Source organism: Dactylosporangium darangshiense, assembly GCF_039537565.1.
Classification (GTDB): domain Bacteria; phylum Actinomycetota; class Actinomycetes; order Mycobacteriales; family Micromonosporaceae; genus Dactylosporangium; species Dactylosporangium darangshiense.
Genome location: NZ_BAABAT010000013.1, coordinates 1 through 56689 on the forward strand (window position 1 = coordinate 1; position 56689 = coordinate 56689).

The following is a 56689-nucleotide window of genomic DNA, read 5'->3' on the forward strand; positions in this document are numbered from 1 at the left end:
ACGTCGCCGCACGTGCTGGGCCTGCCGGCCGCGGTCGCGCGCATCGCCGACCTCGTCGGCGAGGCCCGGGCCGCGGCCGCCCTGCCCTCCTCGATCGGCCTCGACCAGCTGTCCGTCTACGTCGCCGGCGCCGACCTGCCCGTCGAGGTCGAGGCCCTCAGCAACGCCGTCGCCGCCCTCGGCCTCGCCGTCGAGTCGACCGTCGACAACGACCTCTTCGCCCTGCTGCGCGCCGGCACCCCGGACCCGGACGCCGTCGGCGTGGTCTGCGGCGCCGGCATCAACGCGGTCGGCCGCCGCGCCGACGGGGCGACGTCGCGCTTCCCCGCCCTGGGCCAGCTGTCCGGCGACTGGGGCGGCGGCCACCACCTCGCGGCGCTGGCCCTCTACCACGCCTGCCGGGCGGAGGACGGCCGCGGCCCGTCCACCGCCCTGACCGACGCGGTGCGCCGCCACTTCGACCGGCCGACGGTCGAGGCGGTGAGCATCGCCTTTCACCTCGGCGAGCTGCCGGCCGCTCGCCTCGACGAGCTGTGCGAGGTGCTGTTCGTGGTCGCCGCCGCCGGCGACGAGGTCGCGAGCCGCGTCGTGCGCCGCATGGCCGACGAGATCGAGGCGCTCGTCCGGGTCGCCGCGACCCGCCTCGGCCTGCTGGACCGCCCCTACACCGTGGTCCTCGGCGGCGGCGTGCTCACGGCCCGCCACCCTCAGCTGCACGATGACGTGGTCGCGCGCCTGGCCCGGATGTCCCCCGCCGCATCGCTCACCGTCCTGTCGACCCCGCCGGTCGCGGGCGCCGCCCTCCTGGCGCTGGACGCCCTCCACGACGGCGCCTGCCCTCCAGCGGTCGAAACCGCGGTCCGGAGCGCCCTTCCACTACCGTGATCGAATGACCGCGTCGTTTGAGTGGGGCGCCGACGAGTTCCGTGCCGTCGGCCATCAGGTCGTCGAGATGGCCGCGCGGCACCTCGCGTCGCTGCCCGACCGGCCCGCGTTCTCGCCGATGCCGGACGACGTCGTCCGGCTGTTCGAGAGCGAGGGGCTGCCCATGTCCGGCGCCGGCGTCGACGCCGTGCTGGACGACTTCGCCGCCCTGGTCGAGCCGTGGCCGTTCGGCAACGGGCATCCGCGGTTCTACGCGTGGGTCAACCCGCCGCCGCACCCGCTCGGAGTGCTCGCCGAGCTGCTCGCGGCGACGATGAACCCCAGCGTGGCCGGGGGCAACCACGCCGCGGTCCACGTCGAACGGCAGGTGGTGCGGTGGTTCACCGCGCTGGCGGGCCTGCCCTCGGACGCCGGCGGCCTGCTCGTCTCCGGCGGGTCGACGGCCACCCTCACCGGCTTCGCCGCGGCGCGGCATCGGGCGGCGGCGCGGGCCGGCATCGACGTGCGGCGCGACGGGGTGCAGGGCCGGCGGTTCGTGCTCTATCAGGGAGCGGAGGGGCACGGGTCCGCCCGCAAGGCGGCGGAGCTGCTCGGGATCGGATCCGCAAACATCCGGATCGTCGAGTCCGATCCGCAGGGCCGGCTGCGGGCCGACACACTCGACGAGCTCATCGCGGCCGACGTGCGGGACGGTTGCGTTCCCGTGGCGGTGCTGGCCAGCGCGGGGACGGTGAACACCGGGGCGATCGACGACCTCCCGGCGATCGCCGACGTGTGCGGCCGGCACGGGGTCTGGCTGCACGTCGACGCCGCCTACGGGGGCCCGGCGGTGTTGCTGCTGGACCGGTACGCGCAGACCCGGGAGGGACTGCGCCGCGCCGACAGCATCGCGCTCGATCCGCACAAGTGGCTGTACGTGCCCGTCGACGCGGGCCTCGTCCTGCTGCGCGATCCCGCCGTTGCCCGCGATGCGTTCAGCCTGGTGCCGGACTATCTGCGCACCGACGGGGACGGGCCCGTGTGGTTCAGCGAGTACGGGTTCGAGCAGACCCGGCCGTTCCGGGCCCTCAAGGTGTGGATGCTGCTCAAGCACCTCGGGGTGGACGGGTACCGGTCGCTGATCGAGCACGACCTCGCCGTCGCCGATCGCCTGGCCGCGCAGGTCGAGGCCGCGGACGACCTGGAACTGCTCGGCCGCGGCCTCAGCGTCGTATGTTTTCGCGCGCGCCCGGCCGGCGTCGAGGATCTCGACGCGCTGAACCGGCGCGTGTTGAGCGCCCTGCAGCTCGGCGGCGAGGCGTTCCTGTCCGGGACCACTGTGGACGGCGTGTTCGCGCTGCGGGCCTGCGTCGTCAACCCGCGTTCGACGCCGGCCGACGCCGACGCTGTCGTAGCGGCGGTCCGCGCGTTGAGTACCCTCCCGCAGTGACGAGCGGTCAGGCCGCCAACGGCACCTCGGCCAGCTTGCCGGTTGTGACGTCGTAGACGAAGCCGCGGACGGAGTCCTTGCGCGGGATGAACGGGTCGTCGAGGATGCGGCGAACCGACTGGCGCACGTCGGTGACGGTCATGCCTGCACAATAAGCCCACTACTCAGATGGGAATAGTGGCCTACTTACTGAATCCGCGCGTCGAGTTGATCGTGAGCACCGAGCACCTCCTTGTGGGCTGGGCGAGTCGCTGCAGGCCTTGAGGGGGTTCGGGTGGAGCGGAGCTCCCCCGGGCGAGCGCAGCGAGCTAGTGACACAGCTCTCAAAACTGGCCGATCGGTCAGCAACTGACCGATCGGCCAGGCATGCTGTTCCGGGGACCTGACCGATCGGACAGGGCGCGGACGGAGGTGCGGCGTGGCTCGCAGTAGTACCCGCGACGAGATCCTCGCTGCGGCGGCGCGGCTGTTCGCGGCCGCAGGGTACAAGGGGACCTCGCTGCACGACATTGCTGTGGACGTGGGGTGCTCGAAGGCGGCGCTGCTGTACCACTTCGATAGCAAAGAGGCGATCCTCACCTCGCTGTGCGCTCCCGCCATCGCCGAGCTGGAGCAGCTGCACGAGCGGCTGCGGACGCAGGACGAGAGAGCCGCGCGGATCGAGGCGATCGCAGGGTTCGTCGACCTCTGCATGCGCTACCGCCAGGAGATCCAGGTCATCTACGGCGACCTGCCAGGGCTGCTGCAACAGCCGGCCTTTCAACGCGTACACGCGATGACCCAGACCGTCTGCGAGATCCTCGCCGGGGCGTCCGGCTCCCCCACCGCGGTCATCGCGGCCAAGCTCGTGCTCGCCGGCATCCCGGCGATCGCGTTCGGTATCGACCAGGACATGCACGGCTACACCGACGAAGCACTGCGTGCCGCGCTGATCGAGGCGGCGACGCGGGCACTGGTTCCCTCACCCGAAACCCGTTAGGACGCGAACGTCATGGCTACTGTGCTCTACCGGCTCGGCCGGGCCTCGTTCCGGCATCGCTGGCTGGTGCTGGTCCTGTGGATCGTGGTGCTCGGCGCGCTCGGCGGCGCGGCCGCCGCGTTCAAGGGGCCGACCTCGAGCGACTTCACGATGCCCGGCACCGAGTCGCAGCGCGCGATCGACGCGCTGAAGCGGCAGTTCCCGGAGGCCAGCGGGGCCACCGGCACGATCGTGATCGGCGCACCGCAAGGGGGCACCGTCGCCGACGAGGCGAACAAGGCCGCGGTGATGGGCATCGTCCAGGAGGCCAGCAAGCTGCCCGGTGTCGTCGGGGCGCTCGATCCGTTCACGACCAGGGCGCTGTCGCCCAACGGGCAGTACGCGCTCGTCACCGTGCAGTTCGCCGACCGGGCCGACAAGGTCACGAAGGACCAGCGGGCCGCGTACGAGGCGGTGGGAGCGGCGGCCGAGAAAGCCGGGCTGCGCGTCGAGCACGGCGGCGAGGTGATGAACCACGAGCCCGAGGTCGGCGGCAAGGAGGGCATCGGCGTCGTCGTCGCGCTGGTCGTCCTGCTGGTGACGTTCGGCTCGCTGGTCGCGGCCGGCATGACGATGCTCAACGCGCTGCTCGGCGTCGGGGCCGGCATGGCGGGCCTGTACGCGCTGTCCGGGGTCGTCCAGCTGACCAGCACCGCGCCGGTGCTCGCGCTGATGCTCGGGCTCGCGGTCGGCATCGACTACTCGCTGTTCATCTCCTCGCGGCACCGGCAGAACCTCGTCGAAGGGCTCGAGCCGGACGAGGCGGCGGGGCGGGCCGTCGGCACCGCCGGGTCGGCGGTCGTCTTCGCCGGGCTCACCGTTGTCATCGCCCTTTCCGGCCTGGCCGTGGTGAACATCCCGTTCCTGACGGTGATGGGCCTGGCCGCGGCCGGCACCGTGGCCGTGGCGGTGCTGGTGGCGATCACGCTGCAGCCGGCGCTGCTCGCCTTCTCCGGGCGGCGGATCCTGTCCCGGGCCCAGCGCCGCACGGCCGACAACGGCGCCGCGCACCACACCGAGACGTTCGGCTTCCGCTGGGCCCGCTGGATGATCCGGCTGCGGGTGCCGGTGATCCTCGTCGGCGTGCTCGGCCTCGCGGCCCTCGCCATCCCGGCCTCGCACATGCGCATCGCGTTGTCCGGTGCGAGCGCCGGCCCGGCCGACAGCCCGGCCCGCAAGGCCGCCGACCTCATCGACCAGAACTTCGGGCCCGGCTTCAACGGCCGGCTCCTGCTCGTGGTGTCCGGCGACTCGCCGGACGTGACGAAGGCGAAGGCCGGCGAGGCGATCCAGCAGCTGACCGGCACCGAGAACCTGCTCGCCGCCGCCCAGCCGAACTTCAGCCGCGACGGCAAGACCGCGCTGGTGCCGCTGATCCCGAAGACCGGGCCGACCGACGCGGCGACCGAGGACCTGGTACACACGGTGCGGGCCAAGCTCAAGACCATCGGCGGGGCCGACTTCGCGGTCACCGGGCAGACGGCCCTCGGCATCGACGTGTCGGAGAAGCTGTCCGCCGCGATGCCCGAGTACCTGCTGCTCGTCGTCGGGCTGTCCGTGCTGCTGCTGATGCTGGTGTTCCGCTCGATCCTCGTGCCGCTCAAGGCCGCGGCCGGGTTCCTGCTGACCGTCGGTGCCACGTTCGGCATCACGGTGCTGGTGTTCCAGGACGGGCACCTCGGCTCGCTGGTCGGGCTCGACCGGCCCGGTCCCCTCGTCAGCTTCCTGCCGATCCTGCTCATCGGCATCCTGTTCGGCCTTGCGATGGACTACGAGGTGTTCCTGGTGTCGCGGATGCGCGAGGACTTCGTGCACGGCGACACCCCGCGGCAGGCCACCATCAACGGCATGGGGCACGGCGCGCGGGTGGTCACCGCGGCCGCGTTCATCATGGCGTCGGTGTTCGCGGGCTTCGTGCTCGTCGAGGACCCGGTCATCAAGTCGATGGGCTTCGCCCTGGCGATCGGCGTGGCGATCGACGCGTTCATCGTGCGGATGACGATCGTGCCGGCCGTCGTGTCGCTGCTGGGCCGGGCCGCGTGGTGGCTGCCGCGCTGGCTGAACCGCCTCCTGCCCAACGTCGACATCGAGGGCGAGCAGCTGCGCCGGCAGCTGGCCACCGAACCGGAGCCCGAGCCGGCGCGCGTCTGAGCGATGACGGGCGATCATGTGGTACCCCATGATCGCCCGTCGCCTGCACTGCGGCTCATGCCGCGGGTTGGGTGATCCCGGCGACCGGAGCGGTCGGTGCGAGTTCGTCGCGCGTACGGTCCAGGGTGGTGAGGTCGATCGGGCGGCGCATCCGTGCCGGGATGTAGTCGATCATCGGTCGCATCACCTCGAGGGTGACGAGGATTTCCCGGGCGACGACATCGATGGGCCGCATCGCATCGACCGAGACGAGGATGCCGCGCAGTCTGTACCAGGCCGTGACCGGTTCCGTGACCTCGTGGTAGCGCCGCAGCCGTTCCTCGATGACCGGTGCGGTGTCGTCGGAGCGACCGTCGACTGAGGCCCGGGCAAGCATGCGCCGGGTGACCTCGGCGTCATCGGCCTGCAGGTGCAGCGCGATGTCGGCCTCCATCCCGAGGTCCAGGCCGAGTTTGTGGATTTCGCGCGCCTGCTCGATGGTGCGGGGCATGCCGTCCAGCACGTAACTTCCATAGGCCATGGAATCGATGAAGGCCTGCCGGATGGTCTCGTGCATGATCTCGTCGGGCACGAGCTCCCCGCGGTTCAGATAGCCTTCGGCGGCCCTTCCGATGTCGGTGCGGCGCGCGATGTGGTCCCGCAGGATGTCGCCGGAGGCGATGTGCGGGATGCCGAAGTGACTGGCGATCAGTGCGCCCTGTGTCCCTTTGCCGGCGCCCGGTGGAGCGATCATCAGGATTCGCATGGTCGGTGTTCGTTCCCTTCGCAGGATCTGTGATCGATGACGGCCCCAACGCTACGAACGGCGCAACGGCCCGCCATCGGCGCAGATGCCGGTCCCGAACAGCGATTCCGGACTACGCATTCCTGCCTAGGCACTGCTCATCCGTCGGCGCCGCGGGTACGGCCAAGTGCTCGGCAAACCGTGACTCACTCGCTACGAGTGCGTAGGACACGCCGGTGAGGCGTTGCGAGTGCGCCCACAGGCGGTCCTGCAGTGCGGTGTCGGCTACGGCGGGTGCGGTACCGACGAGGACCGGATGGCGGCCCGTGAACTCGCCCCAGCCGTCGGGGCCGTAGTAGGCCGCGCCCGTCGCGCCCGGGTCCGTCGCGGCCCGCAGCGTGGGGTAGGCGGCGGGCTCCTCGTCCTGGATCAGCCAGGAGAACAGCCACCTGGTGCGCCGGCTGACCACGAGCCTGAAGTGCGCCGGGCTGTGCCGCATCAGCTCGGTGCGGGCCGCGCCCGGGTGTGCGGCGACGGACAGGGTGCCGGCGCCGGCTGCCTCGAGGCGGCGCTGCAGTGCGTGCGTGAACAGCAGGTTGGCGAGCTTCGACTGCGCGTAGCCGGTCATCGGGACGTACCGGCGGCGCGCGAAATGCAGGTCGTCGAGGTCGATGACGCCACGCTTGTGCGCGTTGCTGCTCACGGTGACGACCCGCGAGCCGGGCGTCGCGAGCAGCCGGTCCAGCAGAAGCCCGGTCAGCGCGAAGTGGCCGAGGTGGTTGACGCCGATCTGGGTCTCGAAGCCGTCGCCTGTCAGCCCGTACGGCGGGATCATCACCCCGGCGTTGTTGACCAGCAGGTCGAGCCGGTCGTGGCCGAGCTCGAACGCGCGGATCGAGGCGAGCGAGGTCAGGTCGAGGCGCCTGACCTCCGCCCCGGCGCCGATGCGCGCGGCGGCGGCCCGTCCGCGCCCCTCGTCGCGGCAGGCGAGCACCACGCGCGCGCCGCGGCGGGCGAGCGCGAGGGCGGTCCGATAGCCGATGCCGGTGTTGGCGCCGGTGATGAGGGCGACCCGGCCGGTCTGGTCGCCGATGTCGTCGATGGTCCACATGCCCGTACCCCCTAGAATCGGGATGGACGTCCCGGTTCGAAATATACGGGACGGTCATCCCGCTTAACAAGGAAGGTGGGCGGTGCGGGCCGACGGCGTGCGCAACCGGCGCAAGGTCCTCGACGCGGCGACGGCCGCGTTCGCCACGGAGGGGCTCTCGGTGCCGGTCGCCGAGATCGCGCGGCGGGCGGGCGTGGGCACCGGGACGGTGAGCCGGCACTTCCCGACGAAGGAGGCGCTGTACGAGGCGATCGTCCTGGAGCGCGTCGAGGATCTCGTCGCGCGGGCCGGGCAGCTGCGGGCGACGGCCGAGCCGGCGTCGGCGTTCTTCGGCTACCTGGCGTACCTGGCCGACGTCGCCGCGGCGCACCGCGGGCTGGCCGAGGCCCTCGCCGGGGCGGGGTTCGACGTGGGCGCGGCGGCCGCGCGCGGCGGGCACGACCTCGAAGGCATGGAGGCGGCACTGCTCGCCGACGCCCAGGCAGCGGGCGCGGTGCGGCCCGACGTGACGCCGGCCGACGTCAAGGCGCTCATCGTCGCGTGCGTGGCCCGCGAGGCGGCCGGGACCGACGAGGCGGGCCGCCGGCGGATCGTCGAGATCATTACCGCAGGGTTAAGAGCTCTGGACAACAACAGTTAACAAACCTAATAATGGCGACCACCATCGATGGGAGTCGCCCATGAAGCGCGTCGCGATCGTCCTCGGCGCCGCCGCCTTGCTGGTCACGGGCCTGTTCGTGGCCACCAACGCCTATGCGGCCAACCTGCTGTCCAACCCCGGCTTCGAGAGCGGGAACCTCTCCGGCTGGTCGTGCACCGGCTCCGGGTCCGGCGCGGTCACCTCGCCCGTGCACTCCGGCAGCTATGCCCTCAACGGCAACGCGACCGCCTCCGACAACGCGCAGTGCACGCAGACCGTCACCGTCCAGCCGAACACGGCGTACACCCTGTCGGGCTGGGTCCGCGGCAACTACGTCTACATCGGGGTCACCGGCGGCGCCTCCACCTGGACGCCCGCCGCCTCCGCCTACACCAAGCTGACGGTGCCGTTCACCACCGGCGCCGGGCAGACGTCGGTCCAGGTGTTCCTGCACGGCTGGTACGGCACCGGCGCCTACAACGCCGACGACATCTCGCTCGACGGCCCGGACACGCCGCCGACGTCAACCCCTCCCACTACTCCCAACACGTCCCCGTCCAAGTCGCCTTCCGCATCACCCTCCGCGTCGCCGTCCTCCTCCACCTCGCAACCCCCGGTGACCGGCCTGCCGAAGCACGCCCTCATCGGGTACATGCACGCCAGCTTCGCCAACGGTTCCGGCTACATCCGCATGGCCGACATCCCGGCCGCCTGGGACGTCATCGACCTCGCGTTCGGCGAGCCGACCAGCGTCACCTCCGGCGACATCCGCTTCAACCGCTGCTCCGCCGCGGAGTGCCCGAACGTGGAGAGCGACGCGGACTTCCTCGCCGCCATCAAGGCCAAGCAGGCGCAGGGCAAGAAGGTGCTCATCTCCATCGGCGGGCAGAACGGCCAGGTCCAGCTGACCACGACCGCCGCCCGCGACGCGTTCGTCTCCTCGGTGAGCGCGATCATCGACCGGTGGGGCCTGGACGGGCTCGACATCGACTTCGAGGGGCACTCGCTGTACCTCAACGCCGGCGACAGCGACTTCCGCAACCCGACCACGCCGGTGGTGGTGAACCTCATCTCGGCCCTGAAGTCCCTCAAGGCCAAGTACGGCACCAAGTTCGTGCTCACCATGGCGCCCGAGACGTTCTTCGTGCAGCTGGGCTACCAGTTCTACGGCGGCACCAGCAACGGCGACAACCGCGCCGGCTCCTACCTGCCGGTCATCCACGCGGTGCGCGACTTCCTCACCATCCTGCACGTGCAGGACTACAACTCGGGCCCGATCTGGGGCCTGGACAACCAGTACCACACCATGGGCGGCGCGGACTTCCACATCGCCATGACCGACATGCTCAAGGCCGGGTTCCCGGTCGCCAACACCGGCCAGACCTTCCCCGGCCTGCGCCCGGATCAGATCGGCATCGGCGTGCCGGCCGCGGTGAGCGCCGGCAACGGCTACGTGGCTCCGGCCGTGGTGCAGAGCGCGGTCAACTGCCTCGTCAAGGGCAGCGGCTGCGGTTCATACACACTGCGCGGTGGTACCTCACCGGCGTTCCGCGGCCTCATGACCTGGTCGATCAACTGGGACCGGTACTACAACTGGGAGTTCATGAACTCCCAGGAGCCGTTCCTCAACGCGTTGCCGTAGTTTTCAACGGGTGAGCGCACTCGACCTGGTGAGCAGCTGGCCCGTACAGACCGCAGCGGTGGCGGTCGTGGACGCCAAGGGTGTCCGCGACCGCCACGGCCCGGACACCGCCCTGCCGTGGGCGTCGGTCACGAAGCTGCTCACGGCCCTGACGGTCCTCGTGGCGGTGGAGCGGGGAGACGTACTGCTGGACGAGCCGGCCGGTCCCGAGGGCGCCACGGTGCGCCACCTGCTCGCGCACACCTCCGGCGTCGCCTTCGACGAGCCGTCGATCCTCTCCGCGCCGGGCCGCAAGCGCATCTACTCCAACCGCGGCTTCGAGCTGCTCGCCGACTTCGTGCTGACCCGCACCGGCGGCACGTTCGCCGAGCTGATGACCGAGTCGGTGCTGCGCCCGCTCGGCATGGGCGGCACCCGCCTGGCCGGCTCCCCCGCCGCCGGCGCGATCGGCCCCGTGTCCGACCTCGCGCTGCTGGGCCAGGAGCTGCTCGACCCGTCGCTCGTGCCCGACCTGATGCCGGACGCGACGACGGTGCAGTACGCGGGCCTCTCCGGCGTCCTGCCCGGCTTCGGCCGTCAGGACCCGAACGACTGGGGCCTCGGCTTCGAGCTGCGCGACGGCAAGTCCCCGCACTGGACGGGAGCGCACAACAGCCCGCGCACCTTCGGCCACTTCGGCAAGACCGGCACCTTCCTGTGGGTCGACCCCGACGCCGGCCTGGCCTGCGCGTGCCTGACCGACCGCAACTTCGGCGACTGGGCGGCGGAGGTCTGGCCGGCCCTGTCCGACGCCGTCCTCGCCGAGCACGCCCAGTAGTCACCCGGTAGCTACTCGCCGCCGGTTGTCTCCACGCGGGCGATCAGCTGCTTGAGCCGGGCGATCTCCTCGGCGAGGGCGGCGTCGCCCGCCGCGGTGAGGGTGATCCAGGTCCGGCCGCGCTTGCCGGCGTAGCCCTTCTCGACCTCGACCAGCCCGGCCGCCTCCAGCACGCTCAGGTGCTGGGAGAGGTTGCCGGCGGTCAGCTCGAGCTGGGTGCGCAGGAAGCCGAACTCCACCCGCCGGGCCTCGTGCGCGATGGTGAGGATGCCGAGCCGGACCCGCTGATGCACCACGTCGTCGAGCCCGGTGACCGGGTGCGGGGTCTCGACCGGGCTGGTCATTGCGGCCGCCGCAGCCGTTGCGCCAGGGCGAAGCCGGCACTGCCCAGCAGGAGCACGCCGCCGTTGATGACCAGCTGCGGCGCGAAGTGCCACTGCATGCCCCAGTGCGCTCCCCACCCGAAGTTGATCGGCACCAGCACCACAGCAAGGTACCCGACGGCGAACAGCAGCAGCGCGACGCGTCGCTCCAGCCACGCGAGGACCAGCAGGGCCAGGCCGATCGCGCCGGTCGGGTCGACCAGCCGGAACAGCAACTGGACGAACGCCGGCGGGCCTGCGGGGCCGTACGGGTAGTCGAGCAGGCGCCAGGTCGCCGTGGCGGCGGCGGAGAGCACGACGAGCCCGACGCCGGTGAGCACGTACGGCAAGACTCGGGCGCCGAGCCCCCTGGCCCGGGCCACCCGCAGGTAGCCGACGGCGATCGCGACGTAGGCCAGCACCGACGCGGACCACCAGTAGAACGCGGCGGCCCGGAACCAGCCCTTGCAGAGCCGGCCGTCCTGCACCGCACGGCAGTCGCTGAGGATCGGGTGGGCGAAGCGGTACACAAGGATCGCCCCGAAGGTGACCACGGCCAGCACCAGCAGCGGCAGCCACGTCACCTGCTGGGCGAGACGGACCCGGCGCGCGAGGTCGCGCGCGTCGGCCAGCAGCCGGCGCGGGTCGCCACCGGCAGGAACCGCATCGGAAGTCATACAGACAGGTTTCCACAACAAACCGATTAGTGCTACTGCTCGGCCGGCCCGAAGCGCTCGCCAGCATTTCTTTCCACGATCATGCAAACTCGGCCCGGAACAGGGTCGAAAACGCATGATCGTGGAAATAGAACGCCGCCGGCGGCCCGGAACGCACCCCGCGGGCGTCGCCGCTCCCCGCGGGCACCGCCGCTCCCCGTGGGTGCGCTGCGGAACCGAACCGGCGGCCGCGGCGGGCGTGACGACGACCGGCGCCGAGCGAGCTTTTGGGCGGATTTATCGCCCGGCAGGCGAAAAATCCGACAAGTCGTGGCGCGCCAGCGCCCGACTTGTCGCAAAAGCCCGCGGCGGCGTCCGGCGACGGCTCGACAACCTCACCAGGCCCACGCCTCCGGGCCGGGTCCGCCGCGGCCGACCGGCGGGAAGAGCTCGTTCAGCCGGGCCTCGGTGTCATCGCCGAGCGTCGTTTCGAGGGCCTCGAGCGCCAGGTCGAGCTGGTCCGGCGTGCGCGGGCCGACGATCGGGGCGGTGACGCCGGGCCGGGCGAGCAGCCAGGCGAGGGCGACGGCCGCCGGGTGCCGGCCGAGCTCGTCGCAGAACCCTTCGTACCCCTCGAGAACCTCCCGGTGCTCGAGCACCCGTGCGGCGGCGTGCGACGTGGTCCGCCCGGCCGCGCCCTCGCGGTGCTTGCGCAGCGCGCCGGAGAGCAGCCCCTGCGCGAGCGGCGACCACGGCAGCAGCCCGACGCCGAGGGCCTGCGCGGCCGGCGCCACCTCGAGCTCGACCTCGCGCGTGAGCAGGCTGTACTTGAGCTGCTCGCTGACCAGCCCGAGCGAGCGGCGGCGCTCGGCGGCGGCCTGCGCGGCCACCAGGTGCCAGCCGGCGAAGTTGGAGCTCCCGACGTACACCACCTTGCCCTGCGCGACCAGAAGGTCCATCGCCTGCCAGATCTCGTCCCAGGGCGTGCCGCGGTCGACGTGGTGCATCTGGTAGAGGTCGATGCGGTCGGTGCCCAGCCGGCGCAGCGAGGCCTCGCAGGCCGCCACGATGCGCCGTGCCGACAGTCCGCGGTCGTTCGGCCCGTCCCCCATCGGCTGGTACACCTTCGTGGCGAGCACGATCTCGTCGCGCCGCCCGGTCTTCGCGAACCACGAGCCGATGTAGCTCTCGGCGGTCCCCTCGTAGTCGCGGGCGCCGTACATGTCGGCGGTGTCGACGAAGTTGATGCCGTCGGCGACGGCCCGGTCGAGGATCGCGTGGGAGTCGGCCTCGCCGAGCTGCCAGCCGAAGTTCATCGTGCCCAGGCACAGCCGGCTCACCGCGAGCCCCGTGCGGCCGAGTTTCGTGTACTGCATGCGCCGCACGCTAGGCCGCGCCGCCGACTGGGCCGAAGCCGTTCGAACGTGCTCGAATGGTCATCGTGAAGCGCTTGGAGCTGGCCCCGGACGACCTGCTGCGGCTGCGCTTCGCCCACTCGCCGATGGCCGAGGTCGTCACGAGCACGATGGCGCTGCGCTCCAATTCGTGGGAGCACGCCCGCTGGCGCGCCCGCGTCGCCGCCCGGGTCGGCGGCCTCGACGTCTTCTGGCGCGTCTTCGACCCGCCGACGGGTGCCGTCCCCGATTTCCTTTCGCCGGTACCGCAGACAGCCCGCCCGAGCCTGCGCGACGAGCTCGCCGCGATCGCCGCGACCCCGCCGGAGCGCGTCGCCGCCGAGCTCGACGCCGCCGGCGTGCCGTGCGTGGACCCGGCGGCGCTGCTGCCCCCGCTCATCGGCCAGATCCGGCGGTACTTCACGGTTGCGCTCGCCGACCTCTGGCCCCGGCTGCGCTCGCTCGCCGACGCCGAGATCGCCCACCGCACGGCCACCGCGGCGTTCCCCGGCCCGCGTGCCCTCCTCGACGACCTGCACCCGCGGCTGCGCTGGGACCCGGACGCGCTGCGGCTGGACTACCTCAAGGACGCCGAGTACCCGCCGTGGCACCTCGACGGCCATCCGCTGACGATCCTGCCGACGGCGTTCAGCGGCCGGCACGCCTGGATTCTGGAGTCCGGACCGGGGCGGGCGCTGTGGTACCCGCCCCGGTCCGTCGCGGCGCTGTTCGCCGCCGCCCCGCCCCCGTCGCAGCCCCTGGCGGCACTGCTCGGCGCGACCCGCGCCGCGGTCCTGACACTGCTGTCGACCCCGTCGAGCACCGGCGACGTGGCTTCACGGCTGGGTGTGGCGCCCGCGACGGCGTCGCACCACCTGACCGCGCTGCGCGACGCCGGGCTGATCGTCGCCGCCCGCAACGGCCGCCGCCTCGACTACCGCCGCACCGACCTCGGCGAGCGGCTCACTTCGCTCGGCTGAACACCTCGCGCAGCTTCTCGGCGAACTCTGCCGGGTACTCCAGGTAGCCGACGTGCTCGCCCGGGAACGTGACCGCCGTCGTGCCCAGGCGGTCGGCGAGCCCGCGGGCGGCCCGGGCCGGGAACTGCTCGCCGGACCGATCGCCGGCCGCGACCACCACCCTTCCGCGGACGGCTTCGAGGTCGGGTTCGACAGCGGTGTACCGCCGCAGCTCCTGCTCGACGAAGAACCCGGCGTTGCCGGCCAGCCGCCGCAGCAGCTCCCGCACCGGCTCCGGCAGCAGCTCCAGCGGGGGCGGCTCGCGATGCCCGAGCCCGGTGACCTCCCCGAAGTGCCGCATGGCGGCCTCGGCCCCGTCGCGGCGCAGCACCTCGACGACGTCGTCGAACCCCTTCCGGATCGTTTCACCGTCGCCCACCATCGCGGTCAGCGGCGGCTCGTGCGCGACCACGGCGCCGGCCTTGCCGGGGTGCCGCGCGACGAGCCCGAGCGCGATGATCCCGCCGGAGCTGCTGCCGAGCACGTCGGCGCGCCCTCCCCCGTGCTCGTCGATGAGCCGCGCGGCGTCCTCGACGTCGATGTCGTACCGGCGCGGGAGGTCGGCCTCGTCGATCGGGCTGCGGCTGAACCCTCTGCGGTCGTACGTGATGACGGTGCGCTCGCCGGCGAACTCCGCCGCGAGCCGCCCGAACGTGCCCGCGTCCCCGGCGCCGCCCGGAATGAGCAGCAGCGCGGGCCCTGACCCTTTCCCGAACACTTCGACATGCATGCAGATCGCCCCCAGTGTGATTTGGACGGATAAATCCGGCGCTGGCGCGCCAGATTTATCCGACATTTCGCTTATTTCCGACTTTAGATTAGGGCCAGATGTCTGTAGAGCCAGGTGTCTCAGTAGTCGGCCAGGTGGCGCAGCGCTTCCTCGAGCAGGGAGCGCAGCGGCACCGGCGGGTCCGCGTACAGCCAGCGATGCGATGCCACATCGCAGGCCGCCGCCACCGCGCCGCCGATCACGTCCGGGAGCAGGGACTCCGCAGGCAGGCCGAGACGGTCGCGGATCGCCGCGGACAGGGCCTCCTGCATCGCGGCGCGCACCCGCAGGTACTCGCCCTCGATCGCCGGGGTGGCCAGGACCAGGCGCAGTCCGGCGAACCAGACCCGGTCCGGGACGTGGTCGGGCACCGCGCCGCCGGAGAACTCGGCGAGGACCGTGGCCTCGATCGCCGCGCGCAGGGGCTCGTCCGCGGGGCGGGCCCGCAGCGCGGCGCCGGCGCGCTGGGCGCGGTCCAGGGCCAGGGCGCAGATCGCCTCGGCCTTGCTCGAGAAGTAGTTGTTGAACGTCCGCGGCGAGACGCCGACCTCGGCCGCGATGTCCTCGACCAGCACGCCGTCCAGGCCGCGCTCGACCGTCAGGCGCAGCGCGGCCAGGGCGAGCGCGTGGCGTGTCGCCTGTTTCTTGCGCTCGCGAAGCCCCGGTTCCATGACTCCAGCGTAGCAAAACGTGCGCGACCCGCAAGGTTTCGGAACGCGCAAAAACTTGAGCTCGCGGTGCAACGCGGCGCGCGTATCCGCTCGGCGACGCCTTCTCCGTGTGCGGCTCACAAGGCTGTGCCGCCGGACACGTTCGCAGCCGCCCTGCCGCGCCGTGGACGCGATCGGGTGGGCGAAGCGGCCGCCCTTCGGTCAGACTGATCGGATGACGGAAACGATCACCCGCGACGATGCGTACCTGTGGCTCGAGGACGTCGAGGGCGAGCGAGCGCTGGCCTGGGTCCGCGAGCGCAACGCCGAGACCACGGCGGCGCTGACCGGCAATGATCGCTTCACGCGGACCTACGACGGCATCCGGGCCGTCCTCGACGCCGACGACCGCATCCCGATGATCGCCTGGCACGGGCGGCGTGTGTACAACCTGTGGAAGGACGCCGCACACCCGCGCGGCCTGTGGCGGCGCACCACCCTCGAGGACTACCGCGGCGACGACCCCGCCTGGCAGACGGTGCTGGACCTCGACGCGCTCGCCGCCGCCGAGGACGAGAACTGGGTGTGGCAGGGCGTGACGTTCCTGCGCACCGGCCCGCTCGCCGGCGAGCGCCGCTGCCTGCTGTCGCTGTCGCGCGGCGGCGCCGACGCCGCCGTGGTGCGCGAGTTCGACCTCGACACCCTGGAGTTCGTCAAGGACGGCTTCGTGCTGCCCGAGGCCAAGAGCGACGTGAGCTGGATCGACGCCGACCGGCTCTTCGTCGGTACCGACACCGGCCCCGGATCCATGACGTCCTCCGGCTACCCGCGGCAGGTCCGCGTCTGGCAGCGCGGCACCGACGTCGCCGAGGCCCCGGTCATCTTCGAGGCCGCCCCCGAGGACGTCTCGGTCCGGGCCAGCAGCGACCCCAGCTCCGACACCGAGCGCGCCGTCATCCGCCGCTCGCTCGACTTCTTCCACGCCGAGCGGTATCTCTACACGGCCGGCGAGCTCGCCCGCATCGACGTCCCCGACGACGCCGGCGTGGACGTGCACCGCGAGTGGCTCCTCGTGCGGGTCCGCACCGACTGGGCGGTCGGCGACGTCACGCACCCCGCCGGCTCGCTCCTCGTGACCCGCCTCGACGACTTCCTGGCCGGCGACCGCACGCTCACGGTCCTGTTCACCCCCGACCCGCACACGTCGCTGAGCTACGCGGAGTGGACGCGGACCGGCCTGATCCTGGTCCTGCTCTCCGACGTGCAGAGCCGGCTGGAGCTGCTGTCACACTCCGGCGGCGAGTGGCACAAGACCGTACTCGGCAGCGAGCTGGGCCAGACCGACGTGTGGGACACCAACCCGGACGCCGACGAGCAGTACCTGCTGCTGTCCAGCGGCTTCACCCTCCCCCCGACGCTGCGCCACGGCGTGCTCGGCGGCGACGCGCCGGAGATCCTCAAGCAGGGCCCCGCGTACTTCCCGTCGGACGGCATCACCACCCGCCAGTTCTTCGCCACGTCGGCCGACGGCACCCAGGTCCCGTACTTCGTCGTCGGCCGCGAGGACGCCGCCCCCGCCCCGACGCTGCTGTCCGGCTACGGCGGCTTCGAGGTCTCCCGCGTCCCGTCGTACAACCCGATCATCGGCCGCGGCTGGCTCGCCGAGGGCGGCACCTACGTCGTGGCCAACATCCGCGGCGGCGGCGAGTACGGCCCGGCGTGGCACCGCTCGGCCCTGCGCGAGAACCGCCCCCGCGCCTACGAGGACTTCGCCGCGGTCGCCGCCGACCTGGTCGCGCGAGGCATCACGACCCGCGACCGCCTGGGCATCGAGGGCGGCTCCAACGGCGGCCTGCTCATGGGCGTGATGCTGACCCGCTACCCCGAGCTGTTCGGCGCGATCGTCTGCGCCGTCCCGCTGCTGGACATGCGCCGCTACCACCTGCTCCTGGCCGGCGCGTCCTGGATGGCCGAGTACGGCGACCCGGACGACCCCGCCGACTGGGCCTACCTGTCGCTGTTCTCCCCGTACCAGAACGTGCGCGACGGCGTCCCCTACCCGCCGACGCTCATCACCACGTCGACCCGCGACGACCGCGTCCACCCGGGGCACGCCCGCAAGATGGTCGCCCTGCTGCGCGAGCACGGCAAGGACGTCACGTACTACGAGAACATCGAGGGCGGGCACGGCGGCGCTGCGGACAACGCGCAGCTGGCGTTCAAGTGGGCGCTGGCGTTCGAGTTCCTGTGGCGGACGCTGTCTCCTTCCTCCTAGCGCAATCGTTCCTCCTAGCGCAGTCGCCGACTTCCTCGCCAACCCCGGCCGGCCCGGGGCCTGAACCCACGCTCGGCGACCGCGCAGATTCGCGCGGTGCTGGCGCGGTCGCGCGTGGCCGCCGGCGCGGTCGCGCGTGGCTGGCGGCGCGGGCGCGTGGCTGGCGGCGCGGGCGCGTGGCTGGCGGCGCGGGCGCGTGGCTGGCGCGGTCGCGCGTGGCTGGCGCCGTCGCGCCGGGTTCGCGCGGGCGCGTGCGAGTGGGCGGACGTGGTCGTTGTGGCCGTCGCCGATGGCCTGCGATGCGTCGGCCGAGGCGCGTCCCAAGTCGGCGAATGCGATGTCGTGCGGTGCGGGCCGGTTTCCTTACACCCTAGACCACCTCACCAAATCGCGACCGCCGTCGATCACCCGCCGTGAAATCCGGTCACGTACCGTGACGACGTGCTGGTCAGGCGATCGCCAGGCTGGGCTCCTCCGCTGCCACGCGGCGGCGCGTTGTGCGGCGGTAACGGTAGACCTGCACGGCGCCGAGCGCCCACAGCAGGTACTGCACGGCGAACGCCCACCGGAACGCGGACAGCGACGGGTGCTCGGCGCCCGGCGCGGTCTGGACCTCGAGGAGGACGCCGACGGCGACGATCAGCAGGATCGAGGCGACGAAGCCGCCGACGTTCACGATGCCGGTCGCGCCGCCGATGCGGTCGGCGGGGTTGAACGAGCGGGCGTAGTCGAAGCCGATCATCGAGCCGGGGCCGTTCACCGTCAGGACCAGGACCAGGATCGTGAGCAGCCACAGCGGGGCGCGGCCGGGCCACAGCAGGACGACCGTCCAGGCCAGGGCCGACGCGCCGACGATGGCGAGGACCAGGGTCGAGCGGTGGTACGGCAGGCGGCCGCAGAAGTGGCCGATCACCGGGCCCATCACCAGGCCGCCGACGGTGAGCAGCGACAGGAGCAGCGCCGCGGTGCCGGCGGGCAGGCCCTCGCCCTGTGTCAGGAACGGGTAGCCCCACAGCAGCGCGAACACCGAGCCCGAGAACTGCGTGACGAAGTGGGTCCACAGGCCGAGGCGGGTGCCGGGGTGGGCCCATGACGAGCGCAGGCCCAGCTCGCGACGGGCACCGGGCTCGGCGTCGGCGGGCTGGTCGCGCAACGTGGTGAGAACGAGCACTACCGCGGCGGCGCCGAAGACGGCGGCGCCGAGGAACGTGGGCGTCCAGCCGGCGTGCCGCAGGAGGAGCACCAGCGGTACCGCGGAGGAGAGCGCACCCAACTGTCCGACCATGCCCGTCAGCTGGACCATGAGCGGGTTGCTGCGGGGCGGGAACCACAGGGCGACGATGCGCAGCACGCTGATGAACGTCATCGCGTCGCCGACGCCGATGAGGACGCGGGCGGCGATGGCGGTGCCGATGTCGCCGGCGAAGGCGAAGACGAGCTGGCCCGCGAGCATCAGGATGCCGCCGGCGGCCAGGAGGCGGCGGGAGCCGAAGCGGTCCAGGAGCACGCCGACCGGGATCTGCATGCCGGCGTACACCGCCAGCTGTGCCACGGACAGCATCGACAGCAGCGCGGTGCCGACGCCGAGGCGGTCGGCGGCGGTCACGCCGGCCACGCCTAAGGAGGAGCGGTGGAAGACGGCGACGATGTAGGCGAGGAGCCCGACGCTCCACATGAGGTAGCGGCGCATAGCGGGCTTGACGTTATCGGTCCGGCGCGCGATATCGGGGTGACTGTGACGGCCCTCAACTGTGCGTTTGCAGACACCGCCTACGCTGTCGGGGTCTGCTTTGCCGTTTTGAGGACAGTCATGACCGACCTGACCGCCCTGACCGACCGGCCCATCGCGTGGGAGCACTCCGGCGACGGCGAGTTCCCGTACCGCGCCGAGGTGGACGGGCGAACGCTCACCGTGCGGGTCAACGACTTCCCGGCGGCGCCGCTGTACACGCTGATCGTGGACGGCGCGGAGCTCGCCGACCTCGACGACTGGCCGGCGTCGTGGCGGCGCCCGCCCGTGCCGAGCCACCTGCTGGACCTGGTGGCGCGGCCGGTGACCACGGACCTGCTGTGGGCGTGGACGCAGCGCATCTGCGGCGTGACGACGGAGCACGCGGCGGAGGTGGCGGCGCTGCTGGGGCTGCCGGCGCCGACGCAGGACGACTTCGGGCGGCTGTTCGTGCAGCCGAGCCCGCCGGGGACGGCGTGGCTGCAGCTGTTCATGAACGAGCGGGCGGGGCTGGGGTCGGTGGAGATCCGGTTCGCGGAGCCGGCGCTGACGCGGGCCGAGCTGGACGCGTGCTTCGGGCCGAGCCAGAACCTGCCGCGGGTGCACTGGGACTCGCCGCACGTGACGGCGCACCGGGTCACGGCGCCGGACGCGCCGCTGTCGTGCTCGCTGTTCGCGTCGTTCCACGAGGAGCCGGAGCCGTCGCGGCGCGCGTTCCAGGTGTCGCTGCGCCGCGACCACCCGTAAAGCCGCGACCACACATGACGACGCGACCACCTACAAAGATGCCGAACACCGCTACACGCCGCGCAGGGCGGCCTTGATCGGGGCGGTCTTCGCGGCCGCCTCGGCGACCTCCGCGGCGGGGTCGCTGTCCCACACGATGCCGCCGCCGGCCCACAGGTGCGCGCGGCCGCCGGCGACCGCGACGGTGCGGATGGTCAGGCCGAGGTCGATCTCGACGCGGCCGTCGGGGCCGTGGCCGATCCAGCCGCAGGCGCCCATGCTCGGGCCGCGACCGACGGGTTCGAGCCGCGTGGCGACGTCGATCGCGGCGAGCTTCGGCGCGCCGGTGACCGAGCCGCCGGGCCAGATCGCGCCGAGCAGGTCGGCGAGGCCGACGCCGGGCGCGAGCCGCGCGGACACCGTCGACTCGGCCTGCCACAGGCCGGACCAGCGGCGGATGGCGAAGAGCTCGTCGACGCGGACGGTGCCGGTCTCGGCGACGCGGCCGAGGTCGTTGCGCTCGAGGTCGACGATCATCACGTGCTCGGCGCGCTCCTTGGCGGAGGCGAGCAGGTCGGCGCGGCCCGCGGCGGTGGCCGGGCGGGTGCCCTTGATCGGACGGGTGACGACGCGGCCGCCGGCGACGGCGACGAGGGTCTCGGGCGAGGCGGTCGCCACCCACCAGCCGCGGCCGCGCAGGACGCCGCCGTATCGGGCGCCGGGCAGGGCGGCGACGCGGGCGAGCGCCGCGGCGGGGTCGCCGGTGAAGGGTGCGCTGGCGTGGCCGACGAGGTTCACGACGTAGACGTCGCCGCGGGCGATCGCGTCGCGCACCGAGTCGACCGCCGCGGCGTGCTCGGCCGGTTTCCAGCTCGGTGTCCAATATCCGACAGTCCCGCGACCGGCGGGCTCAGCGCCCCCGGCGGGTGAGCTCCGGGGGGCGTGCGAGTAGGCGATGGCCACCAGATCGGGTACGGCGGGTGAGGGCGTGGAAGTTACAGAGGGTGGCGCCAGGAGGACCGCGATGCCACAGGTGGACGGGTCAGTAACGCTAGGTGACCACGAGATGTCCTGCATCGGTACGCCGTGTGTCGAGGCGAACTCGGTCAGTAATCGAAGTGGGTCTCCACCGTCACCGGCGTACCATTCGAGCCGGGAGCGCTCCCAGATCCGTGTGCGACATGCGTCGGGTAGCCCGGGAGGGTGAAGATCCACAGTCCCGGGCCTGTACCCGACAACCGGCCCTAGTGTGCTCATACGAAGGGTGGATTATCCCCAAGTTGTGTCGTCACATGTTCGGAATAGTGTCGTTGGCCGTAGTAGCGTGCATCACTGGTCATGTGAACAACCACACAGGCCTCAACTGAATCTCTCAATCGGAGACCCCCGATGCTCTGCCAGCACCTGCCACCCTGCCCCACCGCTGCCGACTCCGACCGGGAGGCCGCCAAGACCACGGCGAGCCACCCGGAGCAGGGTTGGAGCCTTCTATGCAACGGTGTGATCGTCTTTGAGGACACCGGCGAGCTTCTTCCCGATTGCAGCGTGATTGAGCCGCACCGTGGCCCGGCTCCTCACACCCTCGTCAGCGCCGCATAACGTAACGCTGTGTAGTTATCCCGCCGTCACTCTTCGTAAGCCGAGGCCGGCGGGCACGCGCACACCAGGTTGCGGTCACCGTAGCTGTCGTCGATGCGGCGCACCGGCGGCCAGTACTTCGCCTCCCGGGCCGCGGCGCTCGGGAAGGCGGCGAGCGAACGCGAGTAGGCGTGCGCCCACTCGTCGGCGGTAACCACCGCGGCGGTGTGCGGCGCGTTCGCGAGCGGGTTGTCGCCCGCGGGCCACTCGCCCGCCGCGACCCGGTCGATCTCCCCCTTGATCGCGATCATCGCGTCGCAGAAGCGATCCAGCTCGCCCAGGTCCTCGCTCTCGGTCGGCTCGACCATGAGCGTGCCGGCGACCGGGAACGACATCGTCGGGGCGTGGAAGCCGTAGTCGATGAGCCGCTTCGCCACGTCGGCGACGGTCACGCCGCTGACCTTCGTGATCCCCCGCAGGTCCAGAATGCACTCGTGCGCGACGAGGTGCTCGGCGCCGCTGTACAGCACCGGGTAGTGCTCGCGCAGCCGCGCCGCCACGTAGTTGGCCGCCAGCACCGCGGTCGCCGTCGCCCGGCTCAGCCCCTCCGGGCCCATCAGCCGCAGGTACGCCCACGGGATCGGCAGGATGCCGGCGGAGCCCCACGGCGCGGCCGAGACCGGGCCGACCGGCGCGTCGGCGGCCAGGAACGGGTGCGACGGCAGGTACTTCGCCAGGTGCGCGCGCACCGCGACCGGCCCGACGCCGGGACCGCCGCCGCCGTGCGGGATGCAGAAGGTCTTGTGCAGGTTGAGGTGCGACACGTCGGCGCCGAACTTGCCGGGCTTGGCGTAGCCGAGCAGCGCGTTGAGGTTGGCGCCGTCGACGTAGACCTGACCGCCGGCCTCGTGCACCTTCGCGCACAGGTCGGAGATGGCGGTCTCGTACACGCCGTGCGTCGACGGGTACGTCACCATGATCGCGGCGAGCCGGTCCCGGTGCTGCTCGATCTTCTTCTCGAGGTCGCCGAGGTCGACGTTGCCGAGCTCATCGCAGGCGACGACGGCGACCCGCATGCCGGCCATGACGGCGCTGGCCGCGTTGGTGCCGTGTGCGCTGGACGGGATGAGGCACATGTCCCGCTCGGCGTCGCCGCGCTCGAGGTGGTAGGCGCGGATCGCGAGCAGGCCGGCGAGCTCACCCTGCGATCCGGCGTTGGGCTGCAGGCTCACCGCGTCGTAGCCGGTCACCTCGCCCAGCCAGCGCTCGAGGTCGCCGATCAGCCGACGGTAGCCCTGGGTCTGCGACGCCGGCGCGAACGGGTGCATGTTCGCGAACTCGGGCCAGGTGATCGGCTCCATCTCGGTGGTCGCGTTGAGCTTCATCGTGCAGGAGCCCAGCGGGATCATGCCCCGGTCGAGCGCGTAGTCCTTGTCGGAGAGCTTGCGCAGGTACCGCAGCATGGCGGTCTCCGACCGGTGGCTGGCGAACACCGGGTGGGTCAGGTACGCCGACGCGCGGCGCAGCCCGGCCGGCACGGCGTCGGTGGTGTCCAGCGCGGTCACGTCGGCGTGCGCCAGCCCGAACGCGGCGAGCACGTCGCGCAGGTGGCCGAACGTGGTCGTCTCGTCGCAGGCGATGCCGACCCGGTCGGCGTCGATGCGGCGCAGGTTGATCCCGCGGGCGGCGGCCGCCTCGACGACCTGGCCGGCCTGGCCGGGCACGACGGCGGTGACGGTGTCGAAGAACGCCAGGTGCTCGGTGGTGACCCCGCCGGAGCGCAGCCCGGCGGCGAGGCGCACCGCCATGTCGTGGGTGCGGGCGGCGATCTCGCGCAGCCCGTCCGGCCCGTGGTACACCGCGAACATGCTCGCGGTCACCGCGAGCAGCACCTGGGCGGTGCAGATGTTGCTCGTCGCCTTCTCGCGGCGGATGTGCTGCTCACGCGTCTGCAGGGCGAGCCGGTACGCCGGGGCGCCGCCCGCGTCCTTGGACACACCGACGAGCCGGCCGGGCAGCGTGCGCTCCAGCCCCTGGCGGACCGAGATGTAGCCGGCGTGCGGGCCGCCGAAGCCCATCGGCACGCCGAAGCGCTGCGCGCTGCCGACGGCGACGTCGGCGCCGATCGCGCCGGGCTCGCGCAGCAGGCACAGGGCGAGCAGGTCGGCGGCCACCGTGACGATCGCGCCCCGCTCGTGGGCCTGCGCGACGAGCGCCTCGTGGTCGCGCACCACGCCGGAGGCCCCCGGGTACTGCAGGTGCAGCCCGAAGAACTCCTCCGGCAGCTCCTCGACGGTGACGTCCACGACGCGCACCTCGAGGCCGAGCGGCTCCGCCCGGGTCCGGATGACGGCGAGGGTCTGCGGCAGCGTGTCGGCGTCCACGACGTACACGTCCGACTTCGCCTTCGACGAGCGCCGCGCGAGCGTCATCGCCTCCGCGGCGGCGGTGGCCTCGTCCAGCAGCGACGCGCCCGCGACCGGCAACCCGGTCAGGTCGGCGACCACGGTCTGGAAGTTCAGCAGCGCCTCGAGGCGGCCTTGGCTGATCTCCGGCTGGTAGGGCGTGTAGGCCGTGTACCACGACGGGTCCTCGAGCACGTTGCGCAGGATCACCGGCGGCGTGTGCGTGCCGTAGTACCCGAGACCGATCATCGACACGAGCGGCCGGTTGGCCGACGCCAGCGCGCGCAGCTCCGCGAGGACCTCCGCCTCGGACGCCGCCGGCGGCAGGTCGAGCGGCTGGTGCCAGCGGATCGAACCGGGGATCGCGGCGGTCATGAGGTCCTCGACCGACTCGTACCCGACGGTCTTGAGCATGCGGGCCTGCTCATCGGCGGAAGGGCCGATGTGCCGCGCGGCGAAACTCGTCATAGCCACACTCTCTGAGTCGCGGGATAGGGGCGATGCGCTCCTCCCCCTCTGTCGCAGACTCCAGAGGTGCCAACCCGACGCGGTCCTTTTGCCTGAGAGGTTCCGGGGAGGATTTGCCCCTTCGGCGCCACCGTCAGGTGCTGCAACGGTGGTCTCTCCCGCACGGGTATTGGCGGCGAAACCTACCCTACCAACTGTGCAGGACTTGACCATCGTGGCGAAGCACACGATCTACTCGGCAGTCGTCGGCTCCCGCGCCTACGGCCTGTCCGGCCCCGCCTCCGACACCGACCGCCGCGGCGTCTTCCAGGCCCCGACCAGCGACTTCTGGCGCCTGGACAAGCCGCCGACGCACGTGGAGGGCCCGCTGCCGGAGCAGTTCTCCTGGGAGGTGGAGCGCGCCTGCACCCTCGCCCTGGCCGCCAACCCGACCGTCTGGGAGTGCCTGTACTCCCCGCTGGTCGAGCACGTCACCGACGCCGGCCGCGCCCTGCTGGAGCTCCGCCCGGCGTTGCTTTCCCGCCGCGCCGCCCGCACCTACGGCGACTACGCCCGCGACCAGCTGGCGAAGCTGACCTCGACCCGCGCCCGCACCGGCGAGGTCCGCTGGAAGCAGGCGATGCACATGGCCCGCCTGCTGCGCGCCGGCGCCCACGTCCTGCGCACCGGCGAGGTCCTGGTCGACGTCAGCGCACACCGCGACGAGCTCCTGGCGATCCGGGCCGGCGACCTGACCTGGGAGCATTTCACCGCCTTGGCCGCGGACCTGGAGGCCGACCTGTCCGCCGCCGAGTCGGAAACGGTGCTCCCCAAGTCGCCGGACCGCGCCGCGGTGGAGCGCTTCCTGGTCTCCCTGCGCTCCGGCGCCGCTTTCGGCGGCGCGCCGCCCTTCGTCCCCCGCCCGCTGCCGGTGCTCGACGAGATCCCGTCGTGGGCGGGCGAGGTGGCCGACGAGCACCCGTACCCGCTGGTCTTCGCCACCGTGAGCGGCGCCCATCTGTACGGCTTCGCCTCCGTCGACTCCGACCTGGACCTGCGCGCCTGCCACATCCTGCCGCTGCACGAGGTCGTCGGCCTGGAGACGGGCCCGGAGACGGTCCAGTCCGGCGGTGTCCGCGAGGGCATGGAACTCGACGTCGTCAGCCAGGAGCTGGCCAAGTTCGTCCGCCTGCTGCTCCGGCCGAACGGCTACGTCCTGGAGCAGCTGCTCTCCCCGCTGGTCGTGCGCACCTCCTCCCTGCACGAGGAGCTCAAGTCCCTGGCACCCGGCTGCCTCACCCCGGAGCACGCCCGCCACTATCTGGGCTTCGCCGCCGGCCAGTGGCAGCTCTACCAGCGCACCGGCGAGCTGAAGCCGGCGCTGTACACGTTGCGCGTGCTGCACACCGGCATCCACCTGATGCGCACCGGCGAGGTCCAGGCCGACCTGCGCGTGCTCAACACCCTCCCCTACGTCCCCGACCTCATCGAGGCCAAGAAGTCCGGCGAACACGACCTCCTGACCCCGTCGCTGGTCTCCCCATCCCGGCTGTCCGCGGACGTCGAACGCCTGACTGCCGAGCTGGAGTCCGCCCGCGATGCCTCGAGCCTCCCCGCCACCCCCTCCGCCACCGACGCCCTCAACGCCCTGCTGATCCGCACCCGGCTGGCTCGCTGAGCCCATGTCCGAACCACGGCGAGACTCCGGCCAGGCGATCGTGCTGATCACCGGCATCCAGGCATCCGGCAAGTCGACGGTCGCCCAGGCCCTCGCCGAACGCCTGCCACGCTCCGTCCACGTCCGCGGCGACCTGTTCCGCCGCCAGGTCGTCAACGGCCGCGCCGACATGACCCCGCCGCCGTCGGACGAGGCCCTCGCCCAGCTGCGCCTGCGCCACCGCCTGACCGCGCAGACGGCCGACGCCTACTTCGAGGCCGGCTTCACCGTCGTCGCCCAGGACGTCATCCTCGGCGAGCAGCTGCCCGAAACCGTGTCCCTGATCCGCAACCGCCCCCTCCTGCTCGTGGTGCTGGCCCCTTCCCCCGAGGCGGTGACCGCCCGCGAGGCGTCCCGCCCGAAGACCGCCTACAGCGACTGGACCGTGGAGTCCCTGGACGCCGAACTCCGGGTGCGCACCCCACGCATCGGCCTGTGGCTGGACACTTCGGACCAGTCGGCCGCCGAAACCGTCGACGAGATCCTCTTTCGAGCCTGGACGGAGGCCTCACTGTGACCGATTCACCGCCTTCACCGCCGCCGATGCCGCGGACGGACGCCATCCGGACGTTCCACGCCGGCCTCGACGGCCCGTCGTGGCGCATCGCGGGCTGGGGCAGCGCCACCCTGCAGCGCATCCGCTTCGACGCCCTCGTCCGCGCGGCCGGCTACCGCGGCGGCTCGGTCCTCGACTGGGGCTGCGGCCCCGCCGACCTCTACTTCTACCTGCGCTCCATGGACCTCCCCCTGACCTACGCCGGCGTCGACCTGGACCCCCGCATGGTCGAACTGGCATCCGCCCGCGGCGCCCCGGACGTCGCCGCGCTCCCACCGGGCCACGCCCCCGAGGGCAGCTACGACTACGTCTTCGCGAGCGGCATCTTCCAGTTCAAGGATCCGGACGAACCCCTCTACTACCTCCAGATTTTAGAACAGGCGTACGACATTTCCCGGCGCGCCGTGGCCGTCAACTTCCTCAGCGCGCTGCGCCCCGAGGAGGCCAGGGCGCCGGACGAGCTGTACGCGGACCCGGCCGTCCTGGTCCGCTTCGCCGCCGCACTCACCGACCGCTGGGTCATCGACCACGGCTACCACCCGCAGGCCGGCGACTTCACGCTCGCCCTGCTCAAGTAGCCGCGCCGCGCTCCCACCGCTCCAGCGAGCGTCTCCTGCGGCTGCCCGGCCAGCAGGGGGTGGCGGAATCAGGGGCGGCAGCGGGCCGAGTTGGGGTCGAGCATCAGCGACGACGAGTCGACGGCCTCGAAGTCGGAGCCCTTCAGCGACTTGAGCGCGTCGAGCTGGCCGTTGTTCCAGCGGTCGTCCTGCGTGCCGGAGAAGTACCACGGCGAGCCGTTGTCGGCCAGGATCGCGCCGTAGGTCTTGAGGGCCTGTGCGATCGCGCGGGCCTGTGGCGGGTACTTCGAGATGTCCACCGACGCCTTCAGGCGGAAGCGGGCGCCCATCGGCGGCAGGGAGGCGTCGGTGGCGTCGGAGGCGGCGTGGCGGGCCGGCCAGATGTAGGACTTGCGGGTCTTCGGGGCGGTGAAGCGGATGGCGTGGTCGACCTTGCCCGCGGCGGCCTCGTCGGCACGGGGCAGGCCGGGCAGGATCGGCAGGCCGGCGGCGTCGGCGGAGGTCCAGCCGGCCTTGCGCAGGGCGTTGCCGCGCAGGTCGTACACGGCGCCGGAGCCGGCCTTCCACGAGCCGTCGGCGTTCGGGTGCGCGTCGAAGAGCTCGTAGGCCTTGCATGCCGCGGTGTCCTGCAGGATCACGTGCCGGTCGCCGTCGGCGTTGGCGCCGCCCTCGATGCGGGCGTTCTTCGGGATCGGGTACGGGCCGGGGTCGCTCTCGCCGGCGTAGCTGAACGTGACCTTGACCTTGGCCTGGCCGGCGGGGACGGCGGTGACCGGGATGCCGAACGGGGCGCCGTCGATGAGGCCGGAGCCGAAGTCGGGGTGGGCGTGCGCGGCGGCGCCGATGCTCGCGACCCAGGCGGCGGAGTCGCGGTTGACCGGCAGCTTGGAGACGTCGGCGTGCCAGACGTTGTCGGCGGGGAAAATCGCGCAGGGGGCATTGGCGGTGGGCGAGGCGGAGCCGGACGGGGCCGCGCCCAGGCCGCCCTGGCCCGCCGAGAGGGCCGACGAGTCCGCCGAAGGCGCAGTGGCCGGGGGCTTGGACGCCGAATGCGAGCATCCTTGGAGTACCAAAACGGCTAAAACGGCAATCGTCCGCCTCATGCCGCCGGACGCTACCGGGCGGGCCCGCTGCGCCTGCACCGGGTCACCCGGGCAAGGCTGTTAACATTCCGGGCGTGGCAGACCGGCAGGGTCTCGGGCCGGTGCTCACCGTCCCGAACCTCATCAGCTTCATGCGCCTGCTCGGCGTGCCATTGTTCCTGTACCTCTTCCTCGCCACCGACGCCACCGGCTGGGCGATCGGCGTGCTCATCGTCGGGGGCCTCAGCGACTGGGTGGACGGCTTCGCGGCGCGGCGCCTCAAGCAGGTCAGCCGCCTCGGTGAGCTGCTCGACCCGCTCGCCGACCGGTTGTACATCCTGGCGACGCTCATCGCGCTGACGTTCAAGGACGTCGTGCCGTGGTGGTTCACGATCGCGCTGCTGGCCCGCGAGGCCGTCATGATCCTGTGCCTGGTGGTGCTGCGCATCCTCGGCCACGGGCCGCCGCCGGTGCACTACGTCGGCAAGACCGCCACCGCGATCCTGCTCATGGGCTTCCCGATGATGCTGCTCGCGCACTTCAGCGAGGCGGCGCGCCCGTGGGCGCAGCCCAGCGGCTGGGCGCTGCTGTGGTGGGGCATCGTGCTGTACTGGGTCGCCGCCGTCTTCTACTTCATCCAGGCGGCCGTGCACGTGCGCGCTGGACGTGCCGCGGCCGCCGGCGCGTCGTGAGTTCGCCGCGCCGCGACGACCTGCTGGGCGAGCTGTTCCGCAACCCGCTCGACCCCGGGTACGCCGCGGCCGCCGCCCGCCGCGGCGACGCGCCCCCGCCGAAGTCCGGGCGCTGGCTGACGGCCGCGGCGATGCTCGCCGTCGGGTTCCTGCTCGCCGTGGCGTACCACCAGGCGGTCGCGGCGGCGCCGGGCACCACGAAGGCGCGGGCCGACCTCGTCGCCGACGTGCGGGCCCGCCAGCGCACCGCCGACGACCTGCAGCGGCGCGCCGCCGACCTGCGCACGCAGGTCGACCAGGCCCGCGACGACGCGGTCGGCGACGCCGACAGCGCGGCCCGGCTCAAGGCCCTCGCGGCCGGCACCGGCACGGGCAAGGTCACCGGCGACGGCGCCGCGGTCCGGGTCGTCGACGCGCCGCCGCAGGTCGACCCGGTGACCGGCCGGGCCGCCGCGGAGAACCTCGGCCTGGTCACGGACCGCGACCTGCAGGACATTGCCAACGGGCTGTGGCAGGCCGGCGCCGAGGCGGTCGCCGTCAACGGGCAGCGGCTCACCGCGACGAGCACGATCCGGGCCGCGGGCGGCGTCATCCTCGTCGACTTCCGGCCGGTGACCAGCCCCTACGAGGTCACCGCCATCGGGCCGCCCGGCCTCGCCGACACGTTCGGCTCCTCCGGGACGGCCAAGCGGTTCAAGCGGTACATCGAGGAGTACCGGATGCAGTTCAGCGTGAAGAAGCGCACCAACCTCGCCCTGGCCGCCGCCGCCGAGCCGCCGCTGCGGTACGCCAGGACGCCCTCGCCGACTCCCTCTGGAGGTCCCACGCGATGATCGCCGTGATCGCCCTGGCCATCGGGGTTGCGGCCGGCATCTTCATCGAGCCGTCCGTGCCGCTCGGGCTGCAGCCGTACCTGCCGATCGCGGTCGTCGCGGCCCTCGACGCCGTCTTCGGCGGGGTCCGGGCCAAGCTCGACGGGATCTTCGACGACAAGCAGTTCGTCGTGTCGTTCGTGTCCAACGTGCTCGTCGCCGGCCTGATCGTGTACCTGGGCGACAAGCTCGGCGTCGGCGGGCAGCTGTCCACCGGCGTGGTCGTCGTCCTCGGCGTGCGGATCTTCGGCAACGTGGCGGCGATCCGCCGGCACCTGTTCCGGGCGTAGGGCTTCTGAGGGAATTCGTTGTGAAGAAGCCCGCCAACCTCGTCATCGCGCTGCTCGTGGCGCTGCTCGGCTTCGCCGTGGCGGTGCAGTTCAAGGCCGGCGGGTCCGACGCCGAGCTGTCCTCGGCCCGGCCCGAGGACCTCGTGCGGATCCTCTCCGACCTCGACGCGCAGCAGGACCGCCTCCGCGGCGAGATCGGCGACCTCGAGGCCACCCAGCGGGAGCTGGACTCGAACACGCAGGGCCGCGACGCGGCGCTCGCCGACGCCCGCAAGCGGGCCGACGAGCTCGGCATCCTGGCCGGGACGCTGCCGGCCGAAGGGCCTGGGCTGCAGATCGACCTCATGCAGGGTACCGAGGCGATAAAGTCCGAAACGGTGCTCGACGCCGTCGAGGAGCTGCGCGGCGCCGGGGCCGAGGCGATGCAGATCGCGGGGGCGGGCGGCCCGGCGACACGCATCGTCGCCTCGACGTACTTCGTCGATGCCCCGGAAGGGGGCCGGCTCGTGGTCGACGGGACGACGCTCGCCGCACCGTATACGATCACCGTCATCGGGGGACCGGACACCATGCGGACGGCGCTGAACATCCCGGGAGGGGTCGTGGACAGTGTCCGTCAGCACGGCGGTACCGTTTCGGTGCGCGAAGCGGACCCTGTGCACGTGACCGCGTTGCACAATGCCGGTGCATTGCAGTACGCCAAGCCAGCCTGACAGACAAGGACTCACGTGATTCCCGAGGATCTGCGGTACACCGCCGAACACGAGTGGCTCGCCCCCGCCGGCGAGGGCACCTTCAAGGTCGGCATCACGCACTTCGCGCAGGACTCCCTGGGCGACATCGTCTTCGTGCAGCTGCCCGAGGCCGGTGCCACGTTCGAGGCGGGTGCGGCACTCGGGGAGGTCGAGTCGACCAAGAGCGTGTCGGAGATCTACTCGCCGGTCAGCGGCGAGGTCGTCGCGGTCAACCCGGCCCTCGAGAGCACGCCCGAGCTCATCAACTCCGACCCGTACGGCGAGGGCTGGCTCGTCGAGGTCAAGCCCGCCGACCCGGCCGCCGTCGACGCACTACTGGACGCCAAGGCTTACGGCGAACTGACCGTCAGCTGACCACCTTTCTGTTTCCTGGCATTTCACCAGTCGCCATTCCGCGCGTCCGGTTGACCCGTTATTTCGGGCGTGACTACGCTCGCTCAGTCAACCGTATGCGCCACCGGTAGACACCGACATACGACCGTGAGGTGGTTCGATGACGCGCCCAGACGACGAGTTTCCCCCGCTCGACGTCACGTCCACGCTGAACCTTGGCGCCATTGAGGATGCCATCGAGGGGCCGGACAACGACATGGTCCCCACGCGGGTGTCGGGTTCCCTGCCGCCGGGAACGGCGCTGCTCGCGGTCCGCCGCGGCCCCAACGCCGGCGCACGCTTCCTGCTCGACCACGACGTGACCACGAGCGGCCGGCACCCCGACAGCGACATCTTCCTCGACGACGTGACGGTCTCGCGCCGCCACGCCGAGTTCCACCGCGAGGGCGGCACCTTCACGGTCCGCGACGTCGGCAGCCTCAACGGCACCTACGTCAACCGTGAGCGTGTCGAGGCCGCCACGCTGAGCAACGGCGACGAGGTTCAGATCGGCAAGTTCCGCCTCGTGTTCGTGGCAGGACCGCGCCCCGACGAAAGCTGAGGCGATGACGGCGTCCGCGGCCGCCTGGAACTCTTCGACCCCGGGTGAGGACCTCACCCGGGGTGAACGTCTCATGAGCATCGGCGAGGTGCTCGCGCACCTGCGCGGCGACTTCCCCGACGTCACCATCTCCAAGCTGCGCTTCCTGGAGACCGAGGGCCTGGTCGAGCCGCGGCGCACCCCCGCCGGGTACCGCAAGTACACGTGGACCGACGTCGCGCGGCTGCGCTACGTGCTGACCGCGCAGCGCGACCAGTACCTGCCCCTGCGCGTGATCCGCGAGCACCTGGCCACCATGCGGGAGCCGCTGACCGAGGTTTCCGATGTGGTACCGCAGGAAGCCCCCGCCGAGGTCCGCCTCACCCGCGACGAACTGCTGAACAAGACCGGCCTCAGCGACGCGTTCCTGCAGTCGCTCGAAGACCACGGCCTGCTCAAGCCCCGCCACGGCGCCGGCTACGACGCCGATGCGCTCGAGGTCGCCTCCGCCGCGGCCCGCCTGGCCGAGTTCGGCCTCGAGCCGCGGCACCTGCGCGCGTACCGGGCCGCCGCCGACCGCGAGATCGGCCTGTTCAGCCAGCTCGTGACCCCGCTCACCCGCCAGAACGGCCCGGCCGGCCGCGCCCGCGCCGCCGACACCGTCCACGAGCTCGCCGCTCTCACCCAGCGCGTGCACGCCGCCCTGGTCCGGGCCGGACTTCGGGAAATCCTGGGTAAATAACGCCTGTTGTTTGCGGGCGATCTTCGCCACTAGGCACACAACAGCCGCGTCGCGAGTGGCACGACTGCCATGGAGTCCGTGTAACGTGCAGGGAGAGGGAAGTCGACACGGAGGCGGCGGCAGTGCGAGAGCTGAATGTGGTCGGAGTTCGCGTGGAGCTGCCTACCAATCAGCCCATCGTGTTGCTCAAGGAGGTCGACGGCGACCGCTACCTGCCGATCTGGATCGGCGCGGTAGAGGCCACCGCGATCGCCTACGAGCAGCAGGGGGTCAAGCCGGCCCGACCACTCACCCACGACCTGATGCGCGACATGCTGGCGGCCTTGAAGGCCCCGCTGCACGCGGTCGAGATCGTCGAGATGCGCGACAACATCTTCTACGCCGAGCTCGTCATCGGCGACAACGTCCGCGTCTCGGCCCGCCCGAGCGACTCGATCGCCCTGGCACTTCGCGTCGGCGCCCCGATCCGCTGCGCCGACCAGGTCCTGACCGAGGCGGCCATCGTCATCCCGGACGAGCAGGAGGACGAGGTCGAAAAGTTCCGCGAGTTCCTGGAGCAGGTCCGCCCGGAGGACTTCGCCGGCTGAGCGCCGCTCCTTGCTGGCTGCCCCGCTTCGCCAGCGGGGCCCGCACCAAGCGCCTCACACGCCACACACCCGGCGCTCGCTGACCCGCGCACCCCGCGGCCCAGGACGGCGGGCTGGCAGCTCCCGCGGCTCCGAGCCCCCGTAGCCTGCGACGAAAGGTCGGCCACTCCCCGGCTCTGGCGGCCGTCTCACCTCGACAACACGCCGCCGGAGGCCGCTTACGCGTGAATTGCGGGCTTATGCCCATTCGAGCCAACAACCACACCGGCCCTCACCCAGTCAGGGCAGCATCAAGCGCGCGAAACGATTGGCGTGACGCCACGGCCCGGCGGCGGTTTTGTCCCCGCGGTAGCCGACTCTGGCCGACTGCGCACCCGCGGGGTGCAGCCCACCTACGGGCTGCGTTCCGGGTGCCTAGCAGCGTTTTCTCTCCACGATCATGCCTATTTGCCCCTGCCGGGGGCCGGTTTTTCATGATCGCGGAGAGATAACGTACCCCCTTGTACGTTTTGTTTCCACGTTGATAAAAAACCGGCCACGAGCAAGCCGAAAAACGCATGATCGCGGAAAGAAAATGCCGCCCACCCGAGTGCAGCCAGACCAGTCCAGCGCTTCGGACGGCCGAGGACACATCGCCGGGCCATGAAGCGGCGCCATCCACGGACCGAACAAGGCCCCGAGCGGGCGAGGTCCCCCGAAGGCGGACCAGCACGGGCGCGGCGAACAGCGCGACGGCCCGGGCGAGGGCGGTGGAGCACGGCCTGCGCACACGAACGCGAAAGCGGCGCTGGAGGCCGGACGCGGCGGACAACGCGAGGAGCAACGGCGCGGAGGCGGCGCGCCGGAGGGCGGGCGCGGCGGGCAACCCGACAAGGCCACAGAGCGGCGGCGCCGGGGCGGCGCACGGGAAGCCGGACGGCGCGGGCAGCGCGAGGAGCGAGGGCCACGGAGGCGCGAAAGCGGCGCGCGGGAGGGCGGGCGCGGCGGCCAACGCAAGGGGCCACGGGGCGGGCGCGAAGGCTGCAGGCGGAGAGCGAGCGGGTGGGGCGGGGCGGGAGGTCGAGTGGGTGAGGGAAGGTGGGGGGCGGGCGGGGTGAGGGGCGTGCGGGGGATCACCCCGGGGGTGGGCGTGGGTTCACCCTGGGCAGATGTGGCGCGGTGGCTGTTGGGGAGCGGTGTGGCGGGTAGCGTCGGGGGTGCGTTGTCCGGAGTCGTCGGTGGGTGGGGGCCGGCGGGCAGTGCGCCCAACGTGGGTGCGTGCGTGGAATCGTGCGTCGGCACGCGGCGTGTCGCGGCGTTACCTCCCCGCAGACCCTCAAGGTGCGCTATAGGGTTGCGGGTGTTGACGCTGGAGGTGGGTCGCAATGCAACAGCCGCCCGATCCCGGGACACCCGGTCATGCCGTTGAGCAGGGCCAGGTGACGGGGGCGAACGTGGGTTCGTTCCCGGCCTCCGACAGCCCGAGCGTGGGCGGTGCCTACGACACGGGGGTTGACGACGGCGGGTGGTACTCCGCCGGGCACGCGACCGACTCGAGCCACGTAGGCGGGAACATGAACGGCACGGGGCACGCGGGCGGATCCGACCCGAGCGGGAGCCATCTCAACGAGGGCGCGGCCGGGGTGAACCACACCGCCGTGGCGAACCGGGCGGGCGGGGACGTGCCGGGCGCGGGCCACGCCGACTCCGCGGGCGGCCACGGCGCTGCCGGGGGCAGCGGCGGTGGCGGTGGCGGGGTGCTGGCCAGTGCGATCGCGGGGGCCGAGGACGTGGGCTACCGCGGGCCGACCGCCTGTCACGCCGCCGGGATCAGCTACCGGCAGCTCGACTACTGGGCGCGCACCGGGCTCGTCGTGCCCTCCGTGCGCGACGCTGCCGGGTCGGGGAGCCAGCGGCTCTACTCGTTCCGCGACATCGTGGTGCTCAAGGTCGTCAAGCGGCTGCTCGACGCCGGGGTCTCGCTGCAGAACATCCGCAAGGCGATCGACACGCTGCGCTCGCGCGGGGTCGGGGACCTTGCCGGGATCACGCTCATCTCCGACGGGACCACCGTCTACGAGTGCCGGTCGCCCGAGGAGGTCGTCGACCTGCTGCAGGGCGGGCAGGGCGTCTTCGGCATCGCGATCTCGGGCGCGTTCAAGGAGATCGAGGGCACGCTGTCGCACCTGCCGGCCGAGGCGGCGGCAACGGGCGAGGAGCTGCCCGCGTCCCAGACCCAAAATGACTTCGCTGCCGGTGCGGATGACGCGTTCAACACCGGCGACGAGCTCGCCATGCGCCGGGCCCGCCGCCGCGCCGGCTGAGCCGCTCGAGCACCGGTCTTCTGTCATGGCCCGACCCTAGAACAGGGGTACGACAAAAACGGGGCGATGGCACGAAAGGTGGGGTACGCGGCGTTGTGACATGCCCGCCTCGCCCGCAGGATCGGAGGCATGCCGGGCCAGCGCGTGCTGATCGCGATCTTCGACGGGGTGCAGAGCCTCGACGTCACCGGGCCCCTCGAGGTCTTTGCGGGGGCGAACCGGGCTGACCTGCGGTACCACATCCGGATCGGCAGCATCGACGGGCTGGCCGTCCGCACGTCCAGCGGGCTGCGCCTCACGCCCGACGAGGACCTTGAACAGGCGGCCCCGCCCGACCTGCTCATCGTGCCGGGCGGCGCCGGGACCAGGACGAACGACCCGCGGCTCGTGGAGTGGCTGCGCCGCACCGGGCCGGGCGTGGCGCGGATCATGTCCGTCTGCACCGGTGCGTTCCTGCTCGCCGAGGCCGGGCTCCTCGACGGGCGGCGGGCGACCACGCACTGGGACCACTGCTCGTCGCTCGCGCGGCGGTTCCCGGCAGTGACCGTCGACCCGGAGCCGATCTTCGTGCGCGACGGGGCGGTGTCGACGTCGGCGGGCGTCACGGCGGGCATCGACCTCGCGCTCGCGCTCGTCGAGGACGACCTCGGCCGCGACGTCGCGCTCACCATCGCCCGGCACCTCGTGATGTTCCTGCGCCGGCCGGGCGGGCAGCGGCAGTTCAGCGTGCAGCTCGCCGCGCAGGTCGCCGCCCGCGATCCGTTGCGGGAGGTGCAGCGCTACGCCGCCGAGCACCCCGCCGCCGACCTGTCCGTGCCCGCCCTCGCGCGGCGGGCGAACCTATCGCCGCGGCAGTTCAGCCGGGCGTTCGCGGCCGAGGTCGGCACCCCGCCCGGGCGCTACGTCGACGGGGTGCGGCTCGAGGCGGCGCGGCGGCTGCTGGAGGAAGGCGGCTCGGGCGTGGAGGAGATCGCCCGGGCCTGTGGATACGGGACGCCGGAGGCAATGCGCCGCGCGTTCGTCCGGGAGCTGGGCGTCGGCCCGGCCGACTATCGGGAGCGTTTCTAAATGCAGACAGCCATGGTGTTGTACCCCGGGATGACCGCCCTCGACATCGTCGGGCCCTACGAGGTGCTCTCGCGCCTGCCGGGCGCGTCGGTCGTCTTCACCGCCGCGAAGCCGGGGCCGGTGACGACCGACACCGGGTCGCTGACGTTGACGGCGACGGCCGGGTTCAGCGCGGTACCGTCGCCGGACATCGTCGTCGTGCCGGGCGGTCCCGACGTCGCCGCGCAGGTCGGCGACGCACCGCTGCACGAGTGGCTGCAAGCCGTGGACGCCGGCGCGACCTGGATGACGTCGGTGTGCACCGGATCGCTCATCCTCGCCGCCGCCGGGCTGCTGCGCGGGCGGCCGGCCACGTCGCACTGGCTGGTGACCGAGCGGCTGCGCTCGTACGGCGCGCGGCCGGTGTCCGAACGGGTGGTCCTCGACGGGAAGTACGCGACGGCGGCCGGGGTGTCCGCCGGCATCGACCTGGCGCTCACCCTCGCCGGCCGCATCGCCGGGGCGCGGGTCGCGCAGACGATCCAGCTCGCCATCGAGTACGACCCGCGGCCGCCCTTCGCCGCCGGCTCCCCCGCCACCGCCCCGCCGGAGGTGGTCGGGTTCCTGCGGGCGAACCCCAGTCTGGTCGTGTCGTCGTAAGCTTCGTGTTCGTGACGTTCCACGGCTGGCCCGCGGAGGCCCTCGAGTTCTACGACGGCCTCGAGGCGGACAACTCCAAGACGTACTGGACGGCGCACAAGGCGACGTACGACGAGCAGGTGCGCGCTCCGATGACGGAGCTGCTCGCCGAGCTGGAGCCGGAGTTCGGCCCGGCGAAGATCTTCCGGCCGTATCGCGACGTGCGCTTCAGCGCCGACAAGTCCCCCTACAAGACGTCCTGCGCGGCGTCGTTCGAGCGGGGCGGGTACATCCAGCTCACGGCGCACGGCCTGGCCGCGGGCGCGGGGGCGTACATGATGGACTCGCCCCGGCTCGCCCGCTTCCGCCAGGCCGTCGCCGACGACTCCTCCGGCCTGCTCCTGGCGCGCATCGTCGCAGACCTGGAGTCGCGGGGCTGGTCGGTGACGTCGCACGAGCAGCTGAAGTCGGTGCCGCGGGGCTTCGACAAGGAGCACCCGCGGGCCGACCTGCTGCGGCACAAGGGCCTGATCGCGTGGCACCAGTTCCCGCTGAAGCCCTGGCTCGGCACCGCGAAGGCCCGCACGCACGTGGAGCAGTTCCTGCGCGGCTGCGGCCCGCTGCAGGAGTGGCTGGACACGCACGCAGCCCAGCCCTAGCCGGGTGGCCCCGAGGCCGCCGTGAGCGGCCCCGGGTCCCGAACGGGTCAGCGGCGCTCCACCGCCGCCATCAGCACGTCGAACGGCGCTGCGGCCGCGCGCGCGGCGGCGTCGCGGTCGGCGGCCTCGCGCTCCGCGGCGTCGTCGATGGCCCACAGGGAGCCCTCGGCGGCGATCGCGGCCCGCGCCGCGTCGGCGCCGGCCTGCCAGGCGGCCTCGTCGGCGGCGGCCCGCACGAGGCTGGCGGGGCGCTCGCCGACCGGGACGCGCGGCGGGTCGGCCAGCAGGTTGCCCTGCGGGACGAAGACGACGGGGCGGCCGCTGTCCAGGGAGGCCGCCTGCCGGCCGGCCTCGAAGTCGGGGGCCTCGTCGACCGCGGCGCCGTACACGGTGGCGGTGCGGGCGGCGATCGCGTGCCAGGAGTGGCGTTCGCGGGCCATCTGGCGGGCCCGGGACGCCAGCGTCTGGGCGAACATCGGGTCCTGCAGGAGGGCGCCGACCGCGTCGGACAAGCCGTCGGGGTCGCCGGCCGGGAAGCGGATGCCGGTGACGCCGTGTTCGACGATCGATGCCAGGCCGCCGGTGGAGGCGACGACCAGCGCGGCGCCGGAAGCGGCCGCCTCCAGAGCGACCGTGCCGGTGGGCTCGTAGCGGCTCGGCATGACGAACGCGTCCGCGGCGGCCAGGACGGCGGCGAGGGTGGGCTGGTCGAGGGTGCCAGGGAAGGAGACGGCGCGGTGCAGCTTGAGGCGCCGGGCCTCCTCGATCAGGGCGCCGCGGTAGTCGCCGTCGCCGACGACGACGGCCCGGGTGCCGGGGTGGCGCTCGCGGATCGCGGGCATCGCGGCCAGCAGGTCCTGGACGCCCTTCTCGGCGATGAGGCGGCCGGCGTACACCAGCAGCGGGCCCTCGCCGGCGAAGCGCAGGCGCGCCGAGAGCACCGCGCGTGGCTCGGCGGTCCAGATGTCGGGGTCGATGCCGTTGGGCACGACGTCGACGCGCTCGGCGGGGACGTCGAAGAGGTGCTGGACCTCCCAGCGCAGGTACTCGGTCGGGACGATCACGCGGCAGGCCTCGCTGCCGAGCCACCACTCGACGGAGTGGACCGAGCGGCTGGTCTCGCCCGACAGGACGCCCTGGTGGCGGCCGGCCTCGGTGGCTTGCAGGGTCGCCACGAACGGGACGCCGAAGTGCTCCTTCAGGGTGACGGCCGCGTGGGTGACGAGCCAGTCGTGTGCGTGGATGACCTCGTAGCCGACCGGCGGGGATGTGCGGATCGCGGCCTCGGCGAGCAGGTGGTTCACGGCCATGGTGTGGCCGAGGTCGGTGTCGTCGAACGGGGGCAGCGCGGAGGCGCGGACCACTCGTACGCCGCCGAACGTCTCGTTCGCGGGCGCCCCGGCGCGGTGCCGGGTGACGACCGTGACCTCGTGGCCGGCCGCGACCAGGGCTGCGGACAGGGCTGCGATGCGGCCCCGGCGGGCGGCTATCTCTTCACTCGACGGAAATTCCCAGGCGATCATCAATACGCGCATAGCGGATACCTCTCGTCGCCGACTGTCACCGTAGCGCGTTCCGCCGCGTCCGCGGCCGGGGTTCGCGGGCCAATTTCTTTTTTTCCAATCCCTGCAAGTTGCAGTTTTGCCTGATAACCGCCCGTGCGTGCAGCACCGCGGCGACGGAGCGGGCCGAGAACGGCGCGCCCGTCGCGCGGTGCGGTGCGTCACCCTCCGCGATCTCACTCACCGACCCGAGACCGCACTCGCCCAAATGTGCCGCAACGGTGTGCAGCAGCGCGTCCACCGACCGGCCGGCGGCGCACAGCACATCGGCATACGGGCCGATCCACCACGGCCACACCGTCCCCTGGTGGTACGCGGTGTCCCGGGGGAACACGCCGCCCCGGTGAACCCCCGCGTACCCGTATTCGCCCGGCGCAAGCGTGCGCAGGCCCAGCGGGGTGAGCAGGCCGGCCCCGACGGCCCGCAGGACGGAGTCGCGAAGGTGCGTCTCGTCGGCGGCGGGCGCGTACGGCAGGCTGAAGGCGAGCAGCTGGTTGGGGCGCAGCACGGAGTCGTCGTGCACGCCGCTGCCGCCCTTCGGGTAGGGGGCGGGGCCGGCGTCGACGATGTCGTAGAGCCAGCCGTCGGGGGCGCGGAACCGCTTGACGAACTGGGCGCGCACGGCGTCGCGGCGGGCGTGCACGACGGAGGCGTCGCGGCCGCAGCGTTCGCGCAGCGCGGCGACGGCGCCGAGGGCGTTGGCCCACAGGGCGTTGAGCTCGACGGGCTTGCCGTCGCGGGGCGTGACGGGTCCGCGGGGGAAGACCGCGTTCATCCAGGTGAGGCCGGCGTGCTGGGCGTCGAGGGCGAGCAGGCCGTCGAGCGGGTCGACGCTGACGCCGTCGCGGGTGCCCTTGGTGTACGCGGCGACGACGCCCTCGACGGCGGGCAGCAGCTCGAGGGCGAGGTCGGCGTCGCCGGTGCGGGCGACGTGCCGTTCGACGGCGTGCACGTACCACAGCGGCCCGTCGGCGTCGCGCAGCGTCTCCTCGCGCATCCGCACGCCGAGCGCCGCGTGGGAGCGCAGCAGCGCCGCGCCCTCGGCGGTGCGGCCGGTGTGCAGGAAGAGGCCCTCGTAGGCGGTCATGGTGTCGCGCAGGTAGCTGCCGAACCAGGGGTAGCCGGCGATGACGTCGGGCGCGTCGCCGCCGGTGACGATGAACTGGTCGGCGGCGAGGACGAGCAGGCGGTCGGCGGTGTCGCGGGCGCCGGCCTGGCGCACGAGCCTGCGGGCGCGGCGGCGGGCCTCGTCCACGACGGTCGGGCCGGGCGGCAGCGGGGTTTCGAGGTCGCCGGAGCAGGCGGTGACGGTAAGGTCGCCGCCGACGCGCAGGGTGCCCTCGAAGGTGCCGGCGGCCCACAGGTCCTCGATCGGGTTGAGGCCGCGGGCGGCCTCCTCGCGGTGGTACGCGTCGAGGTACCACTCCCCGAGCGGTTTCCAGCCGGGCCCGTCGAGCCGGTATGCGCCGGCGACCGTGGTGCCGTCCAGCACCATGTCCGGGCCGTCGCAGAAGCGTTCGGAGTCGGCGCCGCGCCACGTGCACAGGGCGGTGAGCGTCAGGCGGGCCTGCGCGCCCGGCGGGGCGGCGACGAGGCGGTGCACGACGGCGACGGCGTTGCGCCCGCGCGTCATCGCGATCTCGCGCTCGAGGACGTATTCGCCGACGCGCCAGCGCCACCGCGGTACCGAATCGATGATCTCGAAGGATTCCAGATGGCGGTGGCCGGCGGGGTCGATCGCGCCGGAACCCCACTCGTGGGTGGCGAGGCGGACGGGCGGGGCGCCGGGTACGACGAGGACCGGGTCGAGTGCGGCGAGGGCGACGCGCCGGGCCGGAGTGACGAGCAGCGCGTGGTAGCGGCGCGTCCGCAGGCCAGCGATCGTGCCGGTCGCGTATCCCCCGATGCCGTCGGTGAGCAGCCATTCGGCCTCGAACGACGCCGGCGTCGTGCAGGCATGCGGGCCGAAGGTCATCGCCGATCCCGGGGGCATGTGCCCAACTATGATCCGTTCCCCCTTGGTTGAAACGTGCGCCACGGCGGAATTCGCCTGAGGTTCATCCCGAAACCGGTGTCGGAAATCCGACCACCCAGCGGGCACGATTCATTATTGGGCGCACCGGGCATATCTCAGCCAGCTTCGCGCGTACCCGCGCGTGAACTTTCGACGCACGTAACACTGTGGCAACGGGGATCCGTGGTACCGCGGTGCCGAGCGACAGAGCAGGAGTGAGCATGCAGGTCTGGCCGGGCAACCGGTACCCGCTGGGTGCGACCTATGACGGGCAGGGGACCAACTTCGCCATCTTCAGTGAGGTGGCCGACTCGGTCGAACTGTGCCTGTTCGACGACGGGGACCGGGAGGAGCGCATCCGGCTCGTCGAGGTCGACGCGTTCGTCTGGCACGCATACCTGCCGGGGGTGGAGCCGGGGCAGCGCTACGGTTTCCGGGTGCACGGGCCCTACGACCCGGCCCGGGGGCTGCGCTGCAACCCGCACAAGCTGCTGCTCGACCCCTACGCGAAGGCGATCGACGGGGACATCGCCTGGGACCCGGCGGTGTACGGGTACGACTTCAACGACCCCGAGCAGATGTCGACGGCCGACTCGGCGCCGTTCATGCCGAAGGCTGTCGTCGTCAACCCGTACTTCGACTGGGGCAACGACGCCGCGCCGCGCGTGCCGTACCACCACACGGTGGTCTACGAGGCGCACGTGCGGGGCCTGACGATGCGCCACCCGGACGTGCCGGAGGAGCTGCGCGGCACCTACTCCGGCATCGCGCACCCGGCGATCGTCGAGCACCTCAAGCGGCTGGGCATCACCGCCCTGGAGCTGCTGCCGGTGCACCACTTCGTGCACGACCAGCGCCTGGTGGAGCTGGGGCTGTCGAACTACTGGGGCTACAACACGATCGGGTTCTTCGCCCCCTACCACGGCTACGCCCGCCGGCACCGCGGCCAGCAGGTGCAGGAGTTCCGCGGCATGGTCAAGGCGCTGCACGCGGCCGGCATCGAGGTCATCCTCGACGTGGTCTACAACCACACCGCGGAGGGCAACCACCTGGGCCCGACGCTGAGCTTCCGCGGCCTCGACAACGGCCACTACTACAAGCTCGAGGACGACGACAACCGCTACTACACCGACTACACGGGCACCGGCAACAGCCTCAACGTGCGCAACCCGCACTCGCTGCAGCTGGTGATGGACTCGCTGCGGTACTGGGTGACGGAGATGCGCGTCGACGGGTTCCGCTTCGACCTCGCCTCCACCCTCGCGCGGGAGTTCTACGAGGTGGACCGCCTGTCCACATTTTTTGAAGTGGTACAGCAGGATCCGGTCGTCAACCAGGTGAAGCTGATCGCCGAGCCGTGGGACGTCGGCCCCGGCGGCTACCAGGTCGGCAACTTCCCGCCGCTGTGGACGGAGTGGAACGGCCGCTTCCGCGACACGGTCCGCGACTTCTGGCGCGGCGAGCCCGCGACGCTGGGCGAGTTCGCGTCGCGCATCTGCGGCTCGGCGGACCTGTACCAGGACGACGGGCGGCGCCCCTTCGCCAGCATCAACTTCGTCACCTGCCACGACGGCTTCACGCTCAACGACCTCGTGTCCTACAACGACAAGCACAACGAGGCCAACACCGAGGACAACCGCGACGGCGAGAGCTACAACCGCTCCTGGAACTGCGGGGTGGAGGGCCCGACCGACGACCCGGCGATCGCCTCGCTGCGGGCCAAGCAGCGGCGCAACTTCCTCACCACGCTGATGCTGTCGCAGGGCACGCCGATGATCTGCGCCGGCGACGAGCTGGGGCGCACGCAGCGCGGCAACAACAACGCGTACTGCCAGGACAACGAGATCAGCTGGATCGACTGGGACACCGTCGACGAGCAGCTGCTGGCCTTCGCCCGGGGCCTCGCCCTGTTCCGGGAACGGCACCGGGTGTTCCGCCGCCGCCGGTTCTTCACCGGCCGGCCGGCCGCCCGGACGGGGGGCACCCTGGCGGACGTGGCGTGGTTCGCCACCGACGGGCGGGCGATGACCGAGGAGGACTGGGACAACCACTTCGGCCGGGCGCTGATGCTGTTCGTCAACGGCGAGTCGATCACCGAGCGGGGCTCGCACGGTGAGCGGCACGTCGACGACTCGTTCCTGCTGTGCTTCAACGCCCACGAGGAGCCGCTGGAGTTCGTGGTGCCGCCGCAGGAGTACGGCAAGGAGTGGGAGCTGGTGATCGCGACCGCGACCGGCCCGGCGCGCGACGGCGTGTCCTACAGCGCCGGCGGGACGATCACCGTCCCGGACCGCTCCCTCGTCGTGCTGGACCGCACGGTATGAGCGTCCCGTCCGGAACCTACCGGGTGCAGGTGCGCCCGGACTTCGACCTGGACGCCACGGCGCAGCTCGTGCCCTACCTGCGCGAGCTCGGCGCGAGCCACCTGTACTCGGCGCCGCTGCTGAGCGCGACGCCCGGCTCGCCGCACGGCTACGACGTCGTCGACCCCCGCGCCGTGAGCCCGCAGCTGGGCGGGGCGGCGGCACTGGACCGGCTCGTGGCCGCGCTGCGCGCCGTCGGCCTCGGCCTGGTCGTGGACATCGTGCCCAACCACATGGGGCTGTTCCGCCCCGACGCCAACCCGATGTGGTGGGACGTCCTGGCGAAGGGGCGCGCCAGCGGGTACGCCGACTGGTTCGACATCGACTGGGACGCCGGGCCGCTCATCGTGCCGGTCCTGGGCTCCGAGTCCCTCGACGACCTGCGCGTCGAGGCGGGCGAGCTGCGGTACTTCGAGCACCGCTTTCCCATCGCCGAGGGCACCGGCGCCGGCACCCCGCAGCAGGTGCACGAGCGGCAGCACTACCGGCTGGTGTACTGGCGGGAGGGCAACGAGCGGCTCAACTACCGGCGGTTCTTCGCCGTCACCGAGCTCGCCGGGGTGCGGGTGGAGGACCCGGCGGTGTTCGCGGCCACGCACGAGGAGATCCTGCGCTGGGTGCGCGACGGGCTCGCCGACGGCATCCGCGTCGACCACCCCGACGGGCTGCGCGACCCGGGCGGCTACCTGGAGCGGCTGCGGGAGCGGGCGCCGGGCACGTGGCTGATCGTGGAGAAGATCCTGGAGCGCGGCGAGCCGCTGCCGCCGCAGTGGCCGGTCGACGGCACCACCGGCTACGACGCCCTCGCCGAGGTGTGCGGGCTGTTCGTCGACCCCGCCAACCCGCCGGCGCCGGCGGTCGCCTGGGACGACGAGGCGCACGCGCAGAAGCTCGACGTGACCGGGCGGCTGTTCCCCGCCGAGCTGCACCGCCTGGCCCGCATCGCCGGCAGCCCCTCGGTGGAGCCCGTGCTGGCGCAGCTGGCGGCGAACTTCGACGTGTACCGCAGCTACCTGCCGTACGGGCGCGAACACCTCGCCGAGGCGGCGCGGCGCACCGTCGGGCAGCGGCCCGACCTCGCCGAGGCCCTCGACGCGCTCATGCCCCGCCTCACCGACCCGGCCGACGAGCTGTGCGCCCGCTTCCAGCAGCTGACCGGCGCCGTCATGGCGAAGGGGGTCGAGGACACGGCGATGTACCGCTGGAACCGCTTCGTCGCCCTCAACGAGGTCGGCGGCGACCCGTCCCGCTTCGGCGTCGAGCCCGACGAGTTCCACGCGGCGGCGGCGCGCCGGCTGGCGGAGTGGCCGGGCGGCATGACGACCCTGTCGACCCACGACACGAAACGCGGCGAGGACGTGCGGGCCCGTCTCGCCGTGCTCAGCGAGATCCCGGCCGAGTGGGCCGCCGTCCAGGCCGGCTGGCGCGCGGTCGCCCCGCTGCCCGAGCCGTCGTTCGAGGACCTGTTCTGGCAGGCCATCGTCGGCGTCTGGCCGGCCGAGGAGCACAGGCTGCAGCGGTACCTCGAGAAGGCGGCCCGGGAGGCGAACCGCTCGACGTCGTGGGACGCGCCGGACGCCGCGTTCGAGGACGCCGTGCGGGCGGGCCTGGCGCGGGTCTTCGCCGCCGGCGACCTGCGCGACGAGGTGAGCGAGCTCGCGGCCCGGATCACGCCGTTCGGGTGGAGCAACGCGCTGGGCCAGAAGCTGGTGCAGCTGACGATGCCGGGCGTTCCGGACGTGTACCAGGGCACGGAGCTGTGGGAGGACTCCCTCGTCGACCCCGACAACCGCCGCCCGGTCGACTTCGCCGAGCGCCGCGACCTGCTCGCGGCGCTCGACGCCGCCGCGGCGGCGGGCCGGCCGCGGCCGCCGGTCGACGTGTCCGGCACGGCGAAGCTGCTTGTCGTCAGCCGCGCGCTGCGGCTGCGCCGGGACCGGCCCGAGCTGTTCACCACCTACCGGCCGGTGGCGGCGGCCGGCGCGGCGCAGCGGCACGTGGTCGCGTTCGACCGGGGCGGCGCGCTGAGCATCGCGACCCGGCTGCCGGTCGGGCTGACGCTCGCCGGCGGGTGGGGCGACACCGAGCTGAAGCTGGCGGACGGGCCGTGGACCGACGTGCTGACCGGGCGCGCGGTCGCCTCGACCGCCGTCGGCGACCTGCTGGCCACGTACCCGGTCGCGCTGCTGGTGAGGGGCTGACATGGAGTTTCGCGTCTGGGCGCCGTCCGCGCGGCGGGTCGTGCTGCACAGCGGTACCGGATCCATCCCCATGACCCCGGACGGGCAGTGGTGGGCGGCCGAGGACCCGGCGGCGGGCCACGGCACCGACTACGGCTTCGCCCTCGACGACGACGAGCGCGTCCTGCCCGACCCGCGCTCGCGCTGGCAGCCCGGCGGCGTGCACGAGCGCAGCCGCGTCTACGACCACGACCGGTTCGCGTGGGGCGACGCCGCCTGGACCGGCCGGCAGCTGGCCGGCGCCGTCGTCTACGAGCTGCACGTCGGCACGTTCACGCCGTCGGGGACGTTCGACGGTGCGATCGAGCGGCTGCCGTACCTCGTCGAGCTCGGCGTCGACCTCGTCGAGCTGCTGCCGGTCAACGCGTTCAACGGCGAGTACAACTGGGGCTACGACGGCGTCGGCTGGCATGCGGTGCAGGACAGCTACGGCGGCCCGGACGGGCTGAAGCGCTTCGTCGACGCCGCGCACCGCGCCGGCCTCGGGGTGATCATCGACGCCGTCTACAACCACTTCGGCCCGTCCGGTGCCTACGCGCCCCGGTTCGGCCCGTACCTGTCCTCCGGCGCGAACACGTGGGGCCGCTCGCTGAACCTAGACGAGGCCGACAGCGGCGAGGTGCGCCGGTTCATCATCGACAGCGCCCTGCAGTGGCTGCGCGACTACCACGCCGACGGGCTGCGCCTCGACGCCGTCCACGCCCTGGTCGACCGGGGCGCCACGCACCTGCTCGAGGAGTTCGCCGCCGAGGTCGACGCGCTGTCCACGGCGGTGGGCCGGCCGCTGTCGCTCATCGCCGAGTCCGACCTCAACGACCCCCGCCTCGTCACCGCCCGCGAGGGCGGCGGGTACGGCCTGCACGCCCAGTGGGACGACGACGTCCACCACGCCCTGCACGCGATGCTGACCGGGGAGCGGCAGGGGTACTACGGCGACTTCGGCTCCCCCGAGTGCTTCGCGACGGTGTGGGAGTCGGCGTTCTTCCACGCCGGCACCTGGTCGTCGTTCCGCCGGCGCGTCCACGGCCGCCCGGTCGACCGGGCCCGCATACCCGGCCACCGGTTCGTGGTGTGCCTGCAGAACCACGACCAGGTCGGCAACCGGGCCACCGGCGACCGGCTGGCCGCGACGCTGTCGCCGGGGCTGCTGCGGGTCGGCGCGACGCTGCTGCTCACCTCGCCGTTCACGCCGATGCTGTTCATGGGCGAGGAGTTCGCCGCGCGCACGCCCTGGCAGTTCTTCACCAGCCACCCGGAGCCGGCGCTCGCCGCGGCGGTCGCGCAGGGCCGGCGGGAGGAGTTCGCCGCGCACGGCTGGCCGCCCGGCGACGTGCCCGACCCGCAGGACCCGGAGACGTTCGCCCGTTCGCACCTGGACTGGGCGGCGATGGACACCGACCTGCTCGGGGTGTACCGCCGGCTGATCGAACTGCGCAAGTCGCTGCCCGGGCTGTCGGATCCGCGGCTGGACCGCGTGCACGTCACCCACGGCAACGGGGTCCTGCTGATCCGCCGCGGCGCGAACACCGTGGTGGCGAACCTGACGGGCGAGCCGCGCACGGTGCCGCTGCACGCGGAGTGCGTCCTGTTCGCCACCGACGAGTCCGTCCTGCTGCAGTCGGACCTGCTCACGCTGCCCGGGGAGTCGGCCGCCATCCTGTGACGGTCCCGAGCAGGTTCACCGGGTTGAAGTAGTCGCGCGGCGGCACGGCACCGCTGATCGCGCCCAGGAACCGGGTCACCTCGGCCGGGTCGCCGGCGATCGCCCGGTACAGCAGGGCGCCGAACCGGTCGGGGCGGAACGCGGCCATGCCGGTGGTGATGCGGTACATGGCGCGGCGCTCCCGGTCCCGGCCGCGGTGGTAGGCGCGCAGCGCTGCCGGCAGCCGGGCGGCGCCGCCGAGGCCGGCGGCAAGCGCCTCGGCGAGGGCCTCGGCGTCGCGCAGGGCGTTGCCGATGCCCTGGCCGGTGATCGGGTCCATGACGAGGCCGGCGTCCCCGGCGAGGGCCCAGCCCGGCCCGTAGGGCACGCGGAACGTGTTCGGCAGGTCGACGGTGCCCCGGACGTGCTCGGCCGGCCTGGCCGCGGCGACCCGCTCGCCGAGGTCGCCGCAGCCGTCGAGGCTCGCCGGGATGCCACGCCGGCGGGCGGCGTCGAACTGCGCGCGGGGCACGCCGAGGTACACCACCGCGAGGCCGTCGTTGGTGGGCCAGACGCCGGCGAGGCGGTCCGGGCGCGGGTACATCTCGCCGCCGGTGAGCTCGAGGCCCTCGAAGTAGCCGTAGAGGGCGCCGGACGTCGAGGGTCGGGTGCGGTACTCGCGGGCGCGCACGGCGCGGGCGACGGTGCTGTGCTTGCCGTCGGCGCCGACGACGACCGCGGCGGCCGCCTCGCGCCGGCCGCCGCCCTTGGCCTCGCCCTCGATGCCGGTCACGCGGCCGCCCTCGAAGCGCAGGCCGTCGACGGCGAAGCCCTCCCACACCTCGGCGCCGGCCGCTCGGGCGGCGTCGAGCAGGAGCGCGTCGAGCAGCCGGCGGCGGGGGCTGAGCACGCCGTCCGGGCCCGGGTAGGCGCCGTGCAGGACGGCGGGGCCGGGGTCGAAGCGGGCGGTGCGGGCCATCGGGGTGCCGGCCTCCAGCAGCGGGTCCAGCAGGCCCCAGGCGCGCAGGCGGGCGACGCCGGGCGGCTGGACCTGGTGGGTGGAGAGGGTGTCGCTGGGGAAGCGGGCCCGGTCCACGGCGAGGACCCTGAGCCCTCGGCGGGCCAGGAGCATCGCCGTCGCCGCGCCGGCCACGCGGGTGCCGACCACGATCACGTCGTACGCCATGGCACACCTCCATTTCGTCACAGCGTTTCGTTACGGTGTAACGTAACACCGTTGCGATAGGGTGGGCAAGCATGGGACGACCACGCGAACACGGCGCGGACACGCGCGCGGCCCTCCTCGCCGCGGCCGGCGAGCTGCTGCACGCCGAGGGCCCGGCGGCGGTGTCGGTGCGCCGGGTCGCCGACGCCGTCGGCACCACGACCCGGGCCGTGTACAGCCTCTTCGGCGACAAGGACGGCCTGCTGCGCGAGCTGTCGGTGGACGTCGCCGAGACGATGCGCCGCCACCACGAGGCCGTCTCCGAGCTCGACGACCCACTCGCCGAGCTGCCGCTGCTCATCGCCGGCTATCGCGCCGCGGCGCTGGAGCGGCCCCAGCTGTACGACCTCTTCATGGGCATGGTCCACGCCGGCGCGGACCCCGAGGACCCGGTGTTCCGCCTGGTGTACGCCAGCTTCGATCGCGTCCTGCGCACGATCCGCCGCGGCCTGGACCTCGGCCTGTTCCCCGGCCGCGACGAGTTCACCGTCGGCCGGCACCTCTTCGCGCTCGTGCACGGCCTGGCCTCCCTGGAGCTGCGCGGCATCCTCGGCGACCCGGCGACGGCGGAACAGGTCTGGACCCGGGCGACGGAGGCCACCCTGAACGGCTTGACATCGTAGATAACCGGACGGTTAAATAACCACATGGTTACCGAGGACCGGTTGAGTGCCACGTTCGCGGCCCTCGCGGACCCCACCCGCCGGGCGATCCTGGCCCGGCTGAGCGAGGGCGAGGCGACGGTGAAGGAGCTCTCGGCGCCGTTCGCGATGAGCGGCCCGGCGATCTCCAAGCACCTGCGGGTGCTCGAGCAGGCCGGGCTGATCTCCCGCGGCCGCGATGCGCAGTGGCGCCCGTGCCGGCTGGAGGCGGCCCCGCTGCGCGAGGTCGCCGCGTTCGCCGAGCACTACCGGCAGTTCTGGGACTCGAGCTATGCGCGTCTGGACGCGTACCTGCAATTCGTACAGGACGGGATTGGGGAGTCTGAAGATGAGCGTTGACGAGCTCGGCGTGACCGGCTTCGAGCTGGAGGGCGACGCCGTTGTGCGCATCACCCGGGTCGTGGCCGCGCCGAAGGACCTGGTGTTCGCGGTGCACACGAGCCCGCGGCACCTGCCGAACTGGATGGTCGGCCCGCCCGGCTGGACGATGCCGGTCTGCGAGATCGATCTGCGCGCGGGCGGGGCGTACCGCTATGTGTTCCGGGCCGGCGACGGCACCGAGATGACGATCAGCGGCACCTTCGAGGAGGTCGTCCGCCCGGACCGGATCGTGGCGACCGAGACGTGGAGCGGCGGCTGGCCGCAGACGCGCAACACGCTCACCTTCGACGACCTCGGCGGCCGCACGAGGATCACGACGCGGGTGTCGTACCCCTCCAGCGCCGCCCGCGAAACCGCGCTGCAGAGCGGGATGCGCGAGGGCATGGACGCCACCTACGCCGGGCTGGACGCCTACCTCGCCGCCTCCTTCACGATGCGCCTGGAGCTGGTCCCGGTCCCGGTCAAGGACGTCGACGCCGCCCTCGCCTTCTACGCCGGCAAGCTCGGCTTCACCGTCGACCACGACCTGCAGCCGGGCGGCGGCCCGCGGGTCACGCAGCTCACGCCGCCGGGCTCGGCGTGCTCGATCCTGCTGTACCGCGACCTGCCCGGCCTGGACCAGCCGCCGGGCACCCTGCGCGGCCTGCACCTCGTCGTCGACGACGCGCACCTGGCCCGGGCCGGCCTGCTCGCCCGCGGCGTCGACGCCGGCGAGGTCATGGACATGGGCGGCATCCTCTTCGTGCCGTTCGCCGACCCCGACGGCAACACGTGGATGCTGCAGGAGATGCCCCCCGGCATCCGCCACCCGGACCATATGTAGGTCGGTCGAACGGTCACTGGTTGACACCCGTCGTTGCCCGTAGCGTGCGCGTGCGATTATCCGCCGCCCGCGCCGCTGCGGGCACCCGTACGGGGAGAACCACGTGAGACAGAAGCTGCACGACATGGCGGTCACGAACTCGGCGCCCGTGATGGGCCCGGGCGAGGCCGTCCAGGCCACCGGCCGCGCCCGCGTCGGCAAGGCCAACATCGCGCGCAACGTGGCCGTGATGGCCGCTTCGGCGATCCTGTCCGGCGGCGCCGGCATGATGTACACGCAGAAGAAGGCCTTCTACATCGTGCTGACCAACCAGCGCCTGCTCATCACGGAGCCGCACTGGCTGACCGGCCGCCCGACCGCGAAGATCGTCGCCGAGGTCCCGCGCGAGGCCGTCGCCGTCGCCGAGGCCAAGCGCGGCGTCATGGCGACCGTGACGCTCGCGATCGGCGGCGAGGCCCAGGGCCTGCGCCTGTCCTACGCCGCCCTGGACAAGGAGGGCGCGGACAACCTGCTCCGCGCGCTGCAGTACCAGACGGCCTGAACCTCTTCTCTGTGAGCGGCGCCTCTGCCCGAGGCGCCGCTTTTTCTTGGCACTGTAATATGGAATTCGTATTATCGGACACAGAGAGGTTACCGGATCCGAAGGAGTTCGATCGTGAAGCTCACCGTAGTGGCCGCCAGCGGCGGCACCGGCCGCCACATCCTGACCCAGGCCATCGCCGCCGGCCACGACGTCACCGCGGTCGTGCGCACCCCGCGCAAGCTGGACGGCACCGCCGCTCGCATCGTGGCCGCCGACCTGTCCCACCCCGACCCCGCAACCTTGCAGGAGGCCATCGCCGGCGCCGACGCGGTCCTGTCCGCCCTGGGCGCCACAACGGCGTCGGAGGAGGGCGTCGCCGAGCGCGGCACGAGGGCCGTCATCGAGGCGATGCGGGCCACCGGAGTCCGCCGCCTGATCGTCCTGAGCGCGGCCCCCGTCGGCACCGTCCCTTCCCCGCAGCGCCCGACCCCTCCGAAGCACGACCCGGGCGACGGCTTCTTCATGCGCCACCTGGGCGCCCCGTTCGCCCGCACGAAGTTCCGCGCCCACTACGCCGACCTGGCCCGGATGGAGGACGCGGTCCGCGCGAGCGGCCTGGACTGGTCGATCTCGCGCCCCCCGATGTTCACCGACAAGCCCCTGACCGCCCACTACCGCGAGGCCATGGGCCGCAACATCCGCGGCGGCTTCTCCATCCCCAGGGCCGACGTCGCCCACCACATGCTCGCTATGCTGAACCGCCCGGAAACGGTGGGCCAGACAGTGGGCGTGGCCAGCTAGTATCTCGCAGCGTCACCGTCGGCAACGCTGCGCAGGGCCGATTTGCGGCCGCATGTTAGCGTGGAATCAAGCGGTCGCGCCCACCGCCCGGCATCCGTAACAGCCGATGCGCCCCCGGCCCGGCTCGCCTCCTGCTACCGGCCCTCGAACAGCTCCGCAACGCGCCGCATGCGCGCGTCCACGGCAAGATCCTCGAGGCCCAGCGGCAGGGGGATGCGCCAGTTCGGATACTGGTCGGTCGTGCCCGGCAGGTTCGGCTGCCGCACCTCGCCGAGCACGTCGTACGGCGAGGCGAGCACCACCCGGCACGGACTGCGCGCCAGCAGCCGGTGCATGGCCTCAACCAGGCCCGCATCGCCACTGCCAGCCGCGCCGTCGCCTTCGGGCGTCGCGTCGCCTTCGGGCCTCGCGTCGCCCTCGGGCCTCGCGTCGCCCTCGGGTGTCGCGTCGCCGCCGGGCCTCGGGTCGCTCTCGGGCGTTGCGTCGCCGTCGACGGGTGCGCCGGTCGGTGCGGCGGCGGCCGGGACGGTGCTCGCGGGGTTGGCCCTCACGGGGCTGTCGGCGGCCGGGCCGTTCGGCGTGGCATCGCCTCGTGCGGTGCCGGGCGGGCTCGACGCCGGCAGCAGGCCCTCGGCGGCGAGGAGCTCGAGCAGCGCCGCCCGGTCCGCGCCGGCCGCGGCCTGCTCGGCGGCGACGCTGCGGGTCAGCACCCCGGCGGCGTCCCGGGCGCGGACGTGCTCGCCGGCGAGGAAGCCGGCCGCGGTCGGCAGGTCGTGCGTCGATATACTGGCCATCGACGCGGCCGGCCATCGGGCGGGCGGGATGAACGCACCGTCGTCGTCCCGCGTGAACCACAGCACCGACGAGCCCAGGATGTTGCGCTCCTGCAGGGTGCGGGTCACGACGGGCTCGACGGTGCCGAGGTCCTCGCCGACGACGACCGCGCCGGCGCGGGTGGCCTCCTCGACCAGCACGCCGAGCATGGCCGCGGCGTCGTAGTGGACGTAGGCGCCCTCCGCGGCGCCGTGGCCCGGCGGGATCCACCACAGGCGCCAGAGCCCGGCGACGTGGTCGACGCGCAGGCCGCCGGCGTGGGTGAGGATGTCGCGCAGCAGCGCGCGGTAGGCGGCGTAGCCCGTCGCCGCCAGGCGGTCCGGGCGCCACGTGGCCAGGCCCCAGTCCTGGCCCTGCTGGTTGAACGCGTCCGGCGGGGCGCCGACCCGGGCGCCCTGGGCGATCACGTCCTGCAGGACCCAGGCGTCGGCGCCGCCGGGGTCGATGCCGACGGCCAGGTCGTGGACGATGCCGATCGGCATGCCGGCCGCGGCGGCGTTGGCGGACTCGAGCTGCTCGGCGCAACGGTGCTGCAGCCAGGCGTGGAAGGCGACGCGCTCGGGGTCGGCGGCCTCGTATGCGGGGCGGCCGGGCCTGCGCAGGTCCGGCGGCCACGCGCGCCAGTCGGGGCCGTGGGTCTCGGCGAGGGCCGTGTACGTGGCGAAGTCGCGCACCGCAGAATTGTCCGGATTTTGCGCGAAAAAAGTGGACATTTCTGCGCCAAGCGTCGCGAATAGGAGCTCCAAAGCGGCGCGCTTCGCGCGCCACGTCGTGGCGTAGTCGATCAACTCTGCCGAAGAACGGGGCGGTGGGCGCAACGCGTCGATGTCCGTGCGTAGTGAAGCCGGTGCCGCTAGGTACTCCGGCAGGTCCTCCACGCGCAGGTACAACGGGTTGACGAAGCGGCGTGACGACGGGGAGTACGGCGACGTGGGCATCGGGTCGACCGGCGCCACGGCGTGCAGCGGGTTGACCAGCACGACGCCGGCGCCCGTCGACGCCGCCCAGCGGGTGAACTCGGCCAGGTCCGCGAAGTCGCCGACGCCCCACGACGAGCGCGACCGCACGCCGTACAGCTGGATCATCCAGCCCCACGTGCGCGGGACCTCCGGGAGCGCCACCGGCTCGGGGGGCGGTGGTGCGGGTGGGGACGGGTCGAGCAGGGCCGTCACGGCGCGCACCACGTCCGGGTCGATGTCGATGCGGCGGTGGCCGGAAGTCTCGTACCAGGTGGACACGCCGCGCTCGGCGGCCGCCGAAGTCAGGTCGGGGTCAGGTGCTGACACGCCAGCGTCATACCCCGCCGGGGCGAAAGCGAAAAGCCGCAATCAGGCCCGCGTCGCGCCCCGCCGGAGCGAAAAGCGAAAAGTCGCAATCGGGCCGGCGTTGCACCCCGCCGGAGCGAAAAGCGAAAAGCCGCAATCAGGCCGGCGTTGCACCCCGCCGGAGCGAGAAGCGAAAAGCCGCAATCGGGCCGGCGTTGCACCCCGGGGCGAACCCGAAATAGCCGCAGTCAGGGCGAACACGAGACGCCGGGCGCGAGCCGTAGCACCGAAAGCGGGTCAGGCGACGAGGTCGCGCAGGACCAGGCTGGGCACGGACTCGGCGCCGACCAGCTGCAGGGTCTGGCGCACCCCGCGGGAGCACCGCACGACCGTGTGGCGGTGCGGGCGGGACGCGGCGAAGCCGATGATCGTGCCGGCGCTCGCGGCGTCGACGAAGTGCAGGTCGCTCGCGTCGAGCGTGACGACCGAGTCGGCCTCGGCGACCAGGTCGAGGATGGTGGGGAGGGACTCGGCGTTGGAGGCGTCGAGCTCGCCGAAGAGGCTCAGGTGGGCGCCCCAGCCGCCGAGCGTGAAGCGCAGCAGAGGGCCGGGGTGCACGACGCCGATGCGGGTCAGCAGGTCCTTGGCGAAGTGGCGGCGGTCGTAGAGGCACAGGCCGGTGATCCGCGGGTCGCCGAAGAAGCGGTTGACCTGGCTCTCGTACGACAGCAGGTCCGCAGGGGTGAAGCCGGCCCGCAACGTCCAGCGCATCTCCCCCGCGACCGACAGCGCCGGGTAGCCCGCGGCGAACGTGTCGTCGCGCAGGGCGGCGAGCGCGGCGAGCATCTCCGGCACGCCGAACTGCGGGCCGCCGAACGTCGAACCCGCGGAACTGGTGTTGTAGCGCAGGCCGGTGTACTGGCCGGGCTCGGCGCCGTCGGCCGCGGCGGCCAGGGCCCGGGCCAGGTCGGTCGAGCCGGCGTCGAGGAAGATCACAACGCGGTGACCTGCGGTGACGGCGCGGCGGACGAAGGTGGTCAGGCCGTCGCGGAGCTCGTCGTCGCTGGCGTAGGCGAGCGTCGCGTGCTGGCCGGGCGACCCTGTCGCCAGGTCCCGCTCCGCACCCGCCTCCGGCACCGTTCCACCGTACGACGTGCAAACTGCTCGGGCACGCTACAAACGGGGCGCGTCGTCGGCCGAGTCGTCGGCCAGCGAGGCCGGGCCGAGGATCAGCGGGTCCGGGGTGCCGACGAGATCGACATCCTTGTTCTCGTAGTCGAAGCGGCTCAGCACGTGGCGCATGGCCTCGAGGCGGGCGCGCTTCTTGTCGTTGCTCTTGACCACGGTCCACGGGGCGTCGGCGGTGTCGGTGTAGAAGAACATCGCCTCCTTGGCCTCGGTGTAGTCGTCCCACTTGTCCAGCGAGGCGAGGTCCATCGGGGAGAGCTTCCACTGCCGGACCGGGTCGACCTGGCGGATGAGGAACCGGGTGCGCTGCTCGTTGCGCGACACCGAGAACCAGAACTTGACCAGCCGGATGCCGGAGCGCACCAGCATCCGCTCCAGCTCGGGGGCCTGGCGCATGAACTCGAGATACTCGGCCCGGTTGCAGAAACCCATGACCCGCTCGACGCCGGCCCGGTTGTACCAGGACCGGTCGAACAGCACGATCTCCCCGGCGGAGGGCAGGTACTGGACGTAGCGCTGGAAGTACCACTGCGTCGACTCGCGCTCGCTGGGCTTCTCCAGCGCGATGACGCGGGCGCCGCGCGGGTTGAGGTGCTCCATGAACCGCTTGATCGTGCCGCCCTTGCCGGCGGCGTCGCGGCCCTCGAACAGCACGACGAGCCGGTCGCCGCGCGCCTTGATCATGTTCTGCAGCTTCAGCAGCTCGATCTGCAGCAGGCGCTTCGTGCGGTCGTACTCGTCGCGCGTCATCCGCTCGTCGTAGGGGTAGTCCTCCCGCCACGTGTCGACCGGCTGCCCGTCCTTGCGCAGCAGCACCGGGTCGTCGTCGCCGTCGTCCTCGACCAGGTAGTCGTCGAGCGAGAGTTCGGTCATGACAATGTGGTACCCCAAGCCCCGGCAAATCACCACTGCCGGGGCTTGAACAGATCGTTTCAACGCGTCACTGGTACCCGCGGATCTCCTTGAAGGCGGCCGGCAGCGACCCGGTGCGGGCATCGAAGGTCTTGCCCCCGGTGAGATCGGCGATCTGCTGCATCTCGGCGACGTTGCCCTCGCCGAACAGGATCGTGAAGACCGGCACCTTCGGCAGCTGCGGCAGCCTGGCCTGGAAGTCCGACAGCTTCGCCCCTGCGGTCAGCTCACCGTCGGTGAGCAGCACGATCGACGTGAACCGGTCCGGGTCCTCCTTGGCCAGCGCCGCCGCCTGGTCGTAGGCGACGAACAGGGCGTCGTAGATGGCGGTGTCCCCGTTGGCGACGAGGCCGCCGGCGTAGCTCTTGATCTGGTCCAGGGTCGGCTGGAAGTTC

Annotated in this window: 53 protein-coding genes, 1 pseudogene and 1 riboswitch (1 of these 55 cut by a window edge); of the genes and pseudogenes, 35 read left to right on the forward strand and 19 right to left on the reverse strand. The window is 72.4% G+C overall.

What is annotated here, in order from left to right; translation table 11 throughout:
- The coding region (locus ABD901_RS23890) for an N-acetylglucosamine kinase (RefSeq protein WP_345129361.1) at positions 1-885 on the forward strand (885 nt) is incomplete at its 5' end.
- Positions 886-889: 4 nt separating this feature from the next.
- Positions 890-2314 (forward strand): pyridoxal phosphate-dependent decarboxylase family protein, encoded by a 1425-nt coding sequence (locus tag ABD901_RS23895; RefSeq protein ID WP_345129362.1) that lies wholly within the window; start codon positions 890-892, stop codon positions 2312-2314.
- Between the two features lie 7 nt (positions 2315-2321).
- Here the strand turns inward: ABD901_RS23895 and ABD901_RS23900 are convergent, their stop codons facing one another.
- Positions 2322-2456 (reverse strand): carbonic anhydrase, encoded by a 135-nt coding sequence (locus ABD901_RS23900; protein ID WP_345129363.1) that lies wholly within the window; start codon positions 2454-2456, stop codon positions 2322-2324.
- A 276-nt stretch (positions 2457-2732) separates the two neighbouring features.
- On the opposite strand from ABD901_RS23900, the gene ABD901_RS23905 reads away from it, so the two are divergent.
- Both ABD901_RS23905 and ABD901_RS23910 read left to right on the forward strand, forming a co-directional pair.
- A complete protein-coding gene (locus ABD901_RS23905) occupies positions 2733-3293 on the forward strand; it encodes a TetR/AcrR family transcriptional regulator (RefSeq protein WP_345129364.1) in 561 nt (186 codons plus the stop codon).
- A gap of 12 nt (positions 3294-3305) precedes the next feature.
- The gene (locus tag ABD901_RS23910; protein ID WP_345129365.1) at positions 3306-5483 is read left to right on the forward strand and encodes an MMPL family transporter; all 2178 of its coding nucleotides are present in this window, start codon (positions 3306-3308) and stop codon (positions 5481-5483) included.
- 55 nt (positions 5484-5538) lie between these two features.
- Here the strand turns inward: ABD901_RS23910 and ABD901_RS23915 are convergent, their stop codons facing one another.
- Positions 5539-6228, reverse strand: a complete 690-nt coding sequence (locus tag ABD901_RS23915) for an adenylate kinase family protein (protein WP_345129366.1) — start codon at positions 6226-6228, stop codon at positions 5539-5541.
- A gap of 112 nt (positions 6229-6340) precedes the next feature.
- Positions 6341-7318 carry an oxidoreductase gene (locus ABD901_RS23920; RefSeq protein ID WP_345129367.1) on the reverse strand — a complete coding sequence of 326 codons (978 nt, stop codon included), beginning with the start codon at positions 7316-7318 and terminating at the stop codon, positions 6341-6343.
- Between the two features lie 82 nt (positions 7319-7400).
- Here ABD901_RS23920 and ABD901_RS23925 point away from each other — a divergent pair, with 82 nt between their 5' ends.
- The 3 genes from ABD901_RS23925 to ABD901_RS23935 are packed head-to-tail and all read left to right on the forward strand — an operon-like array spanning position 7401 to position 10417.
- Positions 7401-7958, forward strand: coding sequence for a TetR/AcrR family transcriptional regulator (locus ABD901_RS23925; protein WP_345129368.1), 558 nt, complete (start codon positions 7401-7403; stop codon positions 7956-7958).
- A 40-nt stretch (positions 7959-7998) separates the two neighbouring features.
- Positions 7999-9600, forward strand: coding sequence for a chitinase (locus ABD901_RS23930; RefSeq protein WP_345129369.1), 1602 nt, complete (start codon positions 7999-8001; stop codon positions 9598-9600).
- 10 nt (positions 9601-9610) lie between these two features.
- Positions 9611-10417: a serine hydrolase domain-containing protein gene (locus tag ABD901_RS23935; protein ID WP_345129370.1), complete on the forward strand. Its 807-nt coding sequence runs from the start codon at positions 9611-9613 to the stop codon at positions 10415-10417.
- An 11-nt stretch (positions 10418-10428) separates the two neighbouring features.
- Here the strand turns inward: ABD901_RS23935 and ABD901_RS23940 are convergent, their stop codons facing one another.
- The 3 genes from ABD901_RS23940 to ABD901_RS23950 form a co-directional block, all read right to left on the reverse strand.
- Positions 10429-10761, reverse strand: a complete 333-nt coding sequence (locus ABD901_RS23940; RefSeq protein ID WP_345129371.1) for a transcriptional regulator — start codon at positions 10759-10761, stop codon at positions 10429-10431.
- Entirely contained in the window at positions 10758-11456 is a 699-nt protein-coding gene (locus tag ABD901_RS23945; RefSeq protein WP_345129372.1) for a hypothetical protein, read from the reverse strand. Before ABD901_RS23945 ends, ABD901_RS23940 begins: the two co-directional genes overlap by 4 nt.
- A gap of 374 nt (positions 11457-11830) precedes the next feature.
- Positions 11831-12811 (reverse strand): aldo/keto reductase, encoded by a 981-nt coding sequence (locus ABD901_RS23950; RefSeq protein WP_345129373.1) that lies wholly within the window; start codon positions 12809-12811, stop codon positions 11831-11833.
- 65 nt (positions 12812-12876) lie between these two features.
- On the opposite strand from ABD901_RS23950, the gene ABD901_RS23955 reads away from it, so the two are divergent.
- Positions 12877-13809 carry an ArsR/SmtB family transcription factor gene (locus ABD901_RS23955; protein ID WP_345129374.1) on the forward strand — a complete coding sequence of 311 codons (933 nt, stop codon included), beginning with the start codon at positions 12877-12879 and terminating at the stop codon, positions 13807-13809.
- Here the strand turns inward: ABD901_RS23955 and ABD901_RS23960 are convergent.
- Both ABD901_RS23960 and ABD901_RS23965 read right to left on the reverse strand, forming a co-directional pair.
- Positions 13793-14578, reverse strand: coding sequence for an alpha/beta fold hydrolase (locus tag ABD901_RS23960; protein WP_345129375.1), 786 nt, complete (start codon positions 14576-14578; stop codon positions 13793-13795). The genes ABD901_RS23955 and ABD901_RS23960 overlap by 17 nt on opposite strands.
- Positions 14579-14697: 119 nt before the next feature.
- The gene (locus tag ABD901_RS23965) at positions 14698-15288 is read right to left on the reverse strand and encodes a TetR/AcrR family transcriptional regulator (RefSeq protein ID WP_345129376.1); all 591 of its coding nucleotides are present in this window, start codon (positions 15286-15288) and stop codon (positions 14698-14700) included.
- A 214-nt stretch (positions 15289-15502) separates the two neighbouring features.
- On the opposite strand from ABD901_RS23965, the gene ABD901_RS23970 reads away from it, so the two are divergent.
- Positions 15503-17542: a prolyl oligopeptidase family serine peptidase gene (locus ABD901_RS23970; protein ID WP_345129377.1), complete on the forward strand. Its 2040-nt coding sequence runs from the start codon at positions 15503-15505 to the stop codon at positions 17540-17542.
- 448 nt (positions 17543-17990) lie between these two features.
- On the opposite strand, the gene ABD901_RS23975 is transcribed toward ABD901_RS23970, so the two are convergent.
- Entirely contained in the window at positions 17991-19232 is a 1242-nt protein-coding gene (locus tag ABD901_RS23975) for an MFS transporter (RefSeq protein ID WP_345129378.1), read from the reverse strand.
- 120 nt (positions 19233-19352) lie between these two features.
- On the opposite strand from ABD901_RS23975, the gene ABD901_RS23980 reads away from it, so the two are divergent.
- Positions 19353-20018 carry a hypothetical protein gene (locus ABD901_RS23980; RefSeq protein ID WP_345129379.1) on the forward strand — a complete coding sequence of 222 codons (666 nt, stop codon included), beginning with the start codon at positions 19353-19355 and terminating at the stop codon, positions 20016-20018.
- Between the two features lie 51 nt (positions 20019-20069).
- On the opposite strand, the gene ABD901_RS23985 is transcribed toward ABD901_RS23980, so the two are convergent.
- Entirely contained in the window at positions 20070-21254 is a 1185-nt protein-coding gene (locus ABD901_RS23985) for a chorismate-binding protein (RefSeq protein ID WP_345129380.1), read from the reverse strand.
- A gap of 132 nt (positions 21255-21386) precedes the next feature.
- Here ABD901_RS23985 and ABD901_RS23990 point away from each other — a divergent pair, with 132 nt between their 5' ends.
- On the forward strand, positions 21387-21596 hold the full coding sequence (locus ABD901_RS23990; protein ID WP_345129381.1) for a DUF5999 family protein: 210 nt from the start codon (positions 21387-21389) through the stop codon (positions 21594-21596).
- 26 nt (positions 21597-21622) lie between these two features.
- On the opposite strand, the gene gcvP is transcribed toward ABD901_RS23990, so the two are convergent.
- Positions 21623-24448 (reverse strand): aminomethyl-transferring glycine dehydrogenase, encoded by a 2826-nt coding sequence (gene gcvP / locus ABD901_RS23995; RefSeq protein ID WP_425556714.1) that lies wholly within the window; start codon positions 24446-24448, stop codon positions 21623-21625.
- Positions 24449-24518: 70 nt separating this feature from the next.
- Positions 24519-24619, reverse strand: a riboswitch (glycine riboswitch).
- A gap of 34 nt (positions 24620-24653) precedes the next feature.
- On the opposite strand from gcvP, the pseudogene ABD901_RS24000 reads away from it, so the two are divergent.
- The 4 genes and pseudogenes from ABD901_RS24000 to ABD901_RS24015 all read left to right on the forward strand — a co-directional run.
- Positions 24654-25313: pseudogene (locus tag ABD901_RS24000) on the forward strand (nucleotidyltransferase domain-containing protein); the annotation flags it as partial.
- A 45-nt stretch (positions 25314-25358) separates the two neighbouring features.
- On the forward strand, positions 25359-26105 hold the full coding sequence (locus ABD901_RS24005; protein ID WP_345129628.1) for a nucleotidyltransferase domain-containing protein: 747 nt from the start codon (positions 25359-25361) through the stop codon (positions 26103-26105).
- A 4-nt stretch (positions 26106-26109) separates the two neighbouring features.
- A complete protein-coding gene (locus ABD901_RS24010) occupies positions 26110-26661 on the forward strand; it encodes an AAA family ATPase (protein ID WP_345129383.1) in 552 nt (183 codons plus the stop codon).
- Positions 26658-27278, forward strand: coding sequence for a methyltransferase domain-containing protein (locus ABD901_RS24015; protein ID WP_345129384.1), 621 nt, complete (start codon positions 26658-26660; stop codon positions 27276-27278). Before ABD901_RS24010 ends, ABD901_RS24015 begins: the two co-directional genes overlap by 4 nt.
- Before the next feature lie 68 nt (positions 27279-27346).
- Here ABD901_RS24015 and ABD901_RS24020 read toward each other — a convergent pair whose 3' ends face one another.
- Entirely contained in the window at positions 27347-28381 is a 1035-nt protein-coding gene (locus ABD901_RS24020; protein WP_345129385.1) for a hypothetical protein, read from the reverse strand.
- Between the two features lie 74 nt (positions 28382-28455).
- Here ABD901_RS24020 and clsA point away from each other — a divergent pair, with 74 nt between their 5' ends.
- From clsA to ABD901_RS24080, 12 genes are all read left to right on the forward strand, one after another.
- Positions 28456-29052, forward strand: a complete 597-nt coding sequence (gene clsA, locus ABD901_RS24025; RefSeq protein WP_345129386.1) for a cardiolipin synthase ClsA — start codon at positions 28456-28458, stop codon at positions 29050-29052.
- Positions 29049-29885 carry a DUF881 domain-containing protein gene (locus ABD901_RS24030; protein ID WP_345129387.1) on the forward strand — a complete coding sequence of 279 codons (837 nt, stop codon included), beginning with the start codon at positions 29049-29051 and terminating at the stop codon, positions 29883-29885. The genes clsA and ABD901_RS24030 overlap by 4 nt, the downstream gene beginning before the upstream one ends.
- Complete coding sequence (locus ABD901_RS24035) at positions 29882-30214, forward strand: small basic family protein (protein ID WP_345129388.1); 333 nt, start codon at positions 29882-29884, stop codon at positions 30212-30214. Before ABD901_RS24030 ends, ABD901_RS24035 begins: the two co-directional genes overlap by 4 nt.
- 20 nt (positions 30215-30234) lie before the next feature.
- Positions 30235-30927, forward strand: a complete 693-nt coding sequence (locus ABD901_RS24040; protein WP_345129389.1) for a DUF881 domain-containing protein — start codon at positions 30235-30237, stop codon at positions 30925-30927.
- A 15-nt stretch (positions 30928-30942) separates the two neighbouring features.
- Positions 30943-31323 (forward strand): glycine cleavage system protein GcvH, encoded by a 381-nt coding sequence (gene gcvH / locus ABD901_RS24045; RefSeq protein WP_345129390.1) that lies wholly within the window; start codon positions 30943-30945, stop codon positions 31321-31323.
- Positions 31324-31462: 139 nt separating this feature from the next.
- Positions 31463-31903, forward strand: coding sequence for an oxoglutarate dehydrogenase inhibitor Odhl (odhI, locus tag ABD901_RS24050; protein ID WP_345129391.1), 441 nt, complete (start codon positions 31463-31465; stop codon positions 31901-31903).
- Positions 31904-31976: 73 nt separating this feature from the next.
- A complete protein-coding gene (ftsR, locus tag ABD901_RS24055) occupies positions 31977-32624 on the forward strand; it encodes a transcriptional regulator FtsR (RefSeq protein ID WP_345129630.1) in 648 nt (215 codons plus the stop codon).
- 122 nt (positions 32625-32746) lie between these two features.
- On the forward strand, positions 32747-33211 hold the full coding sequence (locus ABD901_RS24060; protein ID WP_223093836.1) for a bifunctional nuclease family protein: 465 nt from the start codon (positions 32747-32749) through the stop codon (positions 33209-33211).
- Positions 33212-34947: 1736 nt separating this feature from the next.
- The gene (locus ABD901_RS24065; protein WP_345129632.1) at positions 34948-35514 is read left to right on the forward strand and encodes a MerR family transcriptional regulator; all 567 of its coding nucleotides are present in this window, start codon (positions 34948-34950) and stop codon (positions 35512-35514) included.
- Positions 35515-35643: 129 nt separating this feature from the next.
- Positions 35644-36582, forward strand: coding sequence for a GlxA family transcriptional regulator (locus ABD901_RS24070; protein ID WP_345129392.1), 939 nt, complete (start codon positions 35644-35646; stop codon positions 36580-36582).
- A complete protein-coding gene (locus ABD901_RS24075; RefSeq protein ID WP_345129393.1) occupies positions 36583-37221 on the forward strand; it encodes a DJ-1/PfpI family protein in 639 nt (212 codons plus the stop codon).
- An 11-nt stretch (positions 37222-37232) separates the two neighbouring features.
- Positions 37233-37859: a DUF2461 domain-containing protein gene (locus tag ABD901_RS24080; RefSeq protein ID WP_345129394.1), complete on the forward strand. Its 627-nt coding sequence runs from the start codon at positions 37233-37235 to the stop codon at positions 37857-37859.
- A gap of 47 nt (positions 37860-37906) precedes the next feature.
- Here the strand turns inward: ABD901_RS24080 and ABD901_RS24085 are convergent, their stop codons facing one another.
- Positions 37907-39394, reverse strand: coding sequence for a glycosyltransferase family 4 protein (locus tag ABD901_RS24085; RefSeq protein WP_345129395.1), 1488 nt, complete (start codon positions 39392-39394; stop codon positions 37907-37909).
- A gap of 25 nt (positions 39395-39419) precedes the next feature.
- Entirely contained in the window at positions 39420-41414 is a 1995-nt protein-coding gene (locus ABD901_RS24090; protein WP_345129396.1) for an amylo-alpha-1,6-glucosidase, read from the reverse strand.
- Between the two features lie 242 nt (positions 41415-41656).
- Between ABD901_RS24090 and glgX the strand changes: the two genes are divergently transcribed.
- From glgX to treZ, 3 genes are read left to right on the forward strand one after another with little or no spacing between them, the layout of a single operon-like run.
- Complete coding sequence (gene glgX, locus ABD901_RS24095; RefSeq protein ID WP_345129397.1) at positions 41657-43759, forward strand: glycogen debranching protein GlgX; 2103 nt, start codon at positions 41657-41659, stop codon at positions 43757-43759.
- Complete coding sequence (treY, locus tag ABD901_RS24100; RefSeq protein ID WP_345129398.1) at positions 43756-45999, forward strand: malto-oligosyltrehalose synthase; 2244 nt, start codon at positions 43756-43758, stop codon at positions 45997-45999. The genes glgX and treY overlap by 4 nt, the downstream gene beginning before the upstream one ends.
- Position 46000: 1 nt before the next feature.
- Positions 46001-47701 (forward strand): malto-oligosyltrehalose trehalohydrolase, encoded by a 1701-nt coding sequence (treZ, locus tag ABD901_RS24105; protein WP_345129399.1) that lies wholly within the window; start codon positions 46001-46003, stop codon positions 47699-47701.
- Here treZ and ABD901_RS24110 read toward each other — a convergent pair.
- Positions 47667-48866 carry an NAD(P)/FAD-dependent oxidoreductase gene (locus ABD901_RS24110; protein WP_345129400.1) on the reverse strand — a complete coding sequence of 400 codons (1200 nt, stop codon included), beginning with the start codon at positions 48864-48866 and terminating at the stop codon, positions 47667-47669. The genes treZ and ABD901_RS24110 overlap by 35 nt on opposite strands.
- 71 nt (positions 48867-48937) lie before the next feature.
- Between ABD901_RS24110 and ABD901_RS24115 the strand changes: the two genes are divergently transcribed.
- The 5 genes from ABD901_RS24115 to ABD901_RS24135 all read left to right on the forward strand — a co-directional run bounded on the left by ABD901_RS24115 (position 48938) and on the right by ABD901_RS24135 (position 52095).
- Positions 48938-49528 carry a TetR/AcrR family transcriptional regulator gene (locus ABD901_RS24115; RefSeq protein ID WP_345129401.1) on the forward strand — a complete coding sequence of 197 codons (591 nt, stop codon included), beginning with the start codon at positions 48938-48940 and terminating at the stop codon, positions 49526-49528.
- A gap of 24 nt (positions 49529-49552) precedes the next feature.
- Positions 49553-49906: an ArsR/SmtB family transcription factor gene (locus tag ABD901_RS24120; protein ID WP_345129402.1), complete on the forward strand. Its 354-nt coding sequence runs from the start codon at positions 49553-49555 to the stop codon at positions 49904-49906.
- Complete coding sequence (locus ABD901_RS24125; protein ID WP_345129403.1) at positions 49896-50771, forward strand: SRPBCC domain-containing protein; 876 nt, start codon at positions 49896-49898, stop codon at positions 50769-50771. The genes ABD901_RS24120 and ABD901_RS24125 overlap by 11 nt, the downstream gene beginning before the upstream one ends.
- 103 nt (positions 50772-50874) lie before the next feature.
- Positions 50875-51312 carry a hypothetical protein gene (locus ABD901_RS24130; protein ID WP_345129404.1) on the forward strand — a complete coding sequence of 146 codons (438 nt, stop codon included), beginning with the start codon at positions 50875-50877 and terminating at the stop codon, positions 51310-51312.
- Between the two features lie 114 nt (positions 51313-51426).
- Complete coding sequence (locus ABD901_RS24135) at positions 51427-52095, forward strand: NAD(P)-dependent oxidoreductase (RefSeq protein WP_345129405.1); 669 nt, start codon at positions 51427-51429, stop codon at positions 52093-52095.
- A 134-nt stretch (positions 52096-52229) separates the two neighbouring features.
- Here ABD901_RS24135 and malQ read toward each other — a convergent pair whose 3' ends face one another.
- The 4 genes from malQ to ABD901_RS24155 all read right to left on the reverse strand — a co-directional run.
- A complete protein-coding gene (malQ, locus tag ABD901_RS24140) occupies positions 52230-54215 on the reverse strand; it encodes a 4-alpha-glucanotransferase (protein WP_345129406.1) in 1986 nt (661 codons plus the stop codon).
- A 276-nt stretch (positions 54216-54491) separates the two neighbouring features.
- Positions 54492-55331: an MEDS domain-containing protein gene (locus ABD901_RS24145; protein WP_345129407.1), complete on the reverse strand. Its 840-nt coding sequence runs from the start codon at positions 55329-55331 to the stop codon at positions 54492-54494.
- Positions 55332-55367: 36 nt separating this feature from the next.
- Positions 55368-56255: a polyphosphate kinase 2 gene (gene ppk2 / locus ABD901_RS24150; RefSeq protein ID WP_345129408.1), complete on the reverse strand. Its 888-nt coding sequence runs from the start codon at positions 56253-56255 to the stop codon at positions 55368-55370.
- 67 nt (positions 56256-56322) lie between these two features.
- Positions 56323-56689 carry the 3' end of a VWA domain-containing protein gene (locus ABD901_RS24155; protein ID WP_345129409.1) on the reverse strand. It continues 1262 nt past the right edge of the window, so the window shows 367 of its 1629 coding nt (coding positions 1263-1629); the start codon falls outside the window, past its right edge — the gene reads right to left on this strand; its stop codon occupies positions 56323-56325.

Bases quoted from the DNA above. Each gene is read 5' to 3' on its own strand.
- ABD901_RS23940 (WP_345129371.1), bottom strand. From the start codon at position 10,761: ATGACCAGCCCGGTCGAGACCCCGCACCCGGTCACCGGGCTCGACGAC.
- treY (WP_345129398.1), top strand. From the start codon at position 43,756: ATGAGCGTCCCGTCCGGAACCTACCGGGTGCAGGTGCGCCCGGACTTC.
- ABD901_RS24010 (WP_345129383.1), top strand. From the start codon at position 26,110: ATGTCCGAACCACGGCGAGACTCCGGCCAGGCGATCGTGCTGATCACC.
- ABD901_RS23920 (WP_345129367.1), bottom strand. From the start codon at position 7,318: ATGTGGACCATCGACGACATCGGCGACCAGACCGGCCGGGTCGCCCTC.
- ABD901_RS24035 (WP_345129388.1), top strand. From the start codon at position 29,882: ATGATCGCCGTGATCGCCCTGGCCATCGGGGTTGCGGCCGGCATCTTC.
- ABD901_RS24085 (WP_345129395.1), bottom strand. From the start codon at position 39,394: ATGCGCGTATTGATGATCGCCTGGGAATTTCCGTCGAGTGAAGAGATA.
- ppk2 (WP_345129408.1), bottom strand. From the start codon at position 56,255: ATGACCGAACTCTCGCTCGACGACTACCTGGTCGAGGACGACGGCGAC.
- ABD901_RS23980 (WP_345129379.1), top strand. From the start codon at position 19,353: ATGACCGACCTGACCGCCCTGACCGACCGGCCCATCGCGTGGGAGCAC.
- ABD901_RS24090 (WP_345129396.1), bottom strand. From the start codon at position 41,414: ATGCCCCCGGGATCGGCGATGACCTTCGGCCCGCATGCCTGCACGACG.
- gcvP (WP_425556714.1), bottom strand. From the start codon at position 24,448: ATGACGAGTTTCGCCGCGCGGCACATCGGCCCTTCCGCCGATGAGCAG.
- ABD901_RS23910 (WP_345129365.1), top strand. From the start codon at position 3,306: ATGGCTACTGTGCTCTACCGGCTCGGCCGGGCCTCGTTCCGGCATCGC.
- ABD901_RS23930 (WP_345129369.1), top strand. From the start codon at position 7,999: ATGAAGCGCGTCGCGATCGTCCTCGGCGCCGCCGCCTTGCTGGTCACG.
- ftsR (WP_345129630.1), top strand. From the start codon at position 31,977: ATGAGCATCGGCGAGGTGCTCGCGCACCTGCGCGGCGACTTCCCCGAC.
- ABD901_RS23975 (WP_345129378.1), bottom strand. From the start codon at position 19,232: ATGCGCCGCTACCTCATGTGGAGCGTCGGGCTCCTCGCCTACATCGTC.
- ABD901_RS23965 (WP_345129376.1), bottom strand. From the start codon at position 15,288: ATGGAACCGGGGCTTCGCGAGCGCAAGAAACAGGCGACACGCCACGCG.
- ABD901_RS24020 (WP_345129385.1), bottom strand. From the start codon at position 28,381: ATGAGGCGGACGATTGCCGTTTTAGCCGTTTTGGTACTCCAAGGATGC.
- treZ (WP_345129399.1), top strand. From the start codon at position 46,001: ATGGAGTTTCGCGTCTGGGCGCCGTCCGCGCGGCGGGTCGTGCTGCAC.
- ABD901_RS24115 (WP_345129401.1), top strand. From the start codon at position 48,938: ATGGGACGACCACGCGAACACGGCGCGGACACGCGCGCGGCCCTCCTC.
- ABD901_RS24110 (WP_345129400.1), bottom strand. From the start codon at position 48,866: ATGGCGTACGACGTGATCGTGGTCGGCACCCGCGTGGCCGGCGCGGCG.
- ABD901_RS23950 (WP_345129373.1), bottom strand. From the start codon at position 12,811: ATGCAGTACACGAAACTCGGCCGCACGGGGCTCGCGGTGAGCCGGCTG.
- ABD901_RS23970 (WP_345129377.1), top strand. From the start codon at position 15,503: ATGACGGAAACGATCACCCGCGACGATGCGTACCTGTGGCTCGAGGAC.
- ABD901_RS23915 (WP_345129366.1), bottom strand. From the start codon at position 6,228: ATGCGAATCCTGATGATCGCTCCACCGGGCGCCGGCAAAGGGACACAG.
- ABD901_RS24070 (WP_345129392.1), top strand. From the start codon at position 35,644: ATGCCGGGCCAGCGCGTGCTGATCGCGATCTTCGACGGGGTGCAGAGC.
- ABD901_RS24120 (WP_345129402.1), top strand. From the start codon at position 49,553: ATGGTTACCGAGGACCGGTTGAGTGCCACGTTCGCGGCCCTCGCGGAC.
- ABD901_RS23895 (WP_345129362.1), top strand. From the start codon at position 890: ATGACCGCGTCGTTTGAGTGGGGCGCCGACGAGTTCCGTGCCGTCGGC.
- ABD901_RS23945 (WP_345129372.1), bottom strand. From the start codon at position 11,456: ATGACTTCCGATGCGGTTCCTGCCGGTGGCGACCCGCGCCGGCTGCTG.
- ABD901_RS23985 (WP_345129380.1), bottom strand. From the start codon at position 21,254: ATGAGCACACTAGGGCCGGTTGTCGGGTACAGGCCCGGGACTGTGGAT.
- ABD901_RS23900 (WP_345129363.1), bottom strand. From the start codon at position 2,456: ATGACCGTCACCGACGTGCGCCAGTCGGTTCGCCGCATCCTCGACGAC.
- odhI (WP_345129391.1), top strand. From the start codon at position 31,463: ATGACGCGCCCAGACGACGAGTTTCCCCCGCTCGACGTCACGTCCACG.
- ABD901_RS24125 (WP_345129403.1), top strand. From the start codon at position 49,896: ATGAGCGTTGACGAGCTCGGCGTGACCGGCTTCGAGCTGGAGGGCGAC.
- ABD901_RS23960 (WP_345129375.1), bottom strand. From the start codon at position 14,578: ATGCATGTCGAAGTGTTCGGGAAAGGGTCAGGGCCCGCGCTGCTGCTC.
- glgX (WP_345129397.1), top strand. From the start codon at position 41,657: ATGCAGGTCTGGCCGGGCAACCGGTACCCGCTGGGTGCGACCTATGAC.
- ABD901_RS24075 (WP_345129393.1), top strand. From the start codon at position 36,583: ATGCAGACAGCCATGGTGTTGTACCCCGGGATGACCGCCCTCGACATC.
- ABD901_RS23990 (WP_345129381.1), top strand. From the start codon at position 21,387: ATGCTCTGCCAGCACCTGCCACCCTGCCCCACCGCTGCCGACTCCGAC.